General features: G+C 66.5%; 47 protein-coding genes (2 of these 47 running past the window's edge). 23 read left to right on the forward strand and 24 right to left on the reverse strand.

Annotated features, from left to right (window positions below; genetic code table 11):
• Window positions 1-720 carry the 5' portion of a DUF2268 domain-containing putative Zn-dependent protease gene (locus tag AC5P9F_RS09450; RefSeq protein ID WP_032966912.1) on the reverse strand. Its footprint begins 246 nt before the window's first position, so only the first 720 of its 966 coding nucleotides appear in the window; it begins with the start codon at window positions 718-720; the stop codon falls past the left edge of the window.
• Between the two features lie 138 nt (window positions 721-858).
• Between AC5P9F_RS09450 and AC5P9F_RS09455 the strand changes: the two genes are divergently transcribed.
• Window positions 859-1,842 carry a hypothetical protein gene (locus AC5P9F_RS09455; RefSeq protein WP_043034683.1) on the forward strand — a complete coding sequence of 328 codons (984 nt, stop codon included), beginning with the start codon at window positions 859-861 and terminating at the stop codon, window positions 1,840-1,842.
• Between the two features lie 10 nt (window positions 1,843-1,852).
• Here the strand turns inward: AC5P9F_RS09455 and AC5P9F_RS09460 are convergent, their stop codons facing one another.
• The 3 genes from AC5P9F_RS09460 to AC5P9F_RS09470 all read right to left on the reverse strand — a co-directional run bounded on the left by AC5P9F_RS09460 (window position 1,853) and on the right by AC5P9F_RS09470 (window position 5,300).
• A complete protein-coding gene (locus AC5P9F_RS09460; RefSeq protein ID WP_005410210.1) occupies window positions 1,853-2,173 on the reverse strand; it encodes a hypothetical protein in 321 nt (106 codons plus the stop codon).
• A gap of 166 nt (window positions 2,174-2,339) precedes the next feature.
• A complete protein-coding gene (locus AC5P9F_RS09465; protein ID WP_005413890.1) occupies window positions 2,340-4,802 on the reverse strand; it encodes a S9 family peptidase in 2,463 nt (820 codons plus the stop codon).
• A gap of 168 nt (window positions 4,803-4,970) precedes the next feature.
• Entirely contained in the window at window positions 4,971-5,300 is a 330-nt protein-coding gene (locus AC5P9F_RS09470; protein WP_005413891.1) for a hypothetical protein, read from the reverse strand.
• A 239-nt stretch (window positions 5,301-5,539) separates the two neighbouring features.
• On the opposite strand from AC5P9F_RS09470, the gene AC5P9F_RS09475 reads away from it, so the two are divergent.
• Together AC5P9F_RS09475 and AC5P9F_RS09480 are read left to right on the forward strand one after the other, a co-directional pair.
• Entirely contained in the window at window positions 5,540-6,316 is a 777-nt protein-coding gene (locus AC5P9F_RS09475) for a HipA family kinase (RefSeq protein WP_049422090.1), read from the forward strand.
• Window positions 6,294-6,695, forward strand: a complete 402-nt coding sequence (locus AC5P9F_RS09480) for a DUF3037 domain-containing protein (RefSeq protein WP_164225364.1) — start codon at window positions 6,294-6,296, stop codon at window positions 6,693-6,695. The genes AC5P9F_RS09475 and AC5P9F_RS09480 overlap by 23 nt, the downstream gene beginning before the upstream one ends.
• A 165-nt stretch (window positions 6,696-6,860) precedes the next feature.
• Here AC5P9F_RS09480 and AC5P9F_RS09485 read toward each other — a convergent pair whose 3' ends face one another.
• The 8 genes from AC5P9F_RS09485 to ligA all read right to left on the reverse strand — a co-directional run bounded on the left by AC5P9F_RS09485 (window position 6,861) and on the right by ligA (window position 19,159).
• Window positions 6,861-7,343, reverse strand: a complete 483-nt coding sequence (locus AC5P9F_RS09485) for an REP-associated tyrosine transposase (protein WP_024957222.1) — start codon at window positions 7,341-7,343, stop codon at window positions 6,861-6,863.
• 286 nt (window positions 7,344-7,629) lie between these two features.
• Window positions 7,630-10,158 (reverse strand): membrane-bound PQQ-dependent dehydrogenase, glucose/quinate/shikimate family, encoded by a 2,529-nt coding sequence (locus tag AC5P9F_RS09490; protein WP_164225363.1) that lies wholly within the window; start codon window positions 10,156-10,158, stop codon window positions 7,630-7,632.
• Window positions 10,159-10,288: 130 nt separating this feature from the next.
• A complete protein-coding gene (gyrA, locus tag AC5P9F_RS09495; protein WP_005413900.1) occupies window positions 10,289-13,003 on the reverse strand; it encodes a DNA gyrase subunit A in 2,715 nt (904 codons plus the stop codon).
• 217 nt (window positions 13,004-13,220) lie between these two features.
• Entirely contained in the window at window positions 13,221-14,285 is a 1,065-nt protein-coding gene (mtnA, locus tag AC5P9F_RS09500) for an S-methyl-5-thioribose-1-phosphate isomerase (protein WP_043034692.1), read from the reverse strand.
• A 47-nt stretch (window positions 14,286-14,332) separates the two neighbouring features.
• Entirely contained in the window at window positions 14,333-15,061 is a 729-nt protein-coding gene (locus AC5P9F_RS09505; protein WP_005413902.1) for a DUF3011 domain-containing protein, read from the reverse strand.
• Between the two features lie 138 nt (window positions 15,062-15,199).
• Window positions 15,200-16,156, reverse strand: coding sequence for an EF-P lysine aminoacylase EpmA (gene epmA, locus AC5P9F_RS09510; RefSeq protein ID WP_099481443.1), 957 nt, complete (start codon window positions 16,154-16,156; stop codon window positions 15,200-15,202).
• Window positions 16,153-16,638, reverse strand: a complete 486-nt coding sequence (locus AC5P9F_RS09515) for a GNAT family N-acetyltransferase (protein WP_005413904.1) — start codon at window positions 16,636-16,638, stop codon at window positions 16,153-16,155. The genes epmA and AC5P9F_RS09515 overlap by 4 nt, the downstream gene beginning before the upstream one ends.
• 49 nt (window positions 16,639-16,687) lie before the next feature.
• Entirely contained in the window at window positions 16,688-19,159 is a 2,472-nt protein-coding gene (gene ligA / locus AC5P9F_RS09520) for an NAD-dependent DNA ligase LigA (protein ID WP_308680638.1), read from the reverse strand.
• A 248-nt stretch (window positions 19,160-19,407) separates the two neighbouring features.
• Between ligA and AC5P9F_RS09525 the strand changes: the two genes are divergently transcribed.
• Window positions 19,408-20,532 (forward strand): pyridoxal phosphate-dependent aminotransferase, encoded by a 1,125-nt coding sequence (locus AC5P9F_RS09525; protein ID WP_043034697.1) that lies wholly within the window; start codon window positions 19,408-19,410, stop codon window positions 20,530-20,532.
• A gap of 96 nt (window positions 20,533-20,628) precedes the next feature.
• On the opposite strand, the gene zipA is transcribed toward AC5P9F_RS09525, so the two are convergent.
• The 7 genes from zipA to AC5P9F_RS09560 form a co-directional block, all read right to left on the reverse strand.
• Window positions 20,629-21,369 carry a cell division protein ZipA gene (gene zipA / locus AC5P9F_RS09530; protein ID WP_005410225.1) on the reverse strand — a complete coding sequence of 247 codons (741 nt, stop codon included), beginning with the start codon at window positions 21,367-21,369 and terminating at the stop codon, window positions 20,629-20,631.
• A 46-nt stretch (window positions 21,370-21,415) separates the two neighbouring features.
• Window positions 21,416-24,919, reverse strand: coding sequence for a chromosome segregation protein SMC (gene smc, locus AC5P9F_RS09535; RefSeq protein WP_164172998.1), 3,504 nt, complete (start codon window positions 24,917-24,919; stop codon window positions 21,416-21,418).
• A gap of 258 nt (window positions 24,920-25,177) precedes the next feature.
• Complete coding sequence (gene rplI, locus AC5P9F_RS09540) at window positions 25,178-25,627, reverse strand: 50S ribosomal protein L9 (protein WP_005410227.1); 450 nt, start codon at window positions 25,625-25,627, stop codon at window positions 25,178-25,180.
• A 104-nt stretch (window positions 25,628-25,731) separates the two neighbouring features.
• Entirely contained in the window at window positions 25,732-25,962 is a 231-nt protein-coding gene (rpsR, locus tag AC5P9F_RS09545; protein WP_002804494.1) for a 30S ribosomal protein S18, read from the reverse strand.
• A gap of 11 nt (window positions 25,963-25,973) precedes the next feature.
• A complete protein-coding gene (gene rpsF, locus AC5P9F_RS09550; protein ID WP_005410228.1) occupies window positions 25,974-26,411 on the reverse strand; it encodes a 30S ribosomal protein S6 in 438 nt (145 codons plus the stop codon).
• Window positions 26,412-26,641: 230 nt separating this feature from the next.
• Window positions 26,642-27,184: a CbrC family protein gene (locus AC5P9F_RS09555; protein ID WP_005410229.1), complete on the reverse strand. Its 543-nt coding sequence runs from the start codon at window positions 27,182-27,184 to the stop codon at window positions 26,642-26,644.
• 66 nt (window positions 27,185-27,250) lie between these two features.
• Complete coding sequence (locus AC5P9F_RS09560) at window positions 27,251-27,589, reverse strand: HesB/IscA family protein (protein ID WP_005410230.1); 339 nt, start codon at window positions 27,587-27,589, stop codon at window positions 27,251-27,253.
• Between the two features lie 128 nt (window positions 27,590-27,717).
• Between AC5P9F_RS09560 and asnS the strand changes: the two genes are divergently transcribed.
• The 11 genes from asnS to AC5P9F_RS09615 all read left to right on the forward strand — a co-directional run bounded on the left by asnS (window position 27,718) and on the right by AC5P9F_RS09615 (window position 37,254).
• A complete protein-coding gene (asnS, locus tag AC5P9F_RS09565) occupies window positions 27,718-29,112 on the forward strand; it encodes an asparagine--tRNA ligase (protein WP_005410231.1) in 1,395 nt (464 codons plus the stop codon).
• Between the two features lie 30 nt (window positions 29,113-29,142).
• Window positions 29,143-29,442, forward strand: a complete 300-nt coding sequence (locus AC5P9F_RS09570) for a hypothetical protein (RefSeq protein ID WP_005410232.1) — start codon at window positions 29,143-29,145, stop codon at window positions 29,440-29,442.
• 7 nt (window positions 29,443-29,449) lie between these two features.
• Window positions 29,450-29,764, forward strand: coding sequence for a hypothetical protein (locus AC5P9F_RS09575; protein WP_005410233.1), 315 nt, complete (start codon window positions 29,450-29,452; stop codon window positions 29,762-29,764).
• A gap of 7 nt (window positions 29,765-29,771) precedes the next feature.
• Complete coding sequence (locus AC5P9F_RS09580; protein ID WP_012480762.1) at window positions 29,772-30,410, forward strand: FMN-binding negative transcriptional regulator; 639 nt, start codon at window positions 29,772-29,774, stop codon at window positions 30,408-30,410.
• A 74-nt stretch (window positions 30,411-30,484) separates the two neighbouring features.
• On the forward strand, window positions 30,485-31,147 hold the full coding sequence (gene can, locus AC5P9F_RS09585) for a carbonate dehydratase (protein ID WP_005413910.1): 663 nt from the start codon (window positions 30,485-30,487) through the stop codon (window positions 31,145-31,147).
• Between the two features lie 20 nt (window positions 31,148-31,167).
• Window positions 31,168-31,689, forward strand: coding sequence for a 3-hydroxyanthranilate 3,4-dioxygenase (locus AC5P9F_RS09590; protein WP_005413911.1), 522 nt, complete (start codon window positions 31,168-31,170; stop codon window positions 31,687-31,689).
• A gap of 162 nt (window positions 31,690-31,851) precedes the next feature.
• Entirely contained in the window at window positions 31,852-33,126 is a 1,275-nt protein-coding gene (gene kynU / locus AC5P9F_RS09595; protein WP_005410237.1) for a kynureninase, read from the forward strand.
• Window positions 33,127-33,157: 31 nt separating this feature from the next.
• On the forward strand, window positions 33,158-34,525 hold the full coding sequence (locus AC5P9F_RS09600; protein WP_164173000.1) for an FAD-dependent oxidoreductase: 1,368 nt from the start codon (window positions 33,158-33,160) through the stop codon (window positions 34,523-34,525).
• Window positions 34,525-35,964 carry an exodeoxyribonuclease I gene (gene sbcB, locus AC5P9F_RS09605; protein WP_308678800.1) on the forward strand — a complete coding sequence of 480 codons (1,440 nt, stop codon included), beginning with the start codon at window positions 34,525-34,527 and terminating at the stop codon, window positions 35,962-35,964. The genes AC5P9F_RS09600 and sbcB overlap by 1 nt, the downstream gene beginning before the upstream one ends.
• Complete coding sequence (locus AC5P9F_RS09610) at window positions 35,961-36,647, forward strand: DUF2461 domain-containing protein (protein ID WP_005410240.1); 687 nt, start codon at window positions 35,961-35,963, stop codon at window positions 36,645-36,647. The genes sbcB and AC5P9F_RS09610 overlap by 4 nt, the downstream gene beginning before the upstream one ends.
• Window positions 36,648-36,702: 55 nt before the next feature.
• Window positions 36,703-37,254 (forward strand): DUF2939 domain-containing protein, encoded by a 552-nt coding sequence (locus tag AC5P9F_RS09615; protein WP_062607383.1) that lies wholly within the window; start codon window positions 36,703-36,705, stop codon window positions 37,252-37,254.
• A gap of 103 nt (window positions 37,255-37,357) precedes the next feature.
• Here the strand turns inward: AC5P9F_RS09615 and AC5P9F_RS09620 are convergent, their stop codons facing one another.
• The 3 genes from AC5P9F_RS09620 to AC5P9F_RS09630 form a co-directional block, all read right to left on the reverse strand.
• Entirely contained in the window at window positions 37,358-38,302 is a 945-nt protein-coding gene (locus AC5P9F_RS09620; protein WP_005410242.1) for a 5'-nucleotidase, read from the reverse strand.
• A 47-nt stretch (window positions 38,303-38,349) separates the two neighbouring features.
• The gene (locus AC5P9F_RS09625) at window positions 38,350-39,123 is read right to left on the reverse strand and encodes an NAD kinase (RefSeq protein WP_005410243.1); all 774 of its coding nucleotides are present in this window, start codon (window positions 39,121-39,123) and stop codon (window positions 38,350-38,352) included.
• Between the two features lie 190 nt (window positions 39,124-39,313).
• The gene (locus tag AC5P9F_RS09630; protein ID WP_043034706.1) at window positions 39,314-44,290 is read right to left on the reverse strand and encodes an NAD-glutamate dehydrogenase; all 4,977 of its coding nucleotides are present in this window, start codon (window positions 44,288-44,290) and stop codon (window positions 39,314-39,316) included.
• A 250-nt stretch (window positions 44,291-44,540) separates the two neighbouring features.
• Between AC5P9F_RS09630 and AC5P9F_RS09635 the strand changes: the two genes are divergently transcribed.
• The 3 genes from AC5P9F_RS09635 to AC5P9F_RS09645 are packed head-to-tail and all read left to right on the forward strand — an operon-like array spanning window position 44,541 to window position 49,654.
• Window positions 44,541-45,197 carry a TetR/AcrR family transcriptional regulator gene (locus tag AC5P9F_RS09635; protein WP_005410245.1) on the forward strand — a complete coding sequence of 219 codons (657 nt, stop codon included), beginning with the start codon at window positions 44,541-44,543 and terminating at the stop codon, window positions 45,195-45,197.
• Window positions 45,197-46,465: an efflux RND transporter periplasmic adaptor subunit gene (locus AC5P9F_RS09640; RefSeq protein WP_005413920.1), complete on the forward strand. Its 1,269-nt coding sequence runs from the start codon at window positions 45,197-45,199 to the stop codon at window positions 46,463-46,465. Before AC5P9F_RS09635 ends, AC5P9F_RS09640 begins: the two co-directional genes overlap by 1 nt.
• 15 nt (window positions 46,466-46,480) lie before the next feature.
• On the forward strand, window positions 46,481-49,654 hold the full coding sequence (locus AC5P9F_RS09645) for a multidrug efflux RND transporter permease subunit (RefSeq protein ID WP_005413921.1): 3,174 nt from the start codon (window positions 46,481-46,483) through the stop codon (window positions 49,652-49,654).
• Between the two features lie 153 nt (window positions 49,655-49,807).
• Here AC5P9F_RS09645 and AC5P9F_RS09650 read toward each other — a convergent pair whose 3' ends face one another.
• Window positions 49,808-50,170 carry a hypothetical protein gene (locus tag AC5P9F_RS09650; protein ID WP_231098239.1) on the reverse strand — a complete coding sequence of 121 codons (363 nt, stop codon included), beginning with the start codon at window positions 50,168-50,170 and terminating at the stop codon, window positions 49,808-49,810.
• Window positions 50,171-50,378: 208 nt separating this feature from the next.
• Between AC5P9F_RS09650 and AC5P9F_RS09655 the strand changes: the two genes are divergently transcribed.
• Window positions 50,379-51,296 carry a hypothetical protein gene (locus AC5P9F_RS09655; protein ID WP_164173005.1) on the forward strand — a complete coding sequence of 306 codons (918 nt, stop codon included), beginning with the start codon at window positions 50,379-50,381 and terminating at the stop codon, window positions 51,294-51,296.
• 45 nt (window positions 51,297-51,341) lie between these two features.
• Here AC5P9F_RS09655 and AC5P9F_RS09660 read toward each other — a convergent pair whose 3' ends face one another.
• A complete protein-coding gene (locus tag AC5P9F_RS09660; RefSeq protein ID WP_109337278.1) occupies window positions 51,342-52,490 on the reverse strand; it encodes an acyl-CoA dehydrogenase family protein in 1,149 nt (382 codons plus the stop codon).
• Between the two features lie 153 nt (window positions 52,491-52,643).
• On the opposite strand from AC5P9F_RS09660, the gene AC5P9F_RS09665 reads away from it, so the two are divergent.
• The 4 genes from AC5P9F_RS09665 to AC5P9F_RS09680 all read left to right on the forward strand — a co-directional run.
• Window positions 52,644-53,573 (forward strand): ArsR/SmtB family transcription factor, encoded by a 930-nt coding sequence (locus AC5P9F_RS09665; RefSeq protein WP_005410251.1) that lies wholly within the window; start codon window positions 52,644-52,646, stop codon window positions 53,571-53,573.
• Window positions 53,574-53,586: 13 nt separating this feature from the next.
• Window positions 53,587-54,678: a homocysteine S-methyltransferase family protein gene (locus AC5P9F_RS09670; RefSeq protein ID WP_033835833.1), complete on the forward strand. Its 1,092-nt coding sequence runs from the start codon at window positions 53,587-53,589 to the stop codon at window positions 54,676-54,678.
• Between the two features lie 57 nt (window positions 54,679-54,735).
• On the forward strand, window positions 54,736-57,420 hold the full coding sequence (metH, locus tag AC5P9F_RS09675) for a methionine synthase (protein WP_033833945.1): 2,685 nt from the start codon (window positions 54,736-54,738) through the stop codon (window positions 57,418-57,420).
• 86 nt (window positions 57,421-57,506) lie between these two features.
• On the forward strand, window positions 57,507-57,671 hold the beginning of the coding sequence (locus AC5P9F_RS09680; protein ID WP_043034709.1) for an MFS transporter. 1,023 nt of this gene lie beyond the right edge of the window; the window shows 165 of its 1,188 coding nt (coding positions 1-165); its start codon is at window positions 57,507-57,509; the stop codon falls past the right edge of the window.

Genomic DNA, 57,671 nt, shown 5'->3' on the forward strand with positions numbered 1-57,671 from the left:
GCTGTCCAGATCCAGCGCGAACGCGCTTTCGATATGCACTTCCCGGCCACGGGTCCAGGCCGCGTGACGCCCATTGCCGACGTTGCCGGAAATCAGCTCGGCGATGAACTCGGCGATGCCCTCGCCCAGCGAAACACGCAGCACCGTGGCACGCGGGTCACCCGGCTCGAAGTCGATCAGGCCGGTCTGCTGGATGTGCACGTATTCGTGTGCGATCACATGCACGAAGCGATCCTGCACATTGGCATTCATGAAGTCGGCCGCGCACAGCGCTTCCAGGCCAATGATCACGCCGCTTTTCGAGGTCAGCCCGACCGGCCGGCCGCGGCCCACCGCGATGGTCACCGGCGGGAACCGGGTCTGCGGGTAGATCGCCTGCAGGTTGGAAAACACCTGCGTCAGGCGTTGCTTCACCGCGGGCAGTTCGGCCAGGCAGTTTCGTCCCTGTGCATACAGCTCGGGCTGGCTGGCGATGGACTCGGCAATGCGTTCGGGAGTGACCCGGCGCGCCTTGGCCAGTTCGGCCAGGCCGGCCGAACCCTCGGCCAGGTATCCACGCAGCTGCGCAACGCTGGGCTTGCCGCCAGCGCTGTCATAAAGTGCATAGAAACGGCTGACATCCTCGGTGAGGATCTGCGGCCCTGCCGGTACCGCTGCGGTGGCCACGCCTACCGCCCCGGCACAGGCCAGGGCCAACAGGCCGCGCAGGATCATGAACATCGCTCCGTCCTTGGTGGAGTGCATGCGAAGCGCGCAATCTATCACTCCGCCCGGCCCACTGCAGCAGGCGGATGCGGGCGCACCGGCGCTGTGCCAGACTCGCTTCGGCACCTGCCATGGAAGATGGAGCACCGCACGATGATGATCGTTCCCGCGTACTGGGCCGAAGCCCGCCTGCAGGCCCGTTTCCGTGGCCGGCCGGTGGTCGTGCGCCGCTTCGGCTGGTCCGACGAAGGCCCTGCCGAGGCGCAGGTGCACGCCGATCGCCGCGCCAACGAAGCCCTCAATGCCATCCTCGCCGGGCAGGCGCTTCCGCGACGCGAAGTGCGCAGCAACTACGGCGTGGAGGGCGTGCCGATCCGCGAGCAGATCGTGCAGCGCGACGGCGACGTCATCATTACACGCAACAGCTACGGTGCGCTGTGCCTGAACACCCCGGACGTGCTGTTCGCCGACATCGATCATGCGCAGCCACCTGCCGGTTGCGTGATGCCTGCAATCATCGCCGCAGTGCTGCTGTTCGCTGGCGCCGTCATCGGCACTCTGATCTGGCACTGGCTGGTGGGACTGGTGCTGGGGGTGGCAGCGGTGCTGCTGGTCAACACGGCGATGCTGATGCAGCGCAAGCGGCGCCTGGCCGCGGCCGGTGGCGCCGAAGGCGTAGCCCTGCAGCGGGTCGCGGCCTTCAGCGAACAGCATCCGGACTGGCATCTGCGTACGTACCGCACGCCGGCTGGATTGCGCGTGCTGGCCATGCACGCCACGTTCCTGCCCGAAGACGAGCAGCTTCAGGCGTTCTTCAGAACGCTGGGCGCCGACACCCTGTACGCGCGCATGTGCCGGCTGCAGCACTGCTTCCGTGCGCGCCTGACACCAAAGCCGTGGCGCGTTGGCCTGAGGTACCGCATCCGTCCGCCGGTGGCCGCGTGGTCAGCCGAGCAGGCCAACAACCCGGATCGCCTGGCCTGGATTGCCGAGTACGAAAAGAAGAGTGCCGGCTTCGCCGCGTGCGCCTACCTGCGCAGTTTCGGTGATACCACGCGCATCCATGCCAAGGCCGAGCACGTGCGCGAACTGCACGACCGGTTGGCGCATGCGCAGGACCGCCTGCCGTTGGCGTGAGCTCGGGTGCTCAATCAGCGCTCTGCACGAACGGCTGCCCTGCCAGGGTAGTGCCCAGCCGCACCGCAATCTGCTGTTCACCCTTCTCGAAGGTCGTCGCGCACTGCTTCCCGCCCTTCTGGCACCCCACTTCCGGAAAGCCCTCCAGCGATTCCGGCGCGCCCTGCGCCGGCTTCACCTGCCATCCCGCAGCATCCAGCAGGCGCTTGGCCTTGGCGTAGGGCATGCCGGCGATGATCCCCAGCTGCGCCAGCTCGGTGGGCAGCGACTGGGCATGGGCGTTTGAAACCAGGACCAACGACAACGTTGCAGCAAGAACGATGGCTTTCATTGCACCGACCCGGGACGAACTCACAGGGCCAGCCTAGCCCATCTGCGTGGCACGCGAATGTGCCGGTAACACGTCGTTACCGAGTCTCCACAGTTGATTGCAGAGCGCGTGCGGCTGGTTACAGCAGGATGCAGGAAGGCCACCCGGAGGTGGCCTTCCTGTTCCTTCACTTGGCGTTCTTCACGTAGGTGTCGAACCAGTTCAGCATTTCCGATACCAGCTGCTCGTTCGACTCCAGCGCGGTGTACCAGTGCGGTTCGTTCGGCAGCATCACCAGGCGGGTGGTGCCGCCGTTGCCACGAATGGCCTGGTACAGCTTGCGCGACTGGAACGGCTCGGTGCCCGGGTTGGCGTCGTCCTCGCCGTGGACCAGCAGCAGCGGCAGCTTGATCTTGTCGGCATAGAAGAACGGCGAGGCCTTCAGGTACACGTCCTGCGCCTGCCAGACCGAGCGGCGTTCGTTCTGGAAGCCGAACGGGGTGAAGGTCTTGTTGTACGAACCGCTGGTCGCCACGCCGGCCTTGAACAGCTTGGTGTGCGCGATCAGGTTGGCGGTCATCAGGCCGCCGTGGCTGTGACCGGTCACGCCGATGCGGTTGCGGTCGACCACGCCCATGTCCACGGCCTTGTCCACCGCCGCCTTGGCGTCGGCTTCCAGCTGCTCCAGGTAGGTGTCGTAGGCGTTCTTCGGGTCACCCACGATCGGGAACGAGGCGTTGTCGATGATCGCGTAGCCGGCCAGCAGCATCAGGCGGTACGGCTGCAGACGGGTGAAGGTCTGCTGCGAACCGGACACCTGGCCGGCCTGCGCGGCATTGGCGAAGTCGGCCGGGTACGCATACAGGATCGCCGGCACGCGCTGGCCTTCCTTGTAGCCCGGCGGCGTGTACAGGGTGAACGACAGGTCCACGCCGTCGGCACGCTTGTAGGTCACCAGCTGCTTCTTGATCTGGCGCACCTCCGGGGTCGGGTCGACCAGCTTGGTCAGCGCGGTCGCGGTGGACGCGAACTGCGCCTCGCCGGTCTTCGCATCAGCCACTGCCTCACCCTGCTGGCGGATGAAGGCGTTCGGAGGATCGATCACCGACTGGTGCCAGGTCAGGTAGCGCCCCGGCGTGCTGCTGAAACCGAGGAACTGTTCGTAGGCGTCGGCACTGCTGCGGAACAGGCGCTCGCTCTTCAGGGTGCCCAGGTCCAGGCGGTCCAGGAACGGACGGTCGCCCTGCGGCGACGCGCCACGGCCGCTGAGGAACACATGGTTGCCCTCACGGCGCACGACCTGCGCGCCATTCGGCAAGCGGGTAAAGACCAGGTTGCCGGGGTTGGCGTACAGCTCGTCGCTGGACATGTCCCACAGCAGGCGGCCTTCCTTCTTCGGCTGGTCCACATCGACGATGCGGGTCTGCATCCAGTGGCGGTTCTCGTCGTTCTCGTACTGGAACGCCAAGGCCGGATCGGCGGTCCACGCGAAGCCCTCAAATCGCTGCGCGGTACGGGTGATTTCGGTCGGCTTGCCGTTGAACGGGGCCTTCAGCATCAGCACGCGGTCGCGGTGCGGCACGTTGACTTTCCAGTCGCCCTTGTCCAGTGCCTCGGCATAGACCAGGGTGGCCGGATCGGTGGCACGCCAGTCGAAGCCACGCGGGCCTTCCGGCACGCCATGCACCGGTACGCGGTCGGCCAGCGGCAGGCTGGCAATCGGCGTGGATTTGCCGCTGGCGATGTCCAGCACGGCCACGTCGTTGGCGAAGCGCTGGTAGGTCACCGCATGCGAGTACGGCGCCTTGATCGATTCGGTCAGCACGTGCACGCCATCGGGTGCGGCGCTGACTTCGTTGAACAGCGCCGGCTGCCCGACCGGACGCACGCTGTTGGCGGCGGTATCGACCACGGCCAGCTGCGAGGCACCGTAATAAGCGAACAGCTTCTCGTCATGCACGCTGGTCAGCGTGTCGCGGGCTTCGTAGGTGCTGCTCTCGCCACTGCTGCCCAGCGACTCCTGTGCATCCGGGCCGGTCGGTACGCCGCCGTTGGACGGTGCCGGGCCCTGGTTGGCCGGCACCAGCTTCACCAGCAGGTTCTGGCTGCCGCCCAGCCACTGCACGGTGTTGCCGAAGATCGGATTCAACTGCACGTTCGGAATCTGCTTCACCTGCCCGGTGGCCGCATCGCCCACCCACAGCTGCACGCTGGTATCGACCGCATTCTGGAAGGCGAAGTGGCTGCCATCGGCCGACCAGAGCGCGCCGGTGGCACAGCCCTGCGGCAGGTTGACCTTGGTCTCCTTGCCGCTGCCGATGTCGACCAGGGTGAAGTCGGCCACGCAGGCCGGAATGCCGTAGCCACCTGGCGTGTCATGGCGGCTGCGGTTCTTCGGCTCCAGGCGCACGCCGGCCAGCTTCAGATAGGGCTGGGCGACGCGGCTGATTGACGGGTAGGTCTGCGCGGTGGTCAGCAGCAGGCGCTGGCCGCCCGGGGCCACGTTCGGCGCCGGCGGCGGCGGTGCCTTCAGCACCTTGAGCAGGTGTTCCGGCGGCTTCGCGTAATCGGCAAGCGCCGGGCCAGCGGCCAGCAGGCCGACGGTGGCAACGGCAACAGCCGCCGCCAGAGAGGTTCGACGGATCAGCATCCTTATCCCCTGGGGTGTGAATGGGCGCCCGGAATCGGGCATGGACCCGAATCTAGCACCGCAGGGGTTGTCGTGAATGGGCCGGAAGGACTAGTGGCCGGATGGGGCAAAGTGAGGGCTCCGGGAGGTGCCGGGGCACTGCCGGCACCTGCCAGGCATGGCCTGGCACTACTGCTGCGCGTGCAGGTCCCAGGTGGCCAGGTAATCGGGATCGACCACGATCATGCCGCTGGTGCGCATGCGGTACTCGCCGGGCTCGGCTGGTTGGTACTGGTCCAGCATCGGCGGCAGATAGCGCTCGTGGCCATCATTCTCGTCGGCCAGCACCACGCCCTCGTCGGCGCTGATGCGCAACACCGTGCCGGCGTACTGCTCCAGCCCCTTCACCTGGCCGTCGCCACCATAGCGGGTGACCCCGACCAGTACGACCTTGCCGATCATTTCTTCCGCCTTGGCATCGTCCAAGGTCGGCAGAATGGGAGTGAATTCGTCGCTCATCGGTGCACCTCCGTAGCCTGCAGGACATCGTGGATGAGGTTTCCGCTTCGCAGTGCGCGTCGCTGGCAGCCGAGCAGGTACCCAGCCTGGAGCCTCTGCATCGAGAGTGCCAGTACGCCCATGAACCCAAGGGTTCCTGTAGCAGGATGCTGCCATCGCAGGCGGAAGGGACAGGTGAAGGCCGAAATCGGTCCTCGCCGGTCAGAGGGTTGCGCCTGCACCCACGCTAGAATGCACGCATGCGCACCGTACATGCCCTCCGCTACATCACGCCCTTGCGGGAAGGTGGCTCCCTGCCGGCCGTGGTCGAGACCGACGACGACGGCATGGCCGTGCTGAAGTTTCGTGGCGCCGGCCAGGGCCCGAAAGCGTTGATCGCCGAGCTGATCGCCGGCGAGATGGCACGCACGCTGGGCCTGCCGATTCCGGAAATCCTGTTCGTCGAGCTGGACCGCGAGTTCGCCCGCACCGAGCCCGACCCGGAAATCCAGGAGCTGATCCGCGCCAGCGAAGGCCTGAACCTGGGCCTGGACTACCTGCCCGGTGCGATCAATTACGATCCGGCGGCAATGCCGGTGGATGCAGACCTGGCCTCGCGCATCGTCTGGTTCGATGCGTTCACCAGCAATGTCGATCGCACCACGCGCAACCCGAACCTGATGGTGTGGCATCGAAAGCTGTACCTGATCGATCACGGTGCGGCCATGTACTTCCATCACGACTGGGCCAACGCCGGCGATGCGTGCGAAAAGCCGTTCGTGCTGATCCGCGACCATGTGCTGCTGTCGTTCGCCAGTCGCATCGCCGAGGTGGATGCCGAGCTGGCCGCGCGCCTGACCGATGCCGAGATAGAGCGCATCGTCGGCCTGGTGCCGGACAGCTGGCTGGTGGACGAACCGGCGTTCGACAGCCCGCAGGCCTACCGGCAGGGCTATATCAATTACCTCAAGCACCGCCTGAAGGTGCGTGCGGTGTTCGTGCAGGAGGCCATCCGTGCCCACGCTGCACACGTATGACTATGCGGTCATCCGCGTGGTACCGCGGGTGGAACGCGAGGAATTCATCAACGTCGGGGTGATCGTCTCCTGCCCTGGCGCGCGCCATCTGGAAGCGGCCATCGAGATCGATCCGGCACGCCTGCACGCGTTCGCGCCGGCGCTGGACCAGGAGGCGCTTCAACCGTGGCTGGATGCGATCGTGGCAATCTGCCGCGGTGATGCCAGCGCCGGGCCGATCGCACAGCTGCCTGCGCGCGCGCGCTTCCATTTCCTCACTGCCAAGCGCAGCTCGATCGTGCAGATGTCGAGCACGCATGTGGGCCGCACGGCGGACCCTGCGGGTGTGGTGGAACACTTGATGACGAAGATGGTGCGGGTGCCGGCACCTAACGCGTAGGGGCGACTGGTAGAGTCGACTGTTAGTCGATTAACGCACGCAGTGCGGGCTCTTCGGCGGCATTGATTAAGGCAGTCGACTAACAGTCGACTCTACCGGGTCGACTCTACCGGGTCGACTCTACCCGGTCGACTCTGCCCGGCCGACTCTGCCCGGTCGGTTCCATCACCAAGCACGTTCGCCTGCCGACTCAAGCTCGCTCAACGGCCAGCGGCACCATCCGTACGGATGGTCACCGATCTGCGCGGCAAGACCGGCTCGAACGGGATTTGCCAGAATGTAGCAAGCGTGCCTGTGCAGCGACGCGTCACTGCGGATCGCATGATCGTGATAACCCGCCTGCCAGATTGCACCCTGGCTCCCTCGCCGCCGGTTGATTAGAAAGCTGCTGCGCGCCTTGAAGCGCTGCACGCAGTAGCCCAGCGAATGGCCACGTAGTTGAGCCAGCCAGTGGATGTGATCCGGCATGATCACCCAGGCAAACGATGCAGTCAGGCCTTCCCGATCCATCGATCCGAGGAGCTGCATGGCAAGGTCGGCATTGGCAGGGCTATCGAAAACACGATGGCGGTTCCGGCACACCATGGTGATGGTGTAGACGTTGCCGACTATGGATCGGCGGCCGGCAAGCAGTTGAGGGCTGGGCATGAGTTCGAGAATGCCCGCCAGGATGGATGCTCGACATCGGTTCACTGCCAACGTCAGGATCAGGGATCATCTTGATGCAGCGTCCGGGGATGTGGAGTCGCCTGGGTAGAGTCGACTGTTAGTCGACTATCGCGCGAAGCGCGGGCTTTCCAGCATGGGAGAGAAGAGCAGTCGACTAACAGTCGACTCTACCCAGTCGGCTCTATCCAGTCGACTCTACCCAGTCGGCTCTATCCAGTCGGCTCTATCCAGTCGGCTCTACCCAGCCGGTTCTACCCCGTCGGCCCTACCTGGGCAACGCAAACGCAATCACGTAATCGCCGTTCGGGGTTTCCATGAAATGGTGGCCGCCGGCCATGATCACCACGTACTGGCGCCCGCCCTGCTCGTACACCATCGGATTGGCCTGGCCGCCGGCAGGAAGCTTGGCGTGCCAAAGCTCCTTGCCGGTCTTCAGATCGATGGCACGCAGCAGGTCATCGGTGGCGGCGGCGATGAAGATCAGGCCGCTGGCGGTCACTACCGAACCGCCGTTGTTCGGCGTGCCGATCTCGATCGGCAGGCCGGAACGGATGCCGAACGGTCCGTTGCCGCGCGCACTGCCAAACGGACGGTCCCACAGCAGCTTGCCGGTGCGCAGGTCGATGGCACGGATACCGCCATAGGGCGGCTGCTTGCACAGCAGGCCGGTGAACGGCAGCCGCCAGCCGGCGTTGACCTGGATGGCGTAGGGCGTACCCACCTGCGGGTCGCCCACGCCTTCGGCACCGCCCTTGTCGAACCGGACCTTCTCGCGCGGCAGCCAGCCCAGCCGGTCGGCCTCCGCGCGTGGCACCAGCCGGTTGTAGTTGGGCATGTCGTTGTAGTTGGCCACGATCACGCCGCGGCGCGTATCGATGGACACGCTGCCCCAGTCCGAGCCGCCGTTGTAGCCGGGGTACTCGATGGAATGGCGCTCGCTGCTCGGCGGCGTGTAGAACCCTTCGTAGTACGCCTTGCGGAACTGGATGCGGCAGACCAGCTGGTCAATCGGGGTGATGCCCCACATGTCACGCTCGGTCAGGTCATGTTCGCGGCGCAGCGTGTGGTACAGCGAAAACAGCTGGGTGGGAGAACGCTGCTCGGGTTCGACGCCGCCGACCGGCACCTTGCGCTCTTCGGCGGCGGTCAGGAGCTGGCCGTTGCGGCGATCGAGGATGTACATGTCACCCTGCTTGGTCGGCAGCAGGATTGCCGGCACCTTGCCCGCCGCCGTCGGGTAGTCGATCAGGCTGGCCTGCGACCCCAGGTCGTAGTCCCACACATCCTTGCGCACCGCCTGGAAATGCCAGACCGGCTTGCCGGTGGCCACGTCGATCGCCACCAGCGAGGTGGAATAGCGGTTCTGGTTTTCCGTGCGCGCGCCGCTCCAGTAGTCGCCCGCGGCATTGCCCAGCGGCAGGTAGACCAGGCCCAGCGCCTCATCACCGGTGGCCGTGGTCCACATGTTGGGGGTGCCGCGCGTATAGGTCTGCTCGCGCGGCGGCAGGCCGTTGCGCTCGGGCTGGTCCATGTCCCACGCCCAGCGCAGCTTGCCGGTGATGGCGTCGTACGCCTGGATCACGCCCGACGGCGCATCGCGGCGCTGCCCGTCCAGCACCTGGTGGCCGGTCACGATCACGCCGCGCACGATGGCCGGCGGCGAGTTGATCGACACGTAACCCGGTGGCACCTCGCCCATGCCCAGGGTGATGTCGACCTGTCCGTTGTTGCCGAAGTTGGCGCAGGGATGGCCGCTGTCCGCGTCCACCGCGATGATGCGACCGTCCAGCGTGCCTTCAATGATGCGCGCCCAGCACGCCGGACGACTGCCCGGTGCAGCGCTGCGGGTGACGCTGGGCGGCGGCTCCGGCAGGGCCAGATCGGCAGCGACATCGGCCAATGCCGCGTCGGCAAGGGTCGGCGTGCTGGGCTGCTCGTAATAGCTCACACCACGACAGGCAGCGGTATAGGGAATCGAGGCATCCTTCACCTTTGGATCGAACCGCCACAGTTCCTTGCCGCTGGCAGCATCAAGCGCGATCAGGCGGTTGCGTGCGGTGCACAGGTACAGGCGGTCGCCGATCTTCAGCGGCGTGGTTTCGGCACCCCAGCGCTTCTTCGGCATATCCCCGGTACGGAACTGCCAGGCCGGCTGCAACGTGGCCACATTGGCCGGGGTGATCTGCTGCAGCGGCGAATAGCGGGTGCCCGCATTGCTGCGGCCCCACGCCGGCCAGTCGCCCTCGGCGGGCTGGTCAGCCGGCTGCAGGCCCGTGGTATCGCGCGTAGGTTCCAGTCCGGCGCTGACTGCGCCTTCCGGGAACGGCAGGCGCCCGTCCACTTCCCCATGCGGGGCAAAGGCCAGGCCGAAGGCGGCCACGAACACCAGCATCAGCACGCCCGCCACGCTGCGCGACAGGCGTTTTGAAACCGGCTCGCGAAGCGTCGGCGCCAGCAGCGCCAGCACGATGCCCAGCGCCGTCACCAGCCCGAGCCGCGGTACCCAGCGCCAGTAGTCGCTGCCCGATTCCCACCAGGTCCACAGCAGCGTGCCGATGAACACCAGCGCATACAGCAGCGCGCCGCTGCGGCGGTTGCCGAACAACAGGATTCCGCTGGCCAGCAGGCCGAGCCCGGCGATGGCGTAGTACGCCGAGCCGCCAAGGCTGAGCAGCCACGCACCGAGGCCACCGATGACCAGGCCGAGCACGACCAGCAGCAGCGACAGCACGGTGACGAGGGGATGCCGGGAGGCGCGAACGGGAGCAGGAGCGGACTGCGGCGTGGCGGACATCGTCGATCTCCGGGGGCAGCATGCGCCGTTATCCCACCGCCTGCGTGAAGCGCGCGCGTATGCGTGGCACCCGGATACGACGACGCCGGCACAGGGCCGGCGTCGTCGGTACCTCAGGCTCGCGGCAGGATCACTCCTGCGCGGCGTCCTCGCTGCTGGCAGCAGCCGGTGCGCCGTCGGTCGTGGCCGGGGCGGCGGCAACCACCTCGTCCTCGTCCTCGTCGATCGAGGCATCCATGCGCTCCACCGCCTGCAGCTTCTCGTCCTTGGAGAGGCGGATCAGGGTCACGCCCTGGGTGTTGCGGCCGACGCGGCTGATTTCCGAGCCACGCGTACGCACCAAGGTGCCACCATCGGAGATCAGCAGGACTTCGTCGCTGGAGCCCATCAGCACCGCGGCGACCAGCTTGCCATTGCGCTCGGTGGTCTGGATGCCGATCACGCCTTGGGTGCCACGGCCCTTGCGCGGATAGTCCGGCAGCGGGGTGCGCTTGCCATAGCCGTTCTCGGTCGCGGTCAGGATGTACTGAACGCTGGCGTCGTCGGCGCCTTCGATCACCGCATCGCCATTGGCGGCGGCTTCCTCGACACCGCTGTCGTCCTCGTTCTCGTCCTCGATGCCACCGGCACTTTCGGCCACGATCAGGCTGACCACTTCCTCGCCGGCCGGCATCTTGATGCCCCGCACGCCGGTGGCGGTACGGCCCATCGAGCGGACCTTGTCCTCGCCGAAACGCACGGTCTTGCCGTTGGAGGCGAACAGCAGGATGTCGCGCTGGCCGTCGGTCAGGCCGACGCCGACCAGCGCGTCGCCCTCATCGAGGTTGATCGCGATCTTGCCGCGCGCCAGACGGAAGGCGAACTCACCCAGCGGGGTCTTCTTGACCGTACCGTTCTTGGTGGCGAAGAACACGAACTGGCCATCGGCGTAATCGCGCACCGGCAGTACGGCCTGCACGCGTTCACCCGGTTCCAGCGGGATCCAGTTGATGATCGGACGGCCGCGGGCGTTGGAGCCCGCTTCCGGCAGCTGGTAGACCGGCAGCCAGAACACCTTGCCCGAACTGGTGAAGGTCAGCAGCGTGTCATGCGTGTTGACCAGCCACAGCTGTTCGATGAAATCCTCTTCCTTGGTCGCCGCCGCACTACGGCCACGACCACCACGGCGCTGCGCGCGGTACACGCTCACCGGCTGGCGCTTCACGTAACCGGCATGCGACACGGTGACCACCACGTCTTCCGGCGCGATCAGGTCAAGGATGTCCAGGTCTTCTTCGCTGTGGCGGATCTCGGTACGACGCTCGTCGCCGAATTCGGCCTTCACACTGACCAGCTCTTCGCGGATCACCTGCAGCAGGCGGTCGGGATCTTCCAGGATGTGGATCAGCCCGGCGATCACTTCCAGCAGCTGCTTGTACTCATCGGTCAGGCGGTCCTGCTCCAGCCCGGTCAGGCGGTGCAGGCGCATTTCCAGGATCTGGGTGGCCTGGATCTCGGTCAGCTGGTAGCCGCCCTCGATCAGGCCCACGCCCTTGGGCAGGTCTTCCGGGCGCGAGGCTTCGGCGCCGGCGGCACCCAGCATCGCACCGACCAGGCCCGGCTCCCACACGCGGGCCAGCATGCGCTCGCGTGCTTCGTTCGGGTTCGGCGAGGTCTTGATCAGTTCGATCATCTCGTCGATGTTGGCCAGCGCGACGGTCAGGCCTTCCAGCACGTGGGCACGGGCGCGCGCCTTGCGCAGCTCGAACACGGTACGGCGGGTGACCACTTCGCGACGGTGGCGGACGAACGCCTCCAGCATCTGCTTGAGGTTCATCAACTGCGGGCGGCCATCGACCAGCGCCACCATGTTGATGCCGAACACCGATTCCATCTGCGTCTGCTGGTACAGGTTGTTCAGCACAACCTCGGCAGATTCACCGCGCTTGATCTCGATGTAGATGCGCATGCCGTCCTTGTCGGACTCATCGCGCAGCTCGCTGATGCCTTCGATCTTCTTTTCCTTGACCAGCTCGGCGATCTTCTCGATCAGACGCGCCTTGTTCACCTGGTAAGGAATTTCAGTGACGATGATCGATTCGCGGCCGTTGTCGGCCACTTCGATATCGGCCTTGGCACGGATGCGCACGCGGCCACGGCCGGTGCGGTAGCCGGCGACGATGCCGGCGGTGCCGTTGATGATGCCGGCGGTCGGGAAATCCGGGCCCGGGATGTACTCCATCAGGCCGTCGACGTCGATTTCCGGGTTGTCGATCAGCGCGATGCAGGCGTTGATCGATTCGCTCAGGTTGTGCGGCGGGATGTTGGTCGCCATGCCCACCGCGATACCGGCCGAACCGTTGACCAGCAGGTTCGGGAACCGGGTCGGCATGACCGTCGGCTCCAGTTCCTTCTCGTCGTAGTTGGGCTGGAAATCGACGGTTTCCTTGTCGATGTCCGCCATCAGCTCATGCGCCAGACGCGACATGCGCGCTTCGGTGTATCGCATTGCCGCGGCGGAGTCGCCATCGATGGAGCCGAAGTTACCCTGGCCATCGACCAGCATGTAACGCAGCGAGAACGGCTGTGCGAGGCGCACCAGCGTGTCGTACACCGACTGATCGCCATGCGGGTGGTACTTACCGATGACGTCACCGACGATACGCGCCGACTTGAAGTAGGGCTTGTTGCTGTGCGCGTTGAGTTCATTCATCGCGAACAGCACGCGGCGATGCACCGGCTTGAGGCCGTCGCGCGCATCCGGGAGCGCGCGGCCCACGATCACGCTCATGGCGTAATCGAGGTAGCTCTTGCGCATCTCGTCTTCCAGGTTGACCTGGATGATTTCCTTGGCGGTTTCTGCCATTCGGGTTCCGTTGTCTGGTAGCGGTCCAGTCCGGCGCAGCCCCCTGCGGGAGGGGGTCGTGCCGGAACCTCGATTCAACCTGCGGATATTACCACAACAGGCCGTTTTCCGCCTCCCTTTACGGGTATTTTACCTGCACAAATCAGGAACTTAGGGGGTTGCCGGCCAGCGGCCGCCACCATCGGGGGCGGAGGTCACGCGGCCCCTCCCCCGCGCGTCAGCCGCCAAAGGCGGCGCGCATGTTCTCCGGGGTCGGGTTCAGGATCACGCCGCGCTCGGTCACGATGGCGTCGATCAGCTCACCCGGGGTGACGTCGAACACCGGGTTCCAGGCAGCGATGCCCTCTGCCACCGTGCGGGTGCCGCCCACGCCGTACAGCTCGCCCGGATCGCGCTGCTCGATCTCGATCTGGCTGCCGTCCACAGTCTCCATGTCCACCGTCGAGGACGGCGCCACGACCATGAACTTCACGCCGTGATGGCGGGCGGCGATGGCCAGCTGATAGGTCCCGATCTTGTTGGCGGTATCGCCGTTGGCGCAGATGCGGTCGGCACCGACGATCACCCACTGCACAGCGCCGGTCTTCATCAGGTGCGAGGCGGCTGAATCGGCGATCAGCGTGGCGTCAATGCCATCCTGCTGCAGCTCCCACACGGTCAGGCGCGCGCCCTGCAGCCACGGACGGGTCTCGCCAGCGAACACGCGGGCAATGCGATGCTGGGCCATGCCGGCGCGGATCACGCCCAGCGCAGTGCCGAAGCCGGCGGTGGCCAGCGAGCCGGTGTTGCAGTGGGTCAGCACGCCGCTGCCAGCTTCGATCAGGCCTGCGCCCAGCGCGCCCATGTGGCGATTGGCGGCCAGGTCCTCCTCCGCGATGGCCTGCGCTTCGGCCTCCAGCTTCGCCTTCCAGTCAGCACCGGCGGCATTCAGGCAACGGCGCATGCGCGCCAGCGCCCAGGCCAGGTTGACGGCGGTCGGACGCGAAGCGTTCAGACGCTGCAGCGCCGGTTCCAGCTGCTGCAGCGCGTGCGCACCGTCTGCGGCCTGCACGTCATGTGCGGCCAGCACCACGCCCCAGGCGGCGGCGATGCCGATGGCCGGCGCACCGCGCACGGTCAACGCGTGGATGGCCGCAGCCACTTCGTCACTGTCATGGCAGACCACATGCTCGACCACGAACGGCAGCTTGCGCTGGTCCAGCAGTTGCAGGGCATCGCCGGTCCACAGGATCGGGCGGATATGGTCGTAACGGGCGTAGTCGATGTCGGAGGCAGTGTTCATGGGCCCATTGTAGGGCCACGCCCCCCGGGGTTGGAGCCCGCCCGGGCTCAATTCACCGAGAACTCGGCGCGGCAGCCACCGTCCACCCAGATGCCGTTGCGGCTCCAGCCCCAGGTACTGCCTTCCTCGCACGGCGTGCTGGACAGCTGCTCGGAGACGGCGGCACCGACCGAGATGCTGGCGCCGCAGAAGCGGCGCTTCTTCGACTTCGATTCACAGGTCAGCCTGCGTGGTACGTCAACGAATCGGCCGTCCTCGTCAGCCACTTCGAAATCCCCCTGGCAACCGCGGCTGGTCCAGACTTCATTGCGCTTGTAGCCCCAGCCCTGCCCTTCGCGGCATGGCAGCGCCGACAGCTGGCGCAGCAGGCGCACTGGCGCGCCATCCAGGCGCACCGGGCAGCTCTGCGGGCGACCATTGGATTCACAACGCACCACGCGACGGACCAGGCGCTTGCCCTCGCTGGCTACCGGCGCAGCACCCGCAGCGCGGCGTGCGCGGAACTCGGCGCGGCAGCCCAGCGTGACCCACACGCCACTGCGGTCGGTGCCCCATTCGCTGCCACGGATACAGCTGCTGTTGGAAAGCTGGCGCACCAGGTCGACGCCGTTGCTGACATCGATATCGCAATGCACCCAGCCCATATCGCGTGATTCGCAGGTCACCACTTCACCGTCGTAGCCGGCCTGCTGCGCAGATGCCGATGACGGCAGCCAGGCACCCCAGAGCGCGATGGAGTAAACCGGTGCAGCGACAACCGCAAACCACTTGACCAAAGCCTTCCCCAGCAGGAATGGATGAACTGCGTGCCAGTGTCCGGCATCTGCCGTGATAAGAGCATCATCCTGCTTACCGAAGCAAGCGCGGAATCGCGGAATTCCGTTCAGTCTTTGACGTTCAGGAACGCACGTCGCTCATGCGTGGGCAAAGTCGTAGGCCAGCACGTCGGCGATGCGCGGCGTGCGGTTCATCGCCATCAGGAGGCGATCGACCCCCACCGCCACGCCCGCGCACGCCGGCATCGATGGCAGCGCGGCCAGCAGCGCCTCATCCAGCGCCGGCTGCACCTGGCCACGTTCATGGCGTCGCTGCAGGTCACGCTGGAAGCGCGCGCGCTGCTCGTGGGCGTCGTTCAGTTCGTGATAGCCGTTGGCCAGCTCCACCGCGCCCAGGTACAACTCGAAACGCTCGGCCAGGGGTGGTGTACCGGCACGGATGCGCGCAAGCGCCGCCTGGCTGGCCGGCCAGTCATGGACCACGGTCATCACTGTGTCATCAAACTGCGGCTGGATGCGATGGGTCATCAACAGGTCCAGCCAGTCGTCGCGGGTCAAACCGACCGGATCGATGTGCACATCACCCAGCGCGGCCCGCAATGCAGCCTCATCGGCCTTGAACGGGTCAACGCCCACATGCTGCTGGAACAGCTCGCGGTAGCTCAGCACGCGCAGGGTCGCACTGCGCCCGACCAGCGCCAGCGCCTGGCCGACCAGTTCGGCGGTCTCCTGCACCAGGCGATGATGATCCCAGCCAACCCGGTACCACTCCAGCATGGTGAATTCCGGGTTGTGGCGGCCGCCCGCCTCGCCATTGCGGAACACCCGGCCCAGTTCGTAACAGTCACCCACGCCCGCCGCCAACAGGCGCTTGAGCGGATACTCCGGCGAGGTGCGCAGCCAGCGGCGGCGTCCGCCGGCATCGACATGGCCGGTGAAATCGGTATGGAAGCTGTCGATGTTCGGCTCGGTGTTGCCGGCCACCGACAGGATCGGCGTTTCCACTTCCAGCACATCGCGTTCGGCGAAGAAGCGGCGGACCAGCGCATTGAGCGCGGCGCGCTGCTGCAGCGCGCGCAGCAGGGCCTCGCTCACAGGATGCCCTCCGGGCGCGGGTGGTCCAGCGGCAGGGTCAGCAGATCGCGGGTGTCATCGATGTAACCGCTCGCCAGATAGAGGCGACGGGCCAGCTCGTTGTGGTGGTTCACTTCCAGGCGCAGGCGGCTTACGCCGCGGCCCCGTGCCCGCTGTTCGCAGATGGCCAGCGCCTGCTTGCCGCGGCCGCGACCACGCGCACGATGGCTCAGGTACAGCTCGTCCAGCAGCATGAAGTGGCCGCCCTGCTCCAGGCTGAAGCCCATCGCGATCACTGCGTAACCGACCACCTCGGCCGCCTCGTCCAGCCACAGCAGCACTTCGCCGTTGCGTGGGTCGGCCAGCAGCGCATCCACGCCGCGACGCACGCGCGCGTCGTCGAAGTCGATCCTGTCTTCGGCATAGAACTCGCGCATCAACGCGATCAACAGTTCTTCGTCGGCACGGGTGGCCAGGCGGAAATCCAGTGGGGCAGTCTGCATCGGTGTTCCTTTGTGCTTCATGCCGGGTGCCGGGCACCCGGCGGCGTCATCATTCGTGTTCGGCAAGATAGGCCAGCAGGCGGTCCTCATCCCACACCGGCACGCCCAGCGACTGTGCCTTGTCCAGCTTGGAGCCGGCCTCGGTACCGGCCACCACGAAGCTGGTCTTCTTCGACACACTGCCGGAGACCTTGGCACCCAGCGCTTCCAGGCGTTCCTTGGCGGCATCGCGGGTGAGCTGGGCCAGGGTGCCGGTCAGCACCACGGTCTGCCCATCCAGCGGACCCGCCACGATCTCGGCCAGCGCCGGCGCCTTGGCCAGGATCTCCTGCATCGCGTTCTCGGCGGCCAACAGCATCGCACCGTGGCCATCAGCGTCGAGCCATTCGGCCAGAGCGCGCGCGGTGTCATCGGGCAGGCCGGCGTTGACGAACTGGCCATGCTCGGCATCGAGCACCGCCTGTGCGCCGGGAAGCGCAGCCACCAGCTTTTCGGCGCGCAGACGGGTGATGCCGGGGATCTCCGACTCGACCAGCAACTGCGCCAGATCCAGCCCGTCGCGCAGCTTGGCACTGGGCGCATGCACGTCGCTGATACGCACCTGGCCGACCTGCAGCAGGTCATCGATGGCCTGCTGGTTGCCCTGCTGCTCGAAGAAGTGGCCAAGCGAACGCGCCACTTCGCCACCGATGTCCGGCACACGCTTGAACAGCGGCCACGGCAGGTGGCGGATCAGCTCCAGGTCACCGAACCACTGCGCCAGCGCCTTGGCCGTGCTCTCGCCCACGTGCTCGATGCCAAGCGCGAACAGCAGGCGCTCCAGCGTGGCCGCACGACTGGCGTCGATCGCTGCGATCAGGTTGTCGGCCCACTTGGTGGCGATCTTCTTCGTGTTCCATTCGAAGCTGGCCGGCTGCGCCAGCGCCTGCGCGCGCCAGCCCGGATCGTTGCCGTCCAGCTTGAGCACCGCATTGAGCACCGCACCACTGCCCTCGGCGGGAAGGTGCAGCTTCAGCGCCGCTGCCAGCGCCGACGGCTCCTCGGCGTCCAGCACCAGCTTCAAGTGCAGCAGCGTATCGCGGCTGAGCCGGTACAGGTCGGCCACGCTCTTGACGATGCCCGCGTCGACCAGGGTTTCGATGTACTTGTCGCCGAGACCGTCGATGTCCATGGCACGGCGCGAAGCGAAATGGGCAATGGCTTCCTTGCGCTGCGCCGGGCAGGACAGTTCGCCCGAACAACGCCACGCCGCCGCCCCCTCCTCACGCACGATCTCCGAGCCGCACACCGGGCAGCGCGTCGGCATCTGCCACGGCGTGGTGCCCTGCGGGCGGCGGTCGAGAATGACGCTGACCACCTCGGGAATCACGTCGCCAGCGCGGCGCACGATCACGCTGTCGCCAACGCGCACATCGAGGCGCGCGATCTGGTCGGCGTTGTGCAGGGTGGCGTTGGACACGATCACGCCAGCCACAGCCACCGGCGCCAGTCGCGCGACCGGCGTGGCAGCACCGGTGCGGCCGATCTGGATCTCGATCGCCTCCACCGTGGTGCTCTGTTCCTGCGCAGGGAACTTGTGCGCGATGGCCCAGCGCGGCGCACGGGAGACGAAGCCCATCGCCTGCTGACCCGCACGGTCATCCAGCTTGTAGACCACGCCATCGATATCAAACGGCAGGCCGTCGCGGCGTTCACCGATAGTGCGGTAGTAACCGAGCAGGCCGTCGGTGCCCTCCACCACTTTGCACAGCTCACTGACCGGGAAGCCCCAGGCGCCGAGCTGGGCCAGGGTGCCCGAATGGGTGTCCGGCAGCTCGCCGCCCTGCACTTCGCCGGTGCCGTAGGCGAAGAAACTCAGCCTGCGCTGCGCACTGATCTTCGGGTCGAGCTGGCGCAGCGAACCGGCCGCCGCGTTGCGCGGATTGGCCAGCACCTTGCCGCCCTGCAGGCGCGCACGTTCGTTGTAGGCCTCGAAGTCGGCGCGGGCCATGTAGACCTCGCCGCGCACCTCCAGCACATCCGGCCAGTCCTTGCCGTGCAGGCGCTTGGGAATGTCACCGATTTCGCGCAGGTTGGCGGTCACGTCCTCGCCGGTACTGCCATCGCCACGGGTCGCGCCGAGCACGAAATGACCGTCCTCGTAGCGCAGGCTGATCGCCAGGCCGTCCATCTTCGGCTCGGCCGAGAACCGCAGGCTGCGACGCCCCAGGCGCTCATCGATGCGGCGCACGAAATCGGCCACTTCCTCGTCGCTGAAGGCATTGGACAGCGACAACATCGGTACCGCATGGCGCACTTCCGGGAAGCGGCCAGAGGGGCGCGCACCGACCTGCTGGGTCGGGCTGTCGGCACGGGCCAGTTCCGGGTTCTCGCGCTCCAGCGCTTCCAGCTCGCGCACCATCCGGTCGTAGTCGACGTCGGGGATCTCCGGCGCGTCCAGCTCGTGATAGGCGCGGTTGGCCTGGGCGATCTGCCGGCGAAGGTCTTCGGCGCGTTCGGCGGGGCTGGGGCTCATCGGGATCCGGTGGTTCTGGGATGGCCGGGGATTCTACCGCGCCCAGCCGTCAGGCCCTGTAACGCCTCCGCCTTTGCAGCGTCGAGCGTGCTCGACGGGCACTCCCCGCTCCGGCAGGTGCCAACCTTCTCCCTCGTTCCGGCAGGTGCCAACCTTGGTTGGCACATCTGCATGGCGCGACGCCACAAAAAGCAGCTTGCCGCCCACCCTCGCCGGCGCTAGCGTGCGACGGTCTGCCCTTCGGAATCCTGCCCGTGACCCTGCCCGCTTCCCGTCGACGCTTCCTGCAACTGGCCGGAGCCGGCCTCGCCGTCGCCGGCAGCGGGCTGCCGCGGCCCGGCCATGCCCAACCCGCGACAGCCGTCGCCCCGGGACCCGCCGAAGGTGCGGTGCTGCTGAATTTCAACGAATGCCCCTACGGCCCCTCGCCCGCAGCCCAGCAGGCGGCACGCGACAGCATCGCCGGTTGCGGCCGCTACCGTTTCGCACTGGCCGGTCAGGTGCGCGACGCCTTCATCGAACAGGCGCGCATTCCGGCCGATCACGTGCGGCTCTATCCGGGTTCCAGCGAACCGCTGAACCGTGCCGCCGTGCTGTGGACCGGCCCGCAGGCGGGACTGGTAGTCGCCGATCCGACCTTCGAGACGCTGGGCGAGGTCGCGGCCGCACACGGTGCGCACGTGCAGAAAGTGCCATTGCACGACGACGGCGCACATGACCTGCGCGCGATGGTGGCCGCCGCACACGCGCGCTCGACCGGCCTGCTGTATGTGTGCAACCCGAACAACCCGACCGGCTCGATCAGCCCGCCGGATGAGCTCGCCTGGCTGCTGGCCCACAAGCCTGCGTCCACCCGCGTACTGGTCGACGAGGCCTACCTGCAGTACAGCGAGCAGCCGAGCCTGATCGCGCAGGTGGCGCAGCGCGATGACCTGATCGTGTTGCGCACGTTCTCCAAGCTTTATGGCATGGCCGGCCTGCGCCTGGGCGTGGCGGCCGCGCATCCCGACCGCCTGCGCGAACTGGCCAGCCTGGGCGACAACCCGCTACCCGTGCCAGCACTGGCCGCGGCACTGGCCAGCCTGCAGGATCCTCAGTTGATCGCGCAGCGGCGCCTGCAGAATGCCAAGGTGCGGCAGGCCACCATCGCGTGGCTGGGCAAGCGTGGTTTCAGCTGCGTGCCGTCGGAAGCGAACTGCTTCGTGGTGGATGTGCAGCGCGACGGTGCCGCCTTTGCCAAGGCGATGGCAGACAACGGCGTGATCATCGGCCGCAGCTGGCCGATCTGGCCGCAGCGCGTGCGCGTGAGCGTCGGCACCGAGGACGAGATGGCCACGTTCCGCAAGGCATTTGCCAAGGTCGCCGGCGTACCGGCCTGACCCTGTTGGTGGGGGCGAACCTTTGGTTCGCCCCATCCACGCATAGCGTGGATCTACTGTTGTGGGTGCCGACCGTTGGTCGGCACACCATGGCGCTCACCAGCGCGGGGTCTTGGTCAGCGGCGGCGCCTGGTGCTGGCGATCATAGGCACGCAGTTCGTCACGGATGTGCGCGATGCGCTGCCGGCCGAGAGCGTTGCGGCTGTCGTCCAGCACCACGCCGTCGAGCAGCTCGGCCATGCGCTGCACGGTGGGCAGCATCTTCTCCCAGGCATCCAGCGCGGTCAGCGGCGCCGGCAGGGTCAGGAAGAAGGCGATGGCCGGGGTCTCCATGGCGCGGATGTTGGCCATGTCGAAGCTGCCCGGCTTCATGATGCTGGCCATCGAGAAGATCGGGCCGCGCTCGGGGTGGCCTTCCACCAGGCGGTGGAACACGTTCATGTGGCCGAACACCAGGCCGGTCTTCTCCGCCGCCACCACGATGTCTTCGCCACGCAGCTGTTCGCCGGCGCGAGCGGCCACGAACAGCGACACGATCTTGTCGAAGTCCTGGGTGGCGCGCTTGCCAAGGTCGCTGGCCGCGCCGGCGTCGGTGTCGGCCAGGCCAAGCTCGGCCTGCTCGCCTTCCGAGCCCATGCCCGGCTCTACGCGGCCATCGGCCACAGTGACGCCATCATCGCCCAGCACCGGCTCGCGACGCTCGCCGCCGGTCGGTTCCGCGCTTTCCACGCGACGCCCCTGGGGCTTCTTCTTCGGACGGCCAAACAGGAAGATCGCAGCGATCAACAGCAGGCCGGCGGCCAGGATGCCGATGCGCAACAGTGCCGTGTCGGACATTCGATAGGTTCTCCGGCTAGTTCATTCAGGTAATTAGGATGGCACGTCAGGCCGCGCCCGCCAATCGTGCGGCTTCTTCCAGGTCCACGCTGACCAGGCGGCTGACGCCCGGTTCGCGCATGGTCACGCCCGACAGCTGGTGCGCAGCCTCCATCGTCGCCTTGTTGTGGCTGACGAACAGGAACTGCACCTTCTCGCTCATTTCCTTGACCATGTTGGCCAGGCGACCGACGTTGGCTTCATCCAGCGGTGCGTCCACCTCGTCCAGCAGGCAGAACGGTGCCGGATTCAACTGGAAGATGGCGAACACCAGCGCTACTGCGGTCATCGCCTTTTCGCCGCCGGACAGCAGCGAGATGCTGGACACGCGCTTGCCCGGCGGGCGCGCCATGATGGTCACGCCGGTGTCGAGCAGGTCTTCACCGGTCAATTCCAGGTAGGCGTGGCCGCCACCGAACAGGCGCGGGTACAGCGCCTGCACGCCGGCGTTGACACGGTCGAAAGTGTCCTTGAAGCGGCCGCGGGTCTCGCGGTCGATCTTCCGGATGGCATCTTCCAGGGTTTCCAGCGCTGTGGTGAGGTCGGCGTGCTGCGAATCCAGGTAGTCCGAGCGCTGCGAGGCCTCGCCGTACTCGTGGATCGCGGCCAGATTGACCGGCTCCAGCCGGCGCATGCGGGCATCGATCTGGTGCACGGCCTGCTCCCAGTCGCCCAGGCGGGCGTCCTCGGGCAGTGCATTGAGCACGTCCTGCAGCACGAAACCGGCCTTTTCGACCGCCGCCTGCAGGGTATCCGCGCTGAGCACCAGCGCCTGCTGGTCAAGCTTGCGCTGCGAAATACGCTCACGCTGGGCCAATGCCTGTTCGTCGCGCTGGTGGCGGGTCTGCTCGTAGTTGCGCAGCTCGGCGTCGATGCCGTCCAGCAGCGTTCGCGCTTCGGTCAGCACGCGATCGGCCCGAACGCGCTCTTCCAGCGCATTCTGGTGCTCGGCCTGCAGCGCTTCGACCGGCGAATCACCTTCGTCCAGCTGCGAATGCAGCTCGCCCAGTCGCGAATCCAGCTGCCCGCGCTGGGTGCCCATGCGCTCCAGCGCCTGGCTCAACGAGGCCAGCTGCGCACGCTGCGATTCCAGGGTCAGGGCCAGCGAGTGCGCGCGCTCGCGTACCGCACGGGCGGCGTCGCGGGCCAGGTCACGGGCCTCTGTCAGCTGGCGGCGCTCGCCCTCCAGCCGCTGCCGGGTCGATTCCAGGTCGCCCATGCTGCTGACCGCGTTCTCCAACCGCGAGCGCGCTTCACGCGCTTGTTCGTTGTTGGCTTCAATGGTTTCCTGCAGCTGCTTCAGCTCGCCTTCGATGCGATCGATGCGCGTGCGCGCTGCCTCCACCTTGCCCTGCTGGCCCTGCAGCTGGCCGGCCAGTTCGGACACCGCGCGATGGGCCTGGTACAGCGCACGCTGCGCATCTTCGCGCTGCTGTTCGGCAGCCTGCAGCTGCTCTCGGAAGCCGGCCAGCTGTTCTTCCAGTTCGGCCTCGCGGTCCTGCAGCTGCTCGATCTGCTCACGCAGCTCCTGGATCTCACGTTCGCGCAGCAGCGCGCCCTGCGCGGCGGCACCGGAGCGCGATACGCGCAGCCAGCCCTGGCCCAGGCGCTCGCCACTCTGGGTGATGATCGAATCGCCTTCCGGAAGGCTGGCCTGCAGCACCTTGGCCTCGGACAGATCCCTGGCACCGTGCAGGTGCGCCAGCAGGCGCCGGATCGCTGCCGGGCCACGCACGCGTGCAGCCAGCGAGGTCGGCGCGACCTTCAGGTCCGCGCCATCGTTGGCGACCAGCGCAATGTGGCCCTCGCCCAGTTCGCCCAGCGCGTCGACCAGGCTGGCCGGGTCATCGACCAGCACGCCTTCGATCAACTGGCCGAGCGCGCTTTCCACCGCGTTTTCCCAACCGGCATCGACATCCAGGCGTTCGCCGACACGCGCCGCCGAGTCCAGCCCACGCGCCTTCAGCCAGGCCACGGCAGCACCCTGCTCCTGGCCCAGCGCGGCCTGCTGCAGGGTTTCCAGCGAAGCCAGGCGACCGCGCAGGCCATTGGCCTGCTTGCGCAGTTCGGCCAGTTCGTTCTGGCCATTGCGCTGCTGTTCCTGCACCGCCGCCACGCCCTGCTTGCGCAGCTCGACGTCTTCGCTCAGTTCATCCAGCGCGGTCTTCTGCGTGTCGTGCCGCAGGTGCAGCTGCTCGAAGGCTTCTTCCAGCGCATCCACGTCCAGCCCGGCGCGCTCGGCGGCCAGGGCTTCACGACGCCGGTCGGCATCGAGGATCTGTTTGTCCAGGTAGTCCACGCGCGTGCGCTCGACGTCGCCGGCGCGCGAGGCTTCCGAACTCTGCGAGGTGTGCTGTTCCCAACGCTGCTGCCAGCTGGACAGCCGGTCTTCAGCCTCGCGCAGGCTTTCCTGCTTTATCTCGTTTTCTTCCTGCAGTTCTTCCAGCTGCGGGGTCGCGGCCTCTACCGCCTCCCGCAGCACCCTCAGCTTGGCCTCGTCGCCACTGATGTGCTTCCCCAGCTCGGCCAGGGCCTGCTGGGTTTCGTCGCGCGCCTTGTGCAGGCGCTGCGACAGCTCGCGCTGGTGCTGGATCTGCTGCTCCAGGCGGGCCAGCGTGCTGCCGACCTGATAGACCGCCGCCTGCGCGGTGTTGAGCGCATCGGCGGCCTCTTCGCGACGCACTCGCGAGGTTTCGATGCGGGCCTCTGCGTCGCGCTGATCGGCGATCAGCTGCTGCAGCTTGGTCTCTTCCTGCGACAGGCCTTCGCGCAGCTTCGACAGGCGCCCATCGAGGCCACGGAATTCCAGCGCCTTCCACTCGGCATCCTTGATCCGGCGCTCTTCCTGCAGGGCCTGGTACTGCTCGGCCTGCTTGGCCTGGCGCTTGAGGTGTTCGAGCTGCTTGCTGATCTCGTCGCGCAGGTCACCCAGCCGGTCCAGATTCTCACGGGTGTGGCGGATGCGGGTCTCGGTCTCCTTGCGACGCTCCTTGTACTTGGAGATGCCGGCTGCCTCTTCCAGGTACACGCGCAGGTCTTCCGGGCGCGCCTCGATGATCTGGCTGATCATGCCCTGCTCGATGATCGAGTAGCTGCGCGGGCCCAGGCCGGTGCCGAGGAACAGGTCGGTGATGTCGCGGCGACGGCACTTGGTGCCGTTGAGGTAATAGTTGCTGGTGCCGTCGCGGCTGACCGTGCGCTTGACCGAGATTTCGTTGAACGAGGCGTACTCGCCGGAAATCGTGTGGTCGGAGTTGTCGAAGATCAGCTCGACCGTGGCCTGCGACACCGGCTTGCGGGCATTGGATCCGGAGAAGATCACGTCGGTCAGCGAGTCGCCACGCAGGCGGCTGGCCGAACTCTCGCCCATGACCCAGCGCACGGCGTCGATGATGTTCGACTTGCCGCAGCCATTGGGCCCCACCACGCCGGTCATGTTGGTCGGCAGGTGCAGGGTGGTCGGATCGACGAACGACTTGAAGCCGGACAGCTTGATCGTGGAAAGACGCATAGGGGTTCCGGACTGGGGCCGGCAAGCGGCCTGCGTTTACCCTCCAAGCCATTGATCCTGTTGGGATCGATGCCCGTGGAACGGGTGTGACGCCCTGAGTATACCGATGTGGACGTGTTCTACGAATGGGCGTGGAACATTGCCCACCCCCACCCCGTCGGACGGACCTGGCCCGACACCGCGGAACGGCGCCAAAAACAAAACGGGCACCCTTGCGGGCGCCCGTTCTGCGGTGATGCCAAGCCTTGCGGCGTGGGATCAGGCTTCGGCGACGACGACGACCTTGACGGTGGTCTCGACGTCGGCGTGCAGGTGGACCAGCACGTCGTATTCGCCGATGTTGCGGAAGGCGCCTTCGCCCAGGATGACTTCGCTCTTTTCCAGCGGCAGGCCGGCGGCGGTGAAGGCCTCGGCGATGTCGCGCGGGCCAACCGAGCCGTACAGCTTGCCTTCGGTCGAAGCGTTGGCGGCGATGGTCACGCTCGCGCCTTCCAGCTTGGCCTTGCGGCCTTCAGCGTCGGCGTGGATGGCCTGGGCCTTGGCTTCGTATTCGGCGCGCTTGGCTTCGAACTCGGCCTTGTTGCTCTCGGTGGCCGGCACGGCCTTGCCCTGCGGCACGAGGAAGTTACGGCCGTAGCCCGGCTTCACGTCGACCAGGTCGCCCAGGTTGCCGAGGTTGGTGACTTTCTGCAGGAGGATCAGCTGCATGGTATTGCTCCAGATAAGTTATTCGTTAGCGAGGCGATGCCCCGCAACAAAGGCTGTCCGAATAGCTGGCACAGCGGGGGCGGCGCCGGGCCGCCCCGCCGGCATCAGACGTCGTGGTTGTCGGTGTACGGGATCAGGGCCAGGAAGCGAGCGCGCTTGACGGCGGTCGCCAGCTGGCGCTGGTACTTCGACTTGGTACCGGTGACGCGGCTCGGCACGATCTTGCCGTTCTCGGTCAGGTACTGGCGCAGGGTGTTGAGATCCTTGTAGTCGATCTCCTTCACACCTTCAGCAGTGAACTTGCAGAACTTGCGGCGACGGAAGAACTTGGACATGGGAAGGCTCCTTAGGCGGCGGAAGCGGCGTCGTCGCCGGCTTCGTTGTCAGCGGTGTTGTTGGACTCGCCTTCTTCGTCGTCACGACGACGGCGCTCACCGCGCTCCGGCTTGTCACCCTTCTCGTCCTTGCTCTTCATGATCAGCGACTGCTCGGTGTCAGCCTCGTCACGCTTGATGACCAGGTTGCGCAGCACGGCGTCGTTGAAGCGGAAGCTCTCGGTCAGTTCGTTCAGAACGGCCTGGTCGGCTTCGATGTTCATCAGCACGTAGTGGGCCTTCACCAGGTTCTGGATCGGGTACGCCAGCTGGCGGCGGCCCCAGTCTTCCAGACGGTGGATGGTGCCGTTGCCGTTCTCGACCAGCGACTTGTAGCGCTCGATCATGGCCGGGACCTGCTCGCTCTGGTCCGGGTGGACCATGAACACGATTTCGTAATGACGACTCATGTTTTTTTCTACCTTTCGGATGTGGCCTTGCGGCCGGACAGCCCCCCGCCGTTGATACCGCGGTGGGGCAAGGATTCCCGCCGGGAGGCAGGAAGCCGCGCATTATGGCGCAGATGGGGGTGCCGGGCAACCGGCGGGTCACAGGGCAACCTGAACCGGGGGCGCAGCCCCTATGCCGCCCCAGGCTGGCCGCTACCGGAGCCCCGCACAGCCCACGAATCCGCCTGGATTCACCCCAGGTCGACGTGAAGGCGATGCTGGCCGCATTCCAGGCACTGGAACAGGCAGCCGACCATCATCCCGTCCCGGCTCAGGTGCGCCAGCACCCAGTCGGCGTCGCGTGGATTGACCTCCGCCACATCGGGCCGGACCTGGTCGAGGATGGGCAGCAGATCGTCGCTGCCGGCGAAACCGAGGAAGGCGCAGGGCCGTTCACAATGGCTCAGCCAGACCGATTGCTGCCAGGACGGGTAGCCCGGCGTGCGCTCGCAGATCTCCAGCAGCAGCTCACGAGCGATGCTCGGCGGCGGGTCGGCCGGGTCTGGCGAGACCCCTTCGATATCACTCCAGCCGGTGAATTCACCCTCGTAGCTGGCCGCCGCCCTGCCGTCGGCGATACACCAGGGGCAAAGGTAATCCGGACGCAGACGGGTGTAGAACGGCCCGCGGTAGCGCAGTGTGCGCGGCTGGCCGCAACAGTCACAGATTCCGTCGACCTCTTCGAAGGAGAGGGCGTAGGCGTTGGGATGATAGGTAAAAGCCGGTCGTTCCATCCGTGGGGTCCCTGCCGAGCCCCGCGTGCCGACCAAGGTCGGCAGCTACCGGGACGCGCCGGGCCGTCAGGCCTTGTCGGCGTCGGTGGTGAAGCTCTCGCCGCAGCCACACTCGGCGGTGGCATTGGGGTTGCTGAACGTGAAGGTCTCGCTCAGGCCGTGCTTGCCGAAGTCGATCACGGTACCGTCCACCAGCGCCAGGCTCTTGGCGTCGACATAGATCTTCACGCCATCCTGCTCGAACACGGTATCGCCCTCGCGCTCGTCGCGTGCCAGGTCGGTGATGTGGCCCCAGCCGGAGCAACCGGTCTTGGTCACGCCGAAACGCAGGCCCAGCGCACCGGGGGTCTGGGCGACAAAGCGCTGCACGCGCTCGAAGGCAATGGGGGTCAGGCTGACGGCCATGGGGCTACTCCAGAGGTACGGGGACATTATAAGGAGCCGTTGCCGCGAAAAATGCCTCGCAAGCAGAACGCTGCAACCGGTAAACTCCCGTGTTCACAGATCGAGTCGATCAGCAGAGGATTCAAGTCATGACGGTGGTCAGCGTTGAACATGCGCTTGCCGGGAAGATCCCGGAAGGCGGCGAAGTCACGGTACGCGGATGGGTGCGCACGGTGCGCGGTTCAGCGAATCTGGCCTTCGTGAATGTGAGCGACGGCTCCTGCTTCGCCCCGATCCAGGTCGTGGCCGGCGACAGCCTGGCCAACTTCGACGAGATCAAGCGCCTGACCAGCGGCTGCTCGGTCATCGCCACCGGCACCCTGGTGAAGTCGCAGGGCAAGGGCCAGTCGTTCGAGATCCAGGCCAGTGCAGTGGAAGTGGTCGGCTGGGTCGAAGACCCGCTGACCTACCCGATCCAGCCCAAGCCGATGTCGCCGGAGTTCCTGCGCGAAGTGGCGCACCTGCGCCCGCGCACCAACCTGTTCGGCGCGGTCACCCGCATCCGCAACTGCCTCGCCCAGGCCGTGCACCGTTTCTTCCACGAGAACGGCTTCAACTGGATCAGCACCCCGATCATCACCACCTCCGACGCCGAAGGCGCCGGCCAGATGTTCCGCGTGTCCACCCTGGACATGGTGAACCTGCCGCGCGATGAGAAGGGCGCGATCGATTTCAGCCGCGACTTCTTCGGCAAGGAAACCTTCCTGACCGTGTCCGGCCAGCTGAACGTCGAGGCCTACTGCCTGGCGCTGAGCAAGGTCTACACCTTCGGCCCGACCTTCCGCGCCGAGAACAGCCACACCACCCGCCACCTGGCGGAGTTCTGGATGATCGAGCCGGAAATCGCCTTCGCCGACCTGGCCGAAGACGCACGCCTGGCCGAAGAGTTCCTGAAGTACCTGTTCCGTGCGGTGCTGAACGAGCGCAGCGACGACCTGGCCTTCATCGCCGAGCGCGTGGACAAGAACGCGATCACCAAGCTGGAAGACTTCATCAACGCACCGTTCGAGCGCATCGACTACACCGACGCGGTCAGCCTGCTGCAGAAGTCCGGCAGGAAGTTCGACTTCCCGGTCGAATGGGGCCTGGACCTGCAGACCGAGCACGAGCGCTGGCTGACCGAGGAACACGTCGGCCGCCCGGTGGTGGTGACCAACTATCCGGAGCACATCAAGGCCTTCTACATGCGCCTGAACGACGACGGCAAGACCGTTGCCGCGATGGACGTGCTGGCCCCGGGCATCGGCGAGATCATCGGCGGCAGCCAGCGCGAAGAGCGCCTGGACGTGCTGGACGCGCGCATGGCCCAGTTCGGCCTGGATCGCGAGCACTACAGCTGGTACCGCGATTTCCGCCGCTATGGCTCGGTGCCGCACGCCGGCTTCGGCCTGGGCTTCGAGCGCCTCGTGGTGTACGTCTGCGGGCTGTCCAACATCCGCGATGCGATCCCCTACCCGCGCGCCCCGGGCAGCGCGGACTTCTAAGCCCCATACGACCACGGAGGTACTGCCCCCATGACCCTGTTCTTCGCCCTCTGTTTCGTCGGCGTTGCAGTGGCCGGGTTCAGTGCCTTCGTGATCTTCTGGCCGCTGACCCTGGTGCACGTGCGCGACCGCCATCCGGCGCTCGCCGCGCGCTTCGGCAGCGGCGCCTTCCTCAAGCCCGATGCCCTGGCCTGGCTGCTGCGCCGCGACTATCGGCAGCAACCGGACCGCTCGCTGTCCGGGCTGGCGACACCGGCCTGGGTATCGCTGCTGACCCTGCTGGCCGGACTGGGCATGGCCGCCCTGCTCTGGCTGGCCTCGCTCTGGTAATACGCTCATGAACGACATCACCGCCTCGCGCGACAGCTGGTGGCTGGCCAGCCTCGGCAACACCCTGATCTGGGCGCGCCTGCGCGTTCGCCCGGCCGGCACCGCCGAAGTGCTCGACAGCGATGGCAACACGCTGAGCTACGACAGCGAAGACACCGCCCGTTCGCAGTTGTTCGACGCCGAGTTCGTCGAGTACGACGGCCTGGACGAGGAGGACGCACTGGTGCGCGGCTTCAGCCTGCACGAAGTGCAGCCGCCGCAGGCCGACAGCGACGAGGGTCTGCGTGGCCGCATGGTCCAGTCGCTGGGCGGGCGCGCCTGACCCCTGCATGTTCACCCCGCGCGCCTTCGCCGAGACCGACCTGCTCTGGCTGGACCGCCTGCTGGCGCGCGACCCGTTCGTTACCGTGCTCACCCCCGGCAGCGATGGCCTGCCGGAGCTGACCCGGATGCCGGTGCTGTACCGGCGTGACGGCGACCAGATCGAACTGCGCGGCCACTGGGCCCGCGCCAACCCGCAGTCGCGCCACAGCGGCGCGGCCAAGGTACTGGTCGATGGCCCACACGGCTACGTGTCGGCCAGCTGGTATCCGGACAAGGAGCCCGCCGCGCGGGTACCCACCTGGAACTACGCCGCTGCCGAGCTGCGTGGCCAGCTGCAGACCTTCGACGACGCTGATGCGCTGGCCGAACTGGTCGGCGCGATCAGCGACCACTTCGAAGCCAGCGCCGGCCAGGCCTGGCGGTTCGATGCCACGCGCGCCGAACACGGCCCGGAGCTGCGCGCCATCGTCGGCTTCCGCTTCCAGGTGGAACACGTGCAGCTGAAGCTGAAACTCAGCCAGAACCATCCCGACGCCAACCAGCAGGCCGTGATCGCCGCACTGGAAGCGCTCGCCTCCCCGTCCTCCCATGAGCTGGCGCAGTGGATGCGCTGGCACCGTGAACAGTCCGCCTCCAGCGGCTGATCACCCCAGCTTCCCGCGACGGCGCGACCAGAACGGCCGCGCCTTGCCCCCACCCGACGCCAGGGATACCGCACATGAAAGACATCCACCGCCTGCTGCAGAACAACCGCGACTGGGCCGACCGCATCGCCAAGGAAGACCCTGAGTTCTTCCAGCAGCTGTCCAAGCAGCAGCATCCGGAATACCTGTGGATCGGCTGCTCCGACTCGCGGGTGCCGGCCAACCAGATCATCGGCATGGCCCCGGGTGAAGTGTTCGTGCACCGCAACGTCGCCAACGTGGTCGCGCACACCGACCTGAACTGCCTGAGCGTGGTGCAGTACGCGGTGGACCAGTTGAAGGTGAAGCACATCCTGATCGTCGGCCACTACGGCTGCGGCGGCGTGCACGCCTGCCTGCACAATACCCGCGTCGGCCTGGCCGACAACTGGCTGCGCCATGTCGGCGACGTGGTGCAGAAGCACCAGGGCATCCTCGATGCGATCGAGGATGACGAGCTGAAGCACGCGCGCCTGTGCGAACTGAACGTGATCGAGCAGGTCGCCAACCTGTGCCGTTCGACCATCGTCGAGGACGCCTGGGCGCGCGGGCAGAAGCTGATGGTGCACGGCTGGGTCTACAGCCTGAAGAACGGCCGGGTCAGCGAAATGGGCATCGATGTCGGTGGACCGGAGGAGCTGAAGCCGGCCTATGAAAAGGCACTGTCCTACGTGCCCCGCCAGGGCCGGCGCGACTGACCTCACTACGGACCACGACCATGCTCGCCTCGCCGATCAACCTGCACGCCTGGATCGAAGAAAACCGCCACCTGCTGAAGCCGCCGGTGGGCAACAAGATGATCGACAACGGCGACTTCATCGTGATGGTCGTGGGCGGGCCGAATTCGCGCACCGACTATCACTACGACGAAGGCCCGGAGTGGTTCTACCAGCTCGAGGGCGAGATGGTGCTGAAGGTGCAGGAGGACGGCGCGGTGCGCGACATTCCGATCCGCGCCGGCGAGATCTTCCTGCTGCCGGCCAGGGTGCCGCACTCGCCGCGGCGCCCGCCCGGCGGCATCGGCCTGGTGGTCGAGCGCAAGCGCCTGCCGCACGAGAAGGACGGCGTGATCTGGCATTGCGAACGCTGCAACCACAAGCTGCACGAAGAGTTCTTCCCGCTGCAGAACATCGAGACCGACCTGCCCAAGGTGTTCGCGCGCTATCACGCCAGCCTGGAGCTGCGTACCTGCAGCCAGTGCGGGCACGTGGATCCGCTGCCGGTGCCGGCGGCGGGCTGACGCCCACACCGGTAGGCGCCCACCCTGGTGGGCGCATGGATCCACGCGCGCCAGCCAAGGTTGGCCACTACCAGAAAACGCGGCGCTCGAAGCGTGGCCGCGTCTACCGGGCCATGCCCCAGGCGCTACACTGGCGGTCCCGTTGCAGCCTGTTGCCCGACCATGTCCGACCTGCTCAGCCGCACCCACGCCATTGCCCTGGACGCCGCCGATCCGCTGCGCCCGCTGCGTAACGAATTCCTGATTCCGCGCCATGGCGGTGGCGAGCAGACCTACTTCGTCGGCAACTCGCTGGGCCTGCAGCCGCGTGGCGCCCAGGCCGCGGTGCAGGAAGTGATGAAGCAATGGGGCGAGCTGGCGGTGGAAGGCCACTTCACCGGCCCGACGCAGTGGCTGTCCTACCACCGCCTGGTGAGCGCGCAGCTGGCCCGCGTGGTCGGTGCACTGCCCAGCGAAGTGGTGGCGATGAACACGCTGAGCGTGAACCTGCACCTGATGATGGTCAGCTTCTACCGACCGACCGCGCAGCGCCCGGTGATCCTGATGGAAGCCGGTGCATTCCCGACCGACCGACACGCGGTGGAAGCGCAGATCCGTTTCCACGGGTTCGACCCCGCCGAGTGCCTGGTGGAAGTGCAACCGGACGAAGCCAACGGAACGATCTCGCTCACCGCGATCGAGCGCGCCATCGCCGAACACGGTCCGCGCCTTGCACTGGTGCTGTGGCCCGGCGTGCAGTACCGCACCGGCCAGGCCTTCGACCTCGATGCAATCACCCGTGCTGCCCGCCTGCAGGGCGCGCGCATCGGCTTCGACCTGGCGCACTCGGTAGGCAACCTGCCGCTGCGCCTGCATGACGTCGCACCCGATTTCGCCGTGTGGTGCCACTACAAATACCTCAACAGCGGCCCGGGTGCGGTGGCCGGCGCGTTCGTGCACGAGCGCCATCACCGCGACACCACGCTGCCGCGCTTTGCCGGCTGGTGGGGCCATGAGGAAGCCACCCGCTTCCAGATGGCACCGCAGTTCACCCCCGCCATCGGTGCCGAAGGCTGGCAGCTCAGCAATCCGCCGATCCTCGGCCTGGCGCCGCTGCGCGCGTCGCTGGACCTGTTCGAGCGCGCCGGCATGGAGGCACTGCGCAACAAGTCGCTGGCGTTGACCGGCATGCTCGAAGCGCTTGTACGTGCACGCCTTTCCGGCGTGCTCGACATCATCACCCCGGCCGAGCCACAGCGCCGTGGCTGCCAGCTGTCATTGCGCGTGATCGGTGGCCGCGAGCGCGGCCGTGCGCTGTTCGAGCACCTGCGCGGCATCGGCGTGCTCGGCGACTGGCGCGAGCCGGACGTGATCCGCATCTCGCCCACCCCGCTCTACAACCGCTACCTGGACGTGCACCACTTCGTCGAGGAAGTGGAAGCCTGGGCCGGCCTCTGAGCCGGTCCCTCCCCTACTGCTGGACAGTTCGTTGATCGCACATGCTTCCCGCTCGTTGAGCATTATCGGTGCCGGCCTCGCCGGGTCGCTGCTGGCCATCCTGCTGTCACGCCAGGGCTGGCGCATCACCCTGTACGAACGCCGTGGCGATCCACGCGTGGCCGACTATGAGAGCGGCCGCTCGATCAACCTGGCGCTGGCCGAGCGTGGGCGCAATGCGCTGCGCCAGGCCGGTGTGGAAGACGAGGTCATGGAGCGCGCGGTGATGATGCGCGGACGCATGGTGCATCCGCGCGAAGGCGAACCGCAGCTGCAGCGCTATGGCCGCGACGACAGCGAAGTGATCTGGTCGATCCATCGCAGCGACCTCAACACCACGCTGCTGGAACTGGCCGAACAGGCTGGCGCGACCGTACACTTCCACCGCCGCCTGCACACCGTCGATTTCGACGCCGGCTACGCACGCTTCATCGACGACCGCGACGACAGCCCGCATGACATCCGCTTCGACACCCTGATCGGTGCCGATGGTGCAGGCTCGGCCCTGCGCGCGGCGATGAACCGGCGGGCGCCGCTGGGCGAGGACATCGCGTTCCTCGATCACTCCTACAAGGAGCTGGAAATTCCGCCGGCCGACGATGGCAGCTTCCGCATCGAGCGCAACGCGCTGCATATCTGGCCGCGCGGCCATTACATGTGCATCGCCCTGCCCAATCACGAAGGCACCTTCACCGTCACTTTGTTCCTGCCCAACCAGGGCGATCCCAGCTTCGCCACGATCAATACCGGCGCGCAGGCCGAGGCGCTGTTCGCGCGCGAGTTCGCCGACACCCTGCCGCTGATCCCGAACCTGCGCGCAGACTGGGAACAGCACCCGCCGGGCCTGCTTGGCACGCTGACGCTCGATCGCTGGCACCAGCAGGGCCGTGCCGTGCTGATCGGCGACGCCGCGCATGCGATGGTGCCGTTCCACGGCCAGGGCATGAACTGCGCGTTCGAGGACTGCGTTGCGCTGGCTCGCCACCTGATGGAGGCCGATGATCTGGAAGGTGCGTTCGCCGCGTTCGAAGCCGAGCGCAAGCCGAATGCACGTGCCATCCAGCAGATGGCGCTCGAGAACTACCTGGAAATGCGCGACCGCGTCGCCGACCCTGCATTCCTGCTGCAGCGCGAACTGGAACAGGAACTGCAGCGGCGCTGGCCGACCCGCTTCGTGCCGCACTACACCATGGTCACCTTCCTGCACACGCCGTACGCCGAGGCGCTGCGCCGCACCGAACTGCAACGCGACATGCTGGTGGCCGCCACCACCGGCCATGATTCACTGGACAACATCGACTGGGCCGCGCTGGAAGCGCAGATTCATGCGCAGCTGCCGGTCCTGGAGGGCGCGCACTGATGGCTGACAGCTTCCTGTTCTACGATCTGGAAACCTTCGGCCAGGACCCGCGGCGCACGCGCATCTCGCAGTTCGCCGCCATCCGCACCGACGCCGATCTCAACGAAATCGACACCCCGGTCAGCTTCTTCGTGCGCCCGGCCGATGACCTGCTGCCCTCGCCGATGGCCACCCTGGTTACCGGCATCACCCCGCAGCAGGCACTGGCCGAGGGCATCAGCGAGGCCGAGGCCTTCGACCGCATCAACGAGCAGCTGTCGCGCCCCGACACCTGCGCGCTGGGCTACAACACGCTGCGCTTCGACGATGAGTTCGTCCGCTACGGGCTGTTCCGCAACTTCCACGACCCGTACGAACGCGAGTGGCGCAACGGCAATTCGCGCTGGGACCTGCTGGACATGCTGCGGCTGATGCGCGCGATGCGCCCGGACGGCATCCAGTGGCCGCTGCGCGAGGATGGCGCCACCTCATTCAAGCTTGAGCACCTGGCCGAGGCCAACCACGTGCGCGAAGGCGATGCACACGAAGCACTGTCCGACGTGCGCGCCACCATCGGCATAGCGCGGCTGTTCAAGCAGTCGCAACCACGCCTGTGGGACTACGCCCTGAAGCTGCGCGACAAGCGTTTCGTCGGCGGCCTGCTGGACGTGGCCGCGATGAAGCCGGTGCTGCACATTTCCATGCGCTACCCGGCCAGCCGCCTGTGCGCGGCACCGGTGCTGCCGTTGGCCGTGCACCCGACCATCAACAACCGGGTGATCGTGTTCGACCTGGAAGGCGAGATCGACGATCTGCTGGAGCTGCCGGCGGAGGTGATCGCACAGCGCCTGTACATGCGTGCCAGCGAGCTGCCCGAAGGCGTGGCACGGGTACCTCTGAAGGAAGTGCATCTGAACAAGGTGCCGGCGCTGATCGCCTGGAACCACCTGCGCGCCGATGACCACGCGCGCCTCGGCCTGGATGTGGCTGCGATCGAAGCCAAGGTGGAACGCCTGCGCGCGTTCGCCCCGCAGCTGGCCGAGAAGGCCCGGCAGGTCTACAACCAGCCCCGCGCCGCCACCGTGGCCGACGTCGATGCCTCGCTGTACGACGGCTTCCTCGGCAACGGTGACAAGCCGCTGCTTGCGCTTGCACGCACCACTGCGCCCGAGCAGCTGGCCGCGCTGGAAGGTCGCTTCCGCGACCCGCGCCTGCCGGAGCTGCTGTTCCGCTACCGCGCGCGCAATCATCCCGACAGCCTCGCGCCGCCTGAACGCCAGCGCTGGCAGGATTACCGCCGCCAGCGCCTGCTCGGAGACGGCGGCCTGGGCGAACTCAACCTGCCCCAGTACCAGCAGCAGCTGGATGCACTGGCCGCCGAAGCGCCCGATGACACCCGGCGCCAGGCCCTGCTGCAATCGCTGCGCGACTGGGGCCAGCACCTGCAGGAGACGCTGTGAGCACTTATTTCTCGGACGCCAGCTTCAAGTTCCTGCGCAGCCTTGCGCGGCACAACGACAAGGCCTGGTTCAACGATCACCGCCAGCAGTACGAAGACCACGTGCGGCAGCCGTTCCTGCGCCTGCTGGGCGACCTGCAGCCGGCGCTGGCCGAGGTCAGCGAGCACTTCCGCGCCGATACCCGTGGCGTCGGTGGTTCGCTGTTCCGCATCCATCGTGACGCGCGTTTTTCCAACGACAAGTCGCCGTACAAGACCTGGCAGGGTGCACGCCTGTTCCATGAGCGCCGCCGCGAAGTGGCCGCGCCCTCGTTCTACGTGCACCTGCAGCCGGGCGAGAGTTTCGTCGGCGCTGGCCTGTGGCATCCGGAACCGGAAACCCAGCGCCGCGTACGCCACTTCATCCTCGACAATCCGGGCAGCTGGAAGGCCGCCGCGCATGCACCGGCCCTGCGCAAACGCTTCGATTTCGAGGAGAGCGAAAAGCTGGTGCGGCCCCCGCGTGGCTTCCCGGCCGACTTCGAGTTCATCGACGACCTCAAGCACCGCAACTGGGTGATGTGGCGCTCGCTGGACGATGCCACCATGACCGGCCCGCGCCTGCTGTCCACGCTGGGCAAGGACCTGGCTGGGCTCGGCCCGTTCGTTGACTACCTGTGCGCGGCGCTGGACCTGGAGTTCTGAGCCGCATCACCTGCCGTTCACCACTGGCTGCCTCACTTGCGGCAGTCTGGACAGCATGAAGAAGCTCACTGCACTGGCCGTGCTGCTGGTCCTGGCCTTGGCTGCGTGGTGGTTCGGCGGCCCGTACATGGCCGTGCATGGCCTGTCCAAGGCCATCGAAGAACGCGACACGGCGCGACTGGAACGCTATGTCGATTTCCCTCGCGTGCGCAGCAGCCTGCGCGCCCAGCTCAACGATTATCTGGTACGCCAGGCCGGCCCGGATGTAGCGGCCAGCCCGTTCGGCGCCCTGCTCTACGGCCTCGGCGACCAGCTCGGCGGTGCAGCGGTGGAAACCATGGTGACCCCGACCGGGATCGGCGCAATGCTGCAGGGCCACCTGCTGTGGAAGCGCGGCCGCAATGAACTGCAGGGCGGTGATGCCTTCGGCGCGACCGAGCCGGCACGGCCATTGAAGAACGCCGAGCATCACTTCGAAGCGCTGGACCGCTTCGTGATCGACGTCGATCGCGGCCCCGACCAGCCGCCGATGAAAGTGGTGCTGGAACCGCAGGGCCTGCGCTGGAAGGTGGTGGATCTGCAGTTGGGGATGTCCGGCAGCCCGTGACGGGTCATGCCCTTCGACGGCGCTGCTTTCGGTAGGTGCCCACCTTGGTGGGCGCCGATGCATGGCAGTGCCAACCAACGGTTGGCACCCACCCGGCATGGTCTCACCCCTCGTTGGCGACACCGTGCGGTACGTGGCCGGCGGCCACGTGTTCGCGCGCACTGTCGATGTTGTGCTGCGAATCATCGAAGAAGATGTCGGCACCGAACGCCTGCAGGAACGGCCCCTTGTGGCGGCCGCCGAGGAACAGCGCTTCGTCGAGGCGCACTCCCCACTCGCGCAGGGTGCGGATTACGCGCTCATGCGCCGGTGCCGAGCGTGCGGTCACCAGCGCAGTGCGGATCGGCGCGCTCTCGCCGGCCGGGAACACTTCCTGCAGCGTATGCAGGGCCGACAGGAAACCGCGGAATGGGCCGCCGCTGAGGGGTTCGCGGGCCCGTTCACGCTCGTGCCGGCCAAACGCCTCCACGCCCTGCTCGCGGGAGATGCGCTCGCTCTCGTCACCGAAGATCACTGCGTCACCGTCGAAGGCGATGCGCAACTGGCCGGCCGGGCGACCGGTATCGATCTGGTCGGCCGCCGCGGCGGCGGTCTCGCCGGGCGGCTTGGGCAGGATGGTTGCCGCGGCGATGCCATGGCGCAGCGCGCTGCGCACCGATTCCGGGTTGGCCGACAGGAACAGGTCGGTGCCGAACGGCTTCACGTACGGCCAGGTCGGCTCGCCGGCGGTGAACGTCGCGCGGATGATGCCCAGGCCGTAGTGCTGGATCGAATTGAAGATGCGCAGGCCGGTATCGGCCGAGTTGCGCGACAGCAGGATCACCTCGACGCGAGGATTCTCCGGGCTGGCCCCCTGGTTCAAAGCCAGCAGCTTGCGCACCACCGGGAAGGCCACGCCGGGGCCGAGGATATCGTCCTCGTGCTGGCGCTGGAATTCGGCATAGGCCGCCACGCCGTCGCTCTCGAACAGCGCGTGGCTTTCCTCGAGGTCGAACAGCGCGCGCGAGGTCACCGCGACGGTCAGCAAACGGGGGGAGTTGTCGCCCATCGGTGGGGGTCCTTCAAGCGGTCGGCACGGCCGGCTGCCCATTGTCCTCAAAAAACGAACTGTTCGCTCAGGATCCGGTCTTCCAGGTTGTGCTCCGGGTCGAACAGCAGGGTCACGCGGCGGTCCTTCGACTCACGGATGGTCACCTCGACCACGTCGCGGGTCTCGTGCGAATCGGCAGTCACGCTGACCGGGCGCTTGTACGGATCGAGCACGCGGAAGCGCACTTCGGTATCGGCCTTCAGGATCGCGCCGCGCCAGCGCCGCGGCCGGTACGGGGCCAACGGCGTCAGCGCGATGGTGTGCGAGCCCAGCGGCAGCACCGGACCATGCGCGGAATAGTTGTAGGCGGTGCTGCCGGCCGGGGTGGCCACCAGCACGCCGTCGCCGATCAGTTCGGCCACGCGCTCCTGGCCGTTCAGATCGATACCGATATGCGCGGCCTGCCGGGTCTGGCGCAGCAGCGAAACATCGTTGTAGGCCAGCGAACCGGTACTGGTGCCGGACTCGGTCAGCGCCACCATTTCCAGCGGGCGCAGGTTGGCCGGTTCTGCGCGTGCGATGCGGGCCTGCACATCGTCGTCTCCACGGTACTGGTTCATCAGGAAGCCGACCGTGCCCAGCTTCATGCCGAACACCGGCTTGCCCAGGTGCCCATGCCGATGCAGGGTCTGCAGCATGAAGCCGTCGCCCCCCAGCGGGCACAGCACGTCGGCCTGCTCCGGCGCGTGATCGCCATAACGCGAGATCATCGCCGCGCGGGCCATCTGCGCGGGCTCGGCGGTGCTGGCCAGGAAAGCGATGCGGGGGGTGTCGCTCATCGGTGGATCCGGGTGGGTGTGCCTGCAAGAGCATACCCGGTAGTGCCGGCCGCTGGCCGGCAGCTGCACCCGGTTGCGGTTCATGCGGCTGCCGGCCAGCGGCCGGCACTACCGTGCAATGCAGAACGGCCCCGCTTTCGCGGGGCCGTTCCGGTTCACGCATGCCAGGCATGGCCTGGCACTACTTCACTTACGCGCCGTGTGCCGCCAGCTGGCCCAGGCGCTGCACCGCGACCGAAACGGTCGGGTAGTCCAGGGTCTTCTGCTCGGCCAGTTCGGCCAGCATCGCCAGGGTGAAGCGCAGGCTGTTGTCGTCGCGGCCCATCCAGGCTGCGACCTTGGCCTCCGCGCTGCTGCCCTTGGTGCCCAGCACCTGGCCGGCCAGGCTGCGGTGGTTGGCGGCCAGCTCGTCACGCAGCACGCCACGTGCCACGGCGTGCCAACGACCGTTGACCTCCAGCGCATCGACCTGCTCGAACAGCCACGGCAGCTGCAGGGCATCGCCCAGGCGGAAGTGGACCTTGGACACGTCCACCGGCTTCAGCTTGCGGGTGCGGGCCAGTTCGATGATGTCGAACGCCGGCTCCAGGAAGTGCAGTTCGGCCAGCTGCTGCGCCAGCGCGGACGGCAGGCCCTTTTCCTTCCACTCGGCCACCAGGGCTTCGTAGGTCGGACGCTGCGAATCCGGCAGCACACCCGAGGCAACGCGGATGTCGTTGAACGGACCCTGGTAGCGGTTGACCGCTTCAGTGATGCCCGGCATCGCGCCCGGGCGCGACAGCAGCCAACGCACGAACGAACGCTGCAGCTTCCAGATCACTTCCAGTGCGTCGATCTGCACCGACTCCGGCACCTTGCCGTCGAGTGCATCGATCTGCGCCCACAGCGCGCGCGCATCCAGCGTTTCGCGACTGATGGTGTAGGCCTTGGCGACCTCGGCGATGGAACGGCCGGTGTCTTCCTGCATGCGCATCAGGAAGGTGGCGCCCATGCGGTTGATGGTCTGGTTGGTCACGGCCGTGGCGATGATTTCGCGCTTCAGGCGGTGACGCTCCATCGCGTCGGCGTACTTCTTCTGCAGCGGGGTCGGGAAGTAACGCTGCAGTTCCTTGGACAGGTACGGATCTTCCGGGATGTCCGATTCCAGCAGCTGGGCGAACGCCACCAGCTTCGAGTAGGACAGCAGCACCGACAGTTCCGGGCGGGTCAGGCCCTGGCCGCGTGCCTTGCGCTGGGACAGCTCGGCGTCGGACGGCAGGAACTCGATCTGGCGATCCAGCAGGCCCTGCTGTTCCAGGGTACGGATGAAGTGCTGCTTGGAACCCAGGCGCTTGACCGCCATCCGCTCCATCAGGCTCAGCGCCTGGTTCTGGCGGTAGTTGTCGTTGAGCACCAGCTCGGCGACTTCATCGGTCATCGAGGCCAGCAGCTTGTTGCGCTGCTCGACGGTCAGCTTCTTGGCCCGCACTACATCGTTGAGCAGGATCTTGATGTTGACTTCGTGGTCGGAGGTGTCCACACCGGCCGAGTTGTCGATGAAGTCGGTGTTGAGCAGCACGCCGGCCTGGGCGGCTTCGATGCGGCCCAGCTGGGTCATGCCCAGGTTGCCGCCCTCGCCCACCACCTTGCAGCGCAGCTCGCCACCGTTCACGCGCAGGGCGTTGTTGGCGCGGTCGCCGACATCGCTGTGCTGCTCGCTGGCAGCCTTCACGTAGGTACCGATGCCGCCGTTCCACAGCAGGTCGACCGGTGCCTTCAGGATCGCGCTCATCAGATCGTTCGGCGACAGCGCCTTGACGTTGTCATCCAGGCCCAGCGCTTCACGCACCTGCGGGGTGATCTCGATCGACTTCAGGCTGCGCGGGTACACGCCGCCGCCCTTGCTGATCAGCTTGGCGTCGTAGTCCGCCCAGCTCGAACGTGGCACGGTGAACAGGCGCTCACGTTCGACGAACGTGGTGGCCGCATCCGGGTTCGGGTCCAGGAAGATGTGGCGGTGGTCGAAGGCAGCGACCAGGCGGATGTGGCGCGACAGCAGCATGCCGTTGCCGAACACGTCGCCGGACATGTCGCCGACGCCGACCGCAGTGAAGTCCTGGGTCTGGCTGTCACGGCCCAGCGCGCGGAAGTGGCGCTTGACCGATTCCCACGCACCGCGTGCGGTGATGCCCATGCCCTTGTGGTCATAGCCAACCGAACCACCGGAGGCGAACGCATCGCCCATCCAGAAGCCGTGCGCGATGGCCAGGCCGTTGGCGATGTCGGAGAAGGTCGCGGTGCCCTTGTCGGCGGCCACCACCAGGTACGGATCGTCCATGTCGTGGCGCACGACATCCACCGGCGGCACGATCTTGTTGTTGACGATGTTGTCGGTGATGTCCAGCAGGCCCTGGATGAACAGCTTGTAGCAGGCCACGCCGTTGGCGAAGATCGCGTCGCGGTCGCCGTTCACCGGCGGGGTCTTGGCGAAGAAGCCGCCCTTCGCGCCGACCGGCACGATCACGGTGTTCTTGACCATCTGTGCCTTGACCAGGCCCAGCACTTCGGTACGGAAGTCTTCGCGACGGTCCGACCAGCGCAGGCCACCACGGGCGACCGCGCCGAAGCGCAGGTGGGTACCTTCCACGCGCGGGCCGTAGACGAAGATCTCGCGGTACGGGCGCGGCTTCGGCAGGTCCGGCACCAGCGCCGAATCAAACTTGAAGCTGATGACATGGCCGTGCTGGCCGTTGGCATCGGTCTGGTAGTAGCTGGTGCGCAGGGTCGCGTCGATCACGCCCATGAACGAGCGCAGGATGCGGTCCTCGTCCAGGCTGGACACACGGTCCATCAGCTTCAGCAGCGCATCGCGCGCGGCCTGCATCTGCGCGTCGCGGTCACCCTTGCGGGCGTCGACCACGGTCTTGAGCACCTTCAGGGTGGCGTCGTCGCCAGCAGCCAGCACATCGAAGTGGGCCTTCAGCTGGGCCTGGCCGGCGGCGATGTCGTCCTTGCTCTCGTGGCCGGTAGCCGGATCGAAGCGCGCTTCGAACAGCTCGACCAGCAGTCGGGCCAGCAGCGGGTAGCGCGCGAAGGTGCCTTCCACGTAGGCCTGCGAGAACGGCACGCCGGTCTGCAGCAGGTACTTGCAGTAGCCACGCAGCATGGCGACCTGGCGCCAGTGCAGGCCGGCAGCCAGCACCAGGCGGTTGAAGCCGTCGTTCTCGGCATCGCCGTGCCAGACGCGGGCAAAGGTCTCGCCGAAGGCTTCATCGACGCTGGCGGCATCGATCGCGCCGGCGGTCGATTCGACCTCGAAGTCCTGCACGTACACCGGGGCGTTGTCGACCGACAGGCGGTACGGACGCTCGGCGATCACGCGCAGGCCCATGTTTTCCATCATCGGCAGCGCGTCCGACAGCGGGATGTCGTCCAGCTGGCGATACAGCTTCAGGCGCAGGCCATCACCGCTTTCGCGCGGCACGGTCTGCAGGCTCAGGCGCAGGTCGTCCGGGCCGGTCAGGGCATCAAGCTGGCTGACATCGTTGGCTGCAACCGCGGTGCTGTTGTCTTCGATGTAGCCGGCCGGCAGCGCCTTGCCGATACGCGCGGCGATGCGCAGGCCTTCGGTCTCGCCGTGGCGGGCCACCAGCGCTTCGCGCAGGTCGTCCTGCCAGTTGCGCAGCACCTGGGCCAGCTTCTGCTCCAGTTCGGCGGTATCAACGTCGAGCATTTCACCCGGCTTCGGGCGCACGATCAGGTGAACCTGGGCCAGCGGCGATTCGCCCAGCACCACCGAGCTGTCCACGTACTCACCGTGCAGCGCGTCCTTCAGCATCGCCTCGATGCGCAGGCGCACGTCGGTGTTGAAGCGCTCGCGCGGCAGGTAGACCAGCGCGGAGATGAAACGGCTGTACTTGTCGCGGCGCAGGAACAGGCGGCTGCGCACGCGTTCCTGCAGGCCCAGCACGCCCATCGCGGTGCGGAACAGTTCGTCCTCGCTGGACTGGAACAGTTCTTCGCGCGGCAGGGTTTCCAGGATGTGGCGCAGGGCCTTGCCACTGTGGCTGGCCGGGGCCAGGCCGGACTGCTTCATCACGTGCTCGTGGCGCTGGCGCACCAGCGGGATCTCCCACGGGCGGCGGTTGTAGGCGCTGGAGGTGAACAGGCCGAGGAAGCGCTGCTCGCCGATGATCTTGCCCTTGGCGTCGAATTCCAGCACGCCGATGTAGTCCATGTAGCCGGCGCGGTGCACGCGCGAACGGGCATTGGTCTTGGTCAGGATCAGCGCGTCCTTCAGGCCGGACGTGGCGTTCAGGCCCTGCGCGGCCAGGGTCTTGACCGGGCGGGCCGCGGACTTGTCCTTGCCGCGCATCAGGCCCAGGCCGGTGTCGTTCAGCGGCGCAAGTACGTCTTCCTTGCCCTGCTTCTCGACGCGGTACTCGCGGTAGCCGAAGAAGGTGAAGTGGTTGTCGGCGGCCCAGCGCAGGAACTCCTGTGCTTCCTTGCGCGATGCATCGTCGACCGGCAGCTGGCGCTTGCCCAGGTCGTCGGCCAGCGCCAGTGCCTTGTCCTTCATCGGCTGCCAGTCGCGCACGATCGCGCGCACTTCGTCCAGCGCCTTGTTGATGGCCTGTTCGATGGCGGCCATGGCTTCGGCCGGCTGGCGGTCGATCTCCAGCAGCATCACCGACTCGGCATCACCCTCGCCGACCTTGACCAGCTTGCCGGCCTTGTCGCGGGTGAAGCGCAGCACCGGGTGGCCCAGCACGTGGACGCCCACGCCCTGCTCGGCCAGCGACATGGTGACCGTATCGACGAGGAACGGCATGTCATCGTTGACGATCTGCAGCACGGTGTGCGGCGATTCCCAACCGTTGGCCTTCGCGGTCGGATTGAACACGCGGACGTTGGCCTTGCCGGCCTTGCGGGCACGCGCGAATTCCAGCGTCTCAGCCGCGAGAGCGGCCCACTCTTCAGCGCTGTGGTGCGGGAACTCGTCCGACTCCATGCGCTTGTAGAAGTCAGTGGCAAAGGCCACTGCTTCGGCCTGTGCGGCCGCGGGGTAGCGCTTGCGCAAGGCCGTGTACACCGGCTCCAGGGAGAAACCAGCGGTCACTGCGACCTCCGACTCTGCTGGTTTCGTCTTGTTCTTCACGGTCTTGGCTGCGGTTTTTTGCGGTTTCATGGCAGAGCGATGCGCTTGCTCAGTTGGGAAAATGAAATTGTAGCCCTACCGCGCGAAAAGGCCTTGCTGCAGGACGGAATAAGCAGATTCGGGTTTGCTGCGGTTCAAACGCCTATTCAGTTCGCACCGGTATGGTGCTGGCGCCTGTTTCAGCACTGCCGGCAGGATCGGCAAAACGTGTTACCGGAAGACACACGCGGCGACGCCGACGCGATTCCACAATCCTGAACTGGACGGTATAGTCCACCGCGTGAACCCGGCCTACCTACCCGTTGCCCTCGATGCACGCGATGAGCGTGTGTTCGACGCCGTACGCGAACTGCTGGCCCAGCAGGGCATGCAGATGAGCATGGAGGCGGTGGCCCAGCACGCTGGCTGCTCCAAGCAGACCCTGTACTCGCGCTACGGCAGCAAGCAGGAACTGCTGCGCCGGGTGATGCAGCGCCACGTCGGCCACGCTACCGGCGCCATGGTTCGTGCACTCCGCACTGACGACCTGCGTGCCAGCCTGCTCCAGTTCGCCACCGACTTCCTGGAGCACTTCAACCAACCGCACGTGGGCCAGGCTTGCCGGCTGATCGCCGCCGACGCGGCCCAGTTTCCCGAAGAGGCGCGTACGCTGTACCGGCACGGAGCCGGCGCACTGACGCTTCATCTTGCTGAATGGATTGAAACCGTTTGCATGCGTGGCCAGCTCCGGCATGACGACCCGCACTTCATGGCCGAACTGCTGCTGAGCATGATTGCCGGTCAGGATTTCGACAAACAGCGTTTCCATACCCCCCATCGTGATGACGCGCGGCTGCGTCGGCGCTGGGCAGAGTTCTCCGTCGACAGCTTCCTGCGCGCCTTCGCGCCTCAGCCGTCGCCGGCCCCGTCTTCAAACCAACCCCGGAGTTCCTCCTGATGACCGCCCCACTCCGCACCCTTGCCTTGACGTGCGCCGTTGCTGTCGCGCTGGCTGCCTGCAAGAAGCCGGAACAGCAGACGCCCCCGCCGCCGGAGGTGGGCGTGATCGACGCCAAGCCGCAGACCCTGCCGCTGCAGCGCGAGCTGGTCGGTCGCCTGTCGCCGTTCCGCAGCGCCGACGTGCGCGCGCGCGTGCCGGGCGTGCTGCTCAAGCGCGTCTACCAGGAAGGCTCGCAGGTCAAGCAGGGCCAGACCCTGTTCCTGATCGACCCGGCGCCGCTGCGTGCCTCGCTCAACGCCTCCGAAGCACAGCTGGCCTCGGCCCGCGCGACCTACGCCAACGCCAAGGTGGCCGCCGACCGTGCACGTTCGCTGGCGCCGCAGCAGTTCGTCTCCAAGTCCGACCTGGACAACGCTGAATCGGCCGAGCGTACCGCGCTGGCGGCGGTCAAGCAGGCCGAAGCAGCGGTGACTTCCTCGCGCATCAGCCTGGGCTACACCGAAGTAACCGCACCGATCAGCGGCGTGGCCAACAAGCAGCAGGTCACCGAAGGCGCGCTGGTCGGCCAGGGCGATGTGACCCTGCTGACCACCGTCGACCAGCTCGACCCGCTGTACGTGAACTTCTCGCTGAGCGTGGACGAGCTGACCCAGCTGCGCGCGCAACAGGCCAAGGGCGCGCTGGCGCTGTCGGGCGACGGCAAGGCCACGGTGAACGTCAAGCTGGCCGATGGCAGCACCTACAGCGAGCCGGGCACCCTGGACTTCTCCTCGACCACGGTCGACCCGGCCACCGGTGCGGTCTCGTTGCGCGCGTTGCTGCCGAACCCGCAGCAGATCCTGCTGCCGGGCGCCTTCGTCAGCTTCCAGGCCAACCTGGGCGAACGCAACAATGCCTTCCTGGTACCGCAGCAGGCCCTGCTGCGCGACACCACCGGCGGCTACGTGATGGTGGTCGGCGCCGACGGCAAGGTCGCGCGCAAGAACGTGAAGACCGATGGCGCGCAGAACGGCAACTGGCTGGTCAGCGACGGCCTGGCCGCCGGCGACAAGGTGATCGTGGCCGGCGTGCAGAAGGTCAAGGAAGGTGCACCGGCGGTGGCCAAGCCGTGGACCCCGGGGCAGGACGCCAACGGCAAGCCGGCCGCAGGCGGCGCCGCTGCGGCGGGCACCGCACCGGCTGCTGGCAAGGCACCGGCCGACGCGGCCAAGCCCGAGCAGGCCGATGCGGCCAAGCCGGCCGCCACCGATTCGAACAAGCAGTAACGGGAACCTTCCGTCATGCCTAAATTTTTCATCGAACATCCAGTCTTCGCCTGGGTGGTGGCGATCCTGATCTCGCTCAGCGGCGTGATCGCGATCCTCAACCTGGGCGTGGAGTCCTATCCCAACATCGCCCCACCGCAGGTCACCGTCTCGGCCACCTACCCGGGCGCCAGTGCCGACACCACGGAAAAATCGGTCACCCAGGTGATCGAGCAGCAGCTGACCGGTATCGATCACCTGCTGTACTTCAGCTCTTCCTCGTCGTCCAACGGCCGTGCGCAGATCACCCTGACCTTCGAGACGGGTACCGATCCGGACATCGCCCAGGTGCAGGTGCAGAACAAGGTCTCGCTGGCCACGCCCCGACTGCCTTCGGAAGTGACCCAGCAGGGCGTGGTGGTGGCCAAGGCCAACGCCGGCTTCCTGATGGTGGTGGCGCTGCAGTCCGATACCCCGACCATCAACCGTGATGCGCTGAACGACATCGTTGGTTCGCGCGTGCTCGACCAGGTCTCGCGTATCCCCGGCGTCGGCAGCACCCAGCAGTTCGGTTCCGAGTACGCCATGAACATCTGGCTGAACCCGGAAAAGATGCAGGGTTATGGCCTGTCGGCCAGCCAGGTGCTGGCTGCGGTGCGCGCGCAGAACGTGCAGTTCGCCGCCGGTGCGCTTGGCTCGGATCCGTCGCCGGAAGGCCAGCACTTCACCGCCACGGTCTCGGCCGAAGGCCGCTTCAGTTCGCCGCAGGAGTTCGAGAACATCATCCTGCGCGCCAACGCTGACGGATCGCGGGTGCTGTTGAAGGACATCGCCCGCGTTGCCTTCGGTGCCAACAACTACGGTTTCGACACCCAGTACAACGGCAAGCCGACCGGTGCCTTCGCCATCCAGCTGCTGCCGGGCGCCAACGCCCTGAACGTGGCCGAGGCGGTGCGCGCCAAGATGGACGAACTGCAGCCCAGCTTCCCGGCCGGCGTGACCTGGTTCTCGCCGTATGACAGCACCACCTTCGTCAAGATCTCGATCCAGGAAGTGGTCAAGACGCTGTTTGAAGCAGTGTTCCTGGTGTTCCTGGTGATGCTGATCTTCCTGCAGAACTTCCGCGCCACGCTGATCCCGACCCTGGTCATCCCGGTGGCGCTGCTCGGTACCTTCCTGGGCATGTGGATGATCGGCTTCACGATCAACCAGCTGACCCTGTTCGCGATGGTGCTGGCGATCGGCATCGTGGTCGATGACGCGATCGTGGTGATCGAGAACGTCGAACGCATCATGACCGAGGAAGGCCTGGCGCCGAAGCCGGCCACGCAGAAGGCGATGACCCAGATCACCGGCGCGGTGGTGGCGATCACCGTCGTGCTGGCTGCGGTGTTCATCCCGTCCGCCCTGCAGGGCGGCGCCGCCGGTGAGATCTACAAGCAGTTCGCCCTGACCATCGCCATTTCGATGGCGTTCTCGGCGTTCCTGGCGCTGGGCTTCACCCCGGCGCTGTGCGCGACCTTCCTGAAGCCGACGCACAACGACAATCCGAACATCGTCTACCGCACCTTCAACAAGTACTACGACAAGATCAGCCACACCTATGTCGGCCACATCACCTCGGCGGTGCGCCATGCGCCGCGCTGGATGATCCTGTTCGTGGTGCTCACCGCACTGTGCGGCTTCCTGTTCACCCGCATGCCGGGCAGCTTCCTGCCGGAAGAAGACCAGGGCTATGCGCTGGCGATCGTGCAGCTGCCGCCGGGCTCGACCAAGGGCCAGACCAACGAAGTGTTCGCGCAGATGCGTGGCATCCTGGAAAAGCAGGATGGCTATGAAGGCATGCTGCAGGTGGCCGGCTTCAGCTTCGTCGGTTCCGGCGAGAACGTGGGCATGGGCTTCATCCGCCTGAAGCCGTGGGAAGAACGCAAGTTCACCGCGCCCGAGTTCATCCAGAACATGAACGGCGCGTTCTACGGCATCAAGGAAGCGCAGATCTTCGTGGTCAACCTGCCCACCGTGCAGGGCCTTGGCCAGTTCGGCGGCTTCGACATGTGGCTGCAGGACCGCAGCGGTGCCGGTTACGAGCAGCTGACGCAGGCCCGCAACATCCTGCTCGGCCAGGCCGCGCAGAAGCCGGACCACCTGGTCGGCGTGCGCCCGAACGGCCTGGAAAACGCGCCGCAGCTGCAGCTGCATGTAGACCGCGTGCAGGCGCAGTCGATGGGCATGTCGGTGTCGGACGTGTACAGCACCATCCAGCTGATGCTGGCCCCGGTGTACGTCAACGACTTCTTCTACGAAGGCCGCATCAAGCGCGTGACCATGCAGGCCGATGGTCCGTACCGCACCGGGCAGGAGTCGCTGAAGAGCTTCTACAGCCCCTCCAGCCTGACCAAGAACGCCGATGGCACCAATTCGATGATCCCGCTGAACACGGTGGTCAAGTCCGAATGGGTGTCGGCACCGCCGTCGCTGAGCCGCTACAACGGCTACTCGGCGATCAACATCGTCGGCTCGCAGGCCCCGGGTACCAGCTCGGGCGAGGCGATGCAGACCATGGAGAGCATCGTCAACGACGATCTGCCGGCCGGCTTCGGCTACGACTGGTCGGGCATGTCCTACCAGGAAATCCTGGCTGGCAACGCGGCGACGCTGCTGCTGGTGCTGTCGATCGTAGTGGTGTTCCTGTGCCTGGCCGCGCTGTATGAGAGCTGGTCGATCCCGGTGGCGGTGCTGCTGGTGGTGCCGCTGGGTGTGCTCGGTGCCCTCGGCCTGTCGATGCTGCGCGGCCTGCCAAACGATCTGTTCTTCAAGATCGGCCTGATCACCGTGATCGGCCTGGCGGCGAAGAACGCGATCCTGATCGTGGAGTTCGCGGTGGAGCAGCGCGCCGCCGGCAAGAACCTGCGCGATGCCACCATCGAAGCGGCCCGCCTGCGTTTCCGCCCGATCCTGATGACCTCGTTCGCGTTCATCATGGGCGTGATCCCGATGGCGATCTCCACCGGCGCGGGCGCCAACTCCCGCCATGCCATCGGTACCGGCGTGATCGGCGGCATGCTGTTCGCCACCCTGCTCGGCCTGTTGATGATCCCGGTGTTCTTCGTGGTCGTGCGCCGCATGCTGGGCGACAAGCTGGATGAACCGTCCAAGGAGTTCATGGAACGCCAGCGCGACGCGGATGCAGCACACCGTCCGGATCGTTGATCCAGCGGTGAACTGAAACGAGAAAGGCCCCGGAGCGATCCGGGGCCTTTGTTGTTGCCGCTTCTGGATCCATGCCGCCCCAGGTTGGCATCTACCGGGGCAACGGCATACCCGGTAGTCGCCAACCTTGGTGGGCGCTGTCCGGGCAGCGTCTCAGCGCAACACTGCGATCACCACGCATGCCGCCACAATCGCCAGTGCAGGCCATTGCATCGGCAGGAAGAAGAAGTGATGCGGAGCATGCTGCCCAGGTGCACGCGGCTTTCGATTGAGCACGAAACCCAGCACCGTGTTGATTGCCGAGCCAAGGCCGAACGCCAGCAGGACCTGACTGAGTGAAGTATTGCCGCGACCTACCGCTGGATCCGGGAACAGGATGAGGATGAGCAGCACGGCAGCGATCGGTGTGAGCAGGGTCAGCAGCCCTGCGCCTCGATAGATGAGCATGTGGTGGCGTCCATGAACGGTGGAGCATTCTGCGACCAAGGAGCGGGAATGCCAATGGACCGTTGGCATGTCGACTGCCCGGAGACCGGTCGCATACGGCCTGTACTGAAAAGTCCCTTCCACTGCTGCGCCGACAACGAGGCGCTCAAGGCGTCTACCGGTTTCGCATAAGGCTCCCGCTTTGGATTCCTGGGCGCGCAGTAGTGCGGCACGCCCGGATCGTTGCTATCCAGATACCTCCACGGCAATCGATCCGATGCCGCCCAGGAGACAGTTCATGGAAAGAGCACCACTACGACGCTTCAGCCGCCCCGCCCTTCTGCTTGGTGCGCTCTTCGCGGCCAGCAGCGTCCAGGACGCACATGCGGCAGGCGTTCTCGTCTGCGACAACTGTCGCGATCCACGCGCGCTGGCGCTGTCCTCGGGCACGGGGCCCACCATCGTCGCCGACTTCCAGCAGCGCCGGCTCCATGGTTTCGATGTGGAATACGATCGCGAGCTGCGTCGCTATCGCGCCACCAGGGCGCAGATTCCCGGGCCAATCAACGCATCCTTCAATCGGATCATGGGGATGCTCGACAACAACGTGCCAACCGTACAGTTCGCGCCGCGGCAGTGGGCCGGAAGAGGAGTCCAGTACGAGGTTCATCCTGATGACCCGCAATACGCCAACGGCATAGGCTTCCCGGAAGAGCACAAGAACCTCAACGCCTACGATGTCGTGCAGATGGCAACCGAGCGATTCAGGCTGGAGAGCGCCATGGGCAAGGCATTCACAGGCGCCACGACATCGTCGAGGGCCTGGAACAGCATGGCGACATTCCTGTCCTCGATCGGCCTGAGCTTCGTCAGCAAGGCCCTCGGAATCGACGGTGCAATCTACAGGATCACCTGGCGCGATGGCTCGAAGACTACGCTGGCCATCGTCTCTTCGTCAGTGGACACCGCCAGATACGTGCAAGGCCAGAGCAAGGACGCCAATGGCAACATGATTCCCGACGGCGCGGCAACCAGCCCCGGCCTGGCCCAACACTTCGCCGGCACCTACAACTTCAACAGCCGGGACGATCTGGATCGATGGATCGACTCCGGTCGCCTCTATGGGGTGAACATGTTCCCCGGTGCTCCACCTGAGTCGCTGCAGATCGTCTGTGAATGGAACGGAACGGATATCGTTTGCCGATTGCCACGTTGATCGCACAAGGGAAACGGGGCGGCAATCGCCGCCCCGTCGCGTCCATCAGCGCAACCCGGTCTCGTTGCGCGCGATCACCAGGCGCTGGATCTCCGAGGTGCCCTCGTAGATCTCGGTGATCTTGGCATCACGGAAGTAACGCTCCAGCGGCATCTCCTTCGAGTACCCCATGCCGCCGTGGATCTGCACCGCCTGGTGCGTGATCCACATCGCTGCTTCCGAAGCGGTCAGTTTGGCCACCGCTGCTTCGGTGCTGAAACGCTTGCCCTGGCCCTTCACCCACGCGGCACGCAGGGTCAGCAGCAGCGCTGCGTCCAGCTTGCACTTCATGTCGGCGATCTTGGCCTGGGTCATCTGGAAGGTGCCGATGGCCGCGCCGAACGCCTTGCGCTCCTTCACGTATTCCAGGGTCGCCTCATAGGCGGCTCGGGCGATGCCGATGGCCTGCGAGGCGATGCCGATGCGGCCAGCATCGAGCACGCTCATGGCGATCTTGAAGCCCTCGCCTTCCTGGCCCAGCACGTCTTCGGCCTTCGCCACGTAATCGTTGAACTCGATCTCGCAGGTGGCCGAAGCGCGGATGCCCAGCTTCGGCTCGGTCTTGCCGCGACCGAAGCCCGCCTTGTCGGTATCGATGAGGAAGGCGGTGATGCCGCGCGCGCCCTTGTCCGGCTCGCTCATCGCGAACAGCACGATGTACCTGGCCACCGGGCCGGAGGTGATCCAGCTCTTCTTGCCGTTGATGACGAAGGTGCCGTCGGCCCGCTTCACCGCGCGGCAGCGCATGGCGGTGGCATCGGAGCCGGACTGCGGCTCGGTCAGCGCGAACGCGCCGATGGCCTCGCCCTCGGCGATGGCACGCACGTAGGTCTGCTTCTGCTGCTCGGTACCGTGGGTGAGGATGCCGTTGCAGAACAGCGAGTTGTTGACCGACATGATGGTCGAATGGGCTGCGTCGGCGGCGGCGACCTCCACCATCGCCAGCACGTACGCAACCGGGTCCATGCCCGCGCCACCGTATTCGGTCGGCACTTCGATGCCCATCAGGCCGTTCTCGCCCAGCAGGCGGATGTTGTCGAGCGGGAACTCGCCGGTACGGTCATGGTGCTCCGCGCTAGGGGCGATCTTCTCCTGCGCGATGCGCCGCGCAACGTCCTGCAGCATCAACTGCTCTTCGGTAAAGCTGAAATCCACAACACCCTCCCGGGTACATGAAGTTATGGGCTACATACGGCGCGCCCAGGTGCCCCGATTGTACCGGGGCCCGGCTGTTTCCGTACGCTGGCGACTTGACCGCGACGGGCCCTTTCAGCGAATATATCTCTATATCGCGATAGGTAGATATTTATGGATCTTGAAGACTGGTCGACCCGCCTGAAGGTGTTCGCCGATGCGACCCGCGTGCGCCTGCTGGCGCTGCTGGAGCAGGAGGAACTGACCGTGGCCGAACTGTCGGCGATCACCCGGCTGGCACAGCCACGCGTGTCCACCCACCTGGCGCGCCTGAAGGAAGCCGGCCTGGTCCGCGACCGCCGTGCGGGCGTATCGGCCTATTACCGCTTCGACGAGGCCCAGCTGGACCCGGCGCAGCGTGCATTGTGGCATGCCTTGAGCAACGGAAGCGATGACCCGCTGCTGCGCCAGGACGCTGAACGCGTCGCTGCCGTGCTGGCCCACCGCGCCTCCGACCAGAACTGGGCCGACAGCGTGGCCGGCGACATGGAACGCCACTACTCCCCGGGGCGCACCTGGGAAGCCCTCGCCCGCACCGCGCTGCCGCTGCTGGAGACCGGCGACGTGCTGGACATCGCCTCTGGTGACGGCGTGCTGGCCGAACTGGTGGCCCCGCATGCCAAGCGCTACATCTGCATCGACACCAGCGCGCGCGTGGTCGCCGCCGCCAGCGAGCGCCTGCGCCGTCTGCCCAACGTGGAAGTGCGCGAGGGCGACATGCATGCGCTGCCCTTCAAGGACAACAGTTTCGATCTGGTAGTGCTGATGCACGCGCTGACCTACGCCAGCAAGCCGGCGCAGGCGGTGACCGAAGGCGCGCGCGTGCTGCGCCCGGGCGGGCGCCTGCTGCTGTGCAGCCTGGCCCGCCATGAACACAAGGCCGCGGTGGAGGCCTACGGCCACGTCAACCTCGGCTTCAGCGACAAGGAGCTGCGCAGGTTCGTCGACAAGGCCGGCCTGCAGGTATCCAGCCTGGAGACGGTCACCCGCGAGAAGCGTCCGCCGCACTTCGAAGTGATTTCGCTGATCGCCCACAAACCCTGAGCCCGAGAACGCCATGCCTGCCCTGCCCTGGTTGCATCCTGAGCGTGCCAACGCCCTGCTCGACGCCCTGCGCGAGCGGATCCTGATCATCGACGGTGCGATGGGCACGATGATCCAGCGCCACGGCCTGCAGGAAGACGATTACCGTGGCGAACGCTTCGCCGGCGGTTACGATCACAGCCATGGCCCCGGCTGCGACCACGGCACGCCGGAGGGCCATGACCTGAAGGGCAACAACGATCTGCTGCTGCTGACCCGGCCGCAGATCGTCGCAGACATCCACACCGCCTACCTGGAAGCGGGCGCGGACCTGGTCGAAACCAACACCTTCAATGCAACCTCGGTCAGCCAGGCCGACTACCACCTCGAACACCTGGTGTACGAGTTGAACAAGGCCGGCGCTGCGGTCGCGCGCACCTGTTGTGACGCCGTGGCCGCAACCACCCCGGGGAAGCCGCGCTTCGTGATCGGGGTGGTCGGCCCGACCAGCCGCACCGCCTCGATCAGCCCGGACGTGAACGATCCGGGCTTCCGCAACACCAGCTTCGACGAACTGCGCGACACCTACCGCGAAGCCATCGAGGGCCTGATCGACGGCGGCGCCGACACCATCATGGTCGAGACCATCTTCGACACGCTCAACGCCAAGGCCGCGCTGTATGCGCTGGAGGAAGCGTTCGATGCGCGCGGCGCGCGGTTGCCGGTGATGATCTCCGGCACCATCACCGACGCTTCCGGTCGCACCCTGTCCGGGCAGACTGCGGAAGCCTTCCATGCCTCGCTGGCGCATGCACGGCCGCTGTCGATCGGGCTGAACTGCGCGCTGGGCGCCGATGCGATGCGACCGCACGTGGAAACCCTTGCGCAGGTCGCCGACTGCTACGTCAGCGCACACCCCAATGCCGGCCTGCCCAATGCCTTCGGCGAGTATGACGAGACGCCGGAGGACATGGCCAGCACCCTGCGAGGCTTCGCCGAAGATGGCCTGCTGAACCTGGTCGGCGGCTGCTGCGGCTCCACGCCCGACCATATCCGCGCCATTGCCGCGGCTGTGGCCGGGCTGCCGCCGCGCGCACTGCCCGGCACCCGGGAGCAGGCCGCATGAATGTCGCCGCCACCGTTCCGCACTTCCCGCCCTATTGCTGCTGAGCCGACGCCTGCCATGACGCCTGTCCGCCCTACCCGCCTGTCCGGCCTGGAACCCCTGGTCATCACCCCGGACCTGCTGTTCATCAACGTCGGCGAACGCACCAACGTGACCGGCAGCGCGCAGTTCCGCAAGCTGATCAAGGAAGGCCGCTACGAAGAAGCGGTGGACGTGGCCCGCCAGCAGGTGGCAAGCGGCGCGCAGATCCTCGACGTCAACATGGACGAGGGCCTGATCGATTCGGAAGCGGCGATGACCCGCTACCTCAACCTGATCATGTCCGAGCCGGACATCGCCCGCATCCCGGTGATGGTCGACTCCTCCAAGTGGAGCGTGATCGAGGCCGGCCTGAAGTGCCTGCAGGGCAAGAGCGTGGTCAACTCGATCTCGCTGAAGGAAGGCGAGGCGCTTTTCCGCGAACACGCGCGCAAGGTCCTGCGCTATGGCGCCGCCGCGGTGGTCATGGCCTTCGATGAAAGCGGGCAGGCCGATACGTGTGCGCGCAAGGTCGAGATCTGTACCCGCGCCTACCGCATCCTGGTCGACGAGATCGGCTTCCCGCCGCAGGACATCATCTTCGACCCGAACATCTTCGCCGTCGCCACTGGCATCGAAGAACATGACAACTATGCGGTGGACTTCATCGAAGCCACCCGCATCATCAAGCAGACGCTGCCGCACTGCCACGTCTCCGGTGGTGTCTCCAACGTCTCGTTCTCGTTCCGCGGCAACGAAACGGTGCGCCAGGCCATCCATTCGGTGTTCCTGTACCACGCCATCGCCGCCGGCATGGACATGGGCATCGTCAATGCCGGTGCCATGCCGATCTACGATGAGCTGGAGCCGGAGCTGCGTGAGCGCGTGGAGGATGTGATCCTCAACCGCCGCAGCGATGCCACCGAACGCCTGCTGGAGATCGCCGAGCGCTACAAGGGCAGGAAGGGTGCGGCGAAGACCGAAGACCTGGCCTGGCGCGACAAGCCGGTGGCGCAGCGCCTGGCGCATGCACTGGTGCACGGCCTGGATGCCTTCGTTGAGGAAGACACCGAACTGGCCCGACAGGCCTCCAGCCGCCCGCTGGACGTGATCGAGGGCCCGCTGATGGACGGCATGAACATCGTCGGTGACCTGTTCGGCGCCGGCAAGATGTTCCTGCCGCAGGTGGTGAAATCCGCGCGTGTGATGAAGAAGGCCGTGGCCTACCTCCTGCCGTACATCGAGGCGGAGAAGGCGCGCAGCGGCGACACTGCCAAGAGCAACGGCAAGATCATCATGGCCACGGTGAAGGGCGATGTGCATGACATCGGCAAGAACATCGTCGGCGTGGTCCTGGCCTGCAACAACTTCGAGGTGGTCGACCTTGGCGTGATGGTGCCGGCGCAGAAGATCCTCGATGCCGCGCGCGAGCACAACGCCGACCTGATCGGCCTGTCCGGTCTGATCACTCCCTCGCTGGAGGAGATGAGCCACGTCGCCCGCGAGATGGAGCGCCAGGGTTTCAATCTGCCGCTGCTGATCGGCGGCGCCACCACCTCGCGCGCGCACACCGCGTTGAAGATCGACCCGCACTACAAAGCGCCTACGGTGTGGGTGAAGGACGCCTCGCGCGCGGTCGGCGTGGCCCAGTCGCTGATCTCGCGCGACCTGCGCGAAGCCTTCGTTGCCGCCAACGAGGCCGACTATGCCGAGATCCGGGCACGGCACCGCAATCGTGGCGATGCCAAGCGCCTGGTGCCGCTGGAACATGCACGCGGGCAGAAGTTCCAGGGCGACTGGGGGAACTACACGCCGCCCGCGCCGAAGCAGCCAGGCCTGCACGTCTTCGATGACTATCCGCTGGCCGAGCTGGTCGAGTACATCGACTGGACGCCGTTCTTCCAGGCCTGGGAGCTTGCCGGCAAGTTCCCGGCGATCCTCACCGACGAGATCGTCGGCAGCCAGGCCAGCGAGCTGTACCGCGATGCCCGCGCGATGCTCGACCGCATCGTCGGCGAGAAGTGGCTGACCGCCAAGGCCGTGTTCGGCCTGTGGCCGGCCAACAGCGTCGGCGACGACGTGCGCGTGCAGCACCCACAGGGCGAGACCACCCTGCACTTCCTGCGCCAGCAGGTGGACAAGCCGGCCGAGCGCCCGGATTTCTGCCTGGCCGATTTCATCGCGCCGACCGACAGCGGCAGGCAGGACTGGATCGGCGCGTTCGCGGTCACTGCCGGCATCGGCATCGATGCCCACGTGGCGCGCTTCGAAGCCGAGCATGACGACTACAACGCGATCCTGCTGAAGGCCCTGGCCGACCGCTTCGCCGAAGCCCTGGCCGAGCGCCTGCATCAGCGTGTACGCACGGAATTCTGGGGTTATGACCAGGCCGAGACGCTGGACAACGACGCCCTGATCGATGAGCAGTACCGTGGCATCCGCCCCGCTCCCGGCTATCCGGCGTGCCCCGAGCACAGCGAGAAGCGGCGCCTGTTCGATCTGCTGCGGGCCGAGGCCAACGCCGGCATGGAACTGACCGAGAGCTTTGCGATGCTTCCGACCGCCGCGGTATCGGGCTACTACTTCAGCCATCCGCAAAGCCAGTACTTCGTGGTCGGGCGCCTCAGCCGCGAGCAGGTCACCGACTACGCCCGGCGCAAGGGCGTGGAGCGCGCCCAGGCCGAGCGCTGGCTGGCCTCCAACCTCGACTACGATCCCGAATGACCCGAAAAGGGGACGGAGGGGATTAAGTCGTTTGTGCCTCAAACGACTTAATCCCCTCCGTCCCCTTTTTGCTTCATCATTCCGCGATGACCGTTCCCGTTGCCCGTCTTTCCAGCTTCTACCTGTTCTATTACGCGGCGCTGGGCGCGTTCACTCCGTACTGGAGCCTGTTCCTCACTGCACGCGGGATGAGCGTGACCGCCATCAGCGTGATGATGGGGCTGTGGTATGCCACACGCGTGGTTGCACCC

Source organism: Stenotrophomonas sp. YJH_SMC_4 (assembly GCF_059371575.1).

Coding starts and splice junctions, on each gene's coding strand:
- AC5P9F_RS09555 (WP_005410229.1), bottom strand. CDS start 27,184: ATGGAACGACCGGCTTTTACCTATCATCCCAACGCCTACGCCCTCTCC.
- AC5P9F_RS09655 (WP_164173005.1), top strand. CDS start 50,379: ATGGAAAGAGCACCACTACGACGCTTCAGCCGCCCCGCCCTTCTGCTT.
- AC5P9F_RS09560 (WP_005410230.1), bottom strand. CDS start 27,589: ATGGCCGTCAGCCTGACCCCCATTGCCTTCGAGCGCGTGCAGCGCTTT.
- AC5P9F_RS09665 (WP_005410251.1), top strand. CDS start 52,644: ATGGATCTTGAAGACTGGTCGACCCGCCTGAAGGTGTTCGCCGATGCG.
- AC5P9F_RS09640 (WP_005413920.1), top strand. CDS start 45,197: ATGACCGCCCCACTCCGCACCCTTGCCTTGACGTGCGCCGTTGCTGTC.
- AC5P9F_RS09460 (WP_005410210.1), bottom strand. CDS start 2,173: ATGAAAGCCATCGTTCTTGCTGCAACGTTGTCGTTGGTCCTGGTTTCA.
- AC5P9F_RS09625 (WP_005410243.1), bottom strand. CDS start 39,123: ATGAGCGACACCCCCCGCATCGCTTTCCTGGCCAGCACCGCCGAGCCC.
- kynU (WP_005410237.1), top strand. CDS start 31,852: ATGTCCGACCTGCTCAGCCGCACCCACGCCATTGCCCTGGACGCCGCC.
- AC5P9F_RS09630 (WP_043034706.1), bottom strand. CDS start 44,290: ATGAAACCGCAAAAAACCGCAGCCAAGACCGTGAAGAACAAGACGAAA.
- AC5P9F_RS09615 (WP_062607383.1), top strand. CDS start 36,703: ATGAAGAAGCTCACTGCACTGGCCGTGCTGCTGGTCCTGGCCTTGGCT.
- rpsF (WP_005410228.1), bottom strand. CDS start 26,411: ATGAGTCGTCATTACGAAATCGTGTTCATGGTCCACCCGGACCAGAGC.
- AC5P9F_RS09590 (WP_005413911.1), top strand. CDS start 31,168: ATGCTCGCCTCGCCGATCAACCTGCACGCCTGGATCGAAGAAAACCGC.
- AC5P9F_RS09475 (WP_049422090.1), top strand. CDS start 5,540: ATGCGCACCGTACATGCCCTCCGCTACATCACGCCCTTGCGGGAAGGT.
- AC5P9F_RS09465 (WP_005413890.1), bottom strand. CDS start 4,802: ATGCTGATCCGTCGAACCTCTCTGGCGGCGGCTGTTGCCGTTGCCACC.
- AC5P9F_RS09455 (WP_043034683.1), top strand. CDS start 859: ATGATGATCGTTCCCGCGTACTGGGCCGAAGCCCGCCTGCAGGCCCGT.
- rplI (WP_005410227.1), bottom strand. CDS start 25,627: ATGCAGCTGATCCTCCTGCAGAAAGTCACCAACCTCGGCAACCTGGGC.
- AC5P9F_RS09575 (WP_005410233.1), top strand. CDS start 29,450: ATGAACGACATCACCGCCTCGCGCGACAGCTGGTGGCTGGCCAGCCTC.
- gyrA (WP_005413900.1), bottom strand. CDS start 13,003: ATGGCAGAAACCGCCAAGGAAATCATCCAGGTCAACCTGGAAGACGAG.
- sbcB (WP_308678800.1), top strand. CDS start 34,525: ATGGCTGACAGCTTCCTGTTCTACGATCTGGAAACCTTCGGCCAGGAC.
- AC5P9F_RS09490 (WP_164225363.1), bottom strand. CDS start 10,158: ATGTCCGCCACGCCGCAGTCCGCTCCTGCTCCCGTTCGCGCCTCCCGG.
- AC5P9F_RS09580 (WP_012480762.1), top strand. CDS start 29,772: ATGTTCACCCCGCGCGCCTTCGCCGAGACCGACCTGCTCTGGCTGGAC.
- AC5P9F_RS09515 (WP_005413904.1), bottom strand. CDS start 16,638: ATGCAGACTGCCCCACTGGATTTCCGCCTGGCCACCCGTGCCGACGAA.
- AC5P9F_RS09570 (WP_005410232.1), top strand. CDS start 29,143: ATGACCCTGTTCTTCGCCCTCTGTTTCGTCGGCGTTGCAGTGGCCGGG.
- rpsR (WP_002804494.1), bottom strand. CDS start 25,962: ATGTCCAAGTTCTTCCGTCGCCGCAAGTTCTGCAAGTTCACTGCTGAA.
- zipA (WP_005410225.1), bottom strand. CDS start 21,369: ATGTCCGACACGGCACTGTTGCGCATCGGCATCCTGGCCGCCGGCCTG.
- AC5P9F_RS09650 (WP_231098239.1), bottom strand. CDS start 50,170: ATGCCAACGGTCCATTGGCATTCCCGCTCCTTGGTCGCAGAATGCTCC.
- AC5P9F_RS09620 (WP_005410242.1), bottom strand. CDS start 38,302: ATGGGCGACAACTCCCCCCGTTTGCTGACCGTCGCGGTGACCTCGCGC.
- AC5P9F_RS09645 (WP_005413921.1), top strand. CDS start 46,481: ATGCCTAAATTTTTCATCGAACATCCAGTCTTCGCCTGGGTGGTGGCG.
- can (WP_005413910.1), top strand. CDS start 30,485: ATGAAAGACATCCACCGCCTGCTGCAGAACAACCGCGACTGGGCCGAC.
- smc (WP_164172998.1), bottom strand. CDS start 24,919: ATGCGTCTTTCCACGATCAAGCTGTCCGGCTTCAAGTCGTTCGTCGAT.
- metH (WP_033833945.1), top strand. CDS start 54,736: ATGACGCCTGTCCGCCCTACCCGCCTGTCCGGCCTGGAACCCCTGGTC.
- AC5P9F_RS09470 (WP_005413891.1), bottom strand. CDS start 5,300: ATGAGCGACGAATTCACTCCCATTCTGCCGACCTTGGACGATGCCAAG.
- AC5P9F_RS09670 (WP_033835833.1), top strand. CDS start 53,587: ATGCCTGCCCTGCCCTGGTTGCATCCTGAGCGTGCCAACGCCCTGCTC.
- mtnA (WP_043034692.1), bottom strand. CDS start 14,285: ATGAACACTGCCTCCGACATCGACTACGCCCGTTACGACCATATCCGC.
- asnS (WP_005410231.1), top strand. CDS start 27,718: ATGACGGTGGTCAGCGTTGAACATGCGCTTGCCGGGAAGATCCCGGAA.
- AC5P9F_RS09485 (WP_024957222.1), bottom strand. CDS start 7,343: ATGCCCAGCCCTCAACTGCTTGCCGGCCGCCGATCCATAGTCGGCAAC.